This window comes from Okibacterium endophyticum (assembly GCF_054780075.1).
In genome coordinates this window covers 1-54,880 of record NZ_BAAGXA010000012.1, presented here as the reverse complement: position 1 = coordinate 54,880, position 54,880 = coordinate 1, and the positions used below count along the sequence as shown (strand labels likewise).

The 54,880-nt window shown below is 65.9% G+C and carries 56 protein-coding genes and 2 pseudogenes (1 of these 58 cut by a window edge); 23 read left to right on the top strand and 35 right to left on the bottom strand.

The window, feature by feature from the left end; translation table 11 throughout:
* Positions 1–101, top strand: the final stretch of a protein-coding gene (locus ACYVF5_RS14370; protein WP_460947600.1) for a dihydroxyacetone kinase family protein. Its footprint begins 1,630 nt before the window's first position; only the last 101 of its 1,731 coding nucleotides appear in the window; its start codon lies off the left edge, out of view; it ends in the stop codon at positions 99–101.
* Between the two features lie 19 nt (positions 102–120).
* Positions 121–582 (top strand): ribose-5-phosphate isomerase, encoded by a 462-nt coding sequence (locus ACYVF5_RS14365; protein ID WP_460947598.1) that lies wholly within the window; start codon positions 121–123, stop codon positions 580–582.
* Between the two features lie 90 nt (positions 583–672).
* Here ACYVF5_RS14365 and ACYVF5_RS14360 read toward each other — a convergent pair whose 3' ends face one another.
* The 7 genes from ACYVF5_RS14360 to ACYVF5_RS14330 all read right to left on the bottom strand — a co-directional run bounded on the left by ACYVF5_RS14360 (position 673) and on the right by ACYVF5_RS14330 (position 7,388).
* A complete protein-coding gene (locus ACYVF5_RS14360) occupies positions 673–1,950 on the bottom strand; it encodes a multidrug effflux MFS transporter (protein WP_460947596.1) in 1,278 nt (425 codons plus the stop codon).
* 48 nt (positions 1,951–1,998) lie between these two features.
* Positions 1,999–2,310 carry an EthD family reductase gene (locus tag ACYVF5_RS14355; RefSeq protein WP_460947594.1) on the bottom strand — a complete coding sequence of 104 codons (312 nt, stop codon included), beginning with the start codon at positions 2,308–2,310 and terminating at the stop codon, positions 1,999–2,001.
* A gap of 161 nt (positions 2,311–2,471) precedes the next feature.
* Positions 2,472–3,620 (bottom strand): TRAP transporter substrate-binding protein DctP, encoded by a 1,149-nt coding sequence (gene dctP, locus ACYVF5_RS14350; RefSeq protein WP_460947592.1) that lies wholly within the window; start codon positions 3,618–3,620, stop codon positions 2,472–2,474.
* Between the two features lie 285 nt (positions 3,621–3,905).
* The gene (locus ACYVF5_RS14345) at positions 3,906–5,351 is read right to left on the bottom strand and encodes a TRAP transporter large permease (RefSeq protein WP_460947590.1); all 1,446 of its coding nucleotides are present in this window, start codon (positions 5,349–5,351) and stop codon (positions 3,906–3,908) included.
* Between the two features lie 2 nt (positions 5,352–5,353).
* Positions 5,354–5,959: a TRAP transporter small permease gene (locus tag ACYVF5_RS14340; RefSeq protein ID WP_460947588.1), complete on the bottom strand. Its 606-nt coding sequence runs from the start codon at positions 5,957–5,959 to the stop codon at positions 5,354–5,356.
* A gap of 41 nt (positions 5,960–6,000) precedes the next feature.
* The gene (locus ACYVF5_RS14335; protein ID WP_460947585.1) at positions 6,001–6,939 is read right to left on the bottom strand and encodes an NAD(P)-dependent oxidoreductase; all 939 of its coding nucleotides are present in this window, start codon (positions 6,937–6,939) and stop codon (positions 6,001–6,003) included.
* Positions 6,936–7,388, bottom strand: a complete 453-nt coding sequence (locus tag ACYVF5_RS14330; RefSeq protein WP_460947583.1) for a carboxymuconolactone decarboxylase family protein — start codon at positions 7,386–7,388, stop codon at positions 6,936–6,938. Before ACYVF5_RS14330 ends, ACYVF5_RS14335 begins: the two co-directional genes overlap by 4 nt.
* Before the next feature lie 343 nt (positions 7,389–7,731).
* Here ACYVF5_RS14330 and ACYVF5_RS14325 point away from each other — a divergent pair, with 343 nt between their 5' ends.
* Positions 7,732–8,820 carry an AraC-like ligand-binding domain-containing protein gene (locus ACYVF5_RS14325; protein ID WP_460947581.1) on the top strand — a complete coding sequence of 363 codons (1,089 nt, stop codon included), beginning with the start codon at positions 7,732–7,734 and terminating at the stop codon, positions 8,818–8,820.
* A gap of 84 nt (positions 8,821–8,904) precedes the next feature.
* Here the strand turns inward: ACYVF5_RS14325 and ACYVF5_RS14320 are convergent, their stop codons facing one another.
* The 5 genes from ACYVF5_RS14320 to ACYVF5_RS14300 form a co-directional block, all read right to left on the bottom strand.
* On the bottom strand, positions 8,905–9,693 hold the full coding sequence (locus ACYVF5_RS14320; RefSeq protein WP_460947579.1) for a glucosamine-6-phosphate deaminase: 789 nt from the start codon (positions 9,691–9,693) through the stop codon (positions 8,905–8,907).
* Positions 9,690–10,508, bottom strand: a complete 819-nt coding sequence (locus ACYVF5_RS14315; RefSeq protein WP_460947577.1) for a carbohydrate ABC transporter permease — start codon at positions 10,506–10,508, stop codon at positions 9,690–9,692. The genes ACYVF5_RS14320 and ACYVF5_RS14315 overlap by 4 nt, the downstream gene beginning before the upstream one ends.
* Positions 10,505–11,413: a carbohydrate ABC transporter permease gene (locus ACYVF5_RS14310; RefSeq protein ID WP_460947575.1), complete on the bottom strand. Its 909-nt coding sequence runs from the start codon at positions 11,411–11,413 to the stop codon at positions 10,505–10,507. Before ACYVF5_RS14310 ends, ACYVF5_RS14315 begins: the two co-directional genes overlap by 4 nt.
* On the bottom strand, positions 11,406–12,764 hold the full coding sequence (locus tag ACYVF5_RS14305; RefSeq protein WP_460947573.1) for an ABC transporter substrate-binding protein: 1,359 nt from the start codon (positions 12,762–12,764) through the stop codon (positions 11,406–11,408). The genes ACYVF5_RS14310 and ACYVF5_RS14305 overlap by 8 nt, the downstream gene beginning before the upstream one ends.
* A 72-nt stretch (positions 12,765–12,836) precedes the next feature.
* Positions 12,837–13,904 (bottom strand): carbohydrate kinase family protein, encoded by a 1,068-nt coding sequence (locus ACYVF5_RS14300; protein ID WP_460947571.1) that lies wholly within the window; start codon positions 13,902–13,904, stop codon positions 12,837–12,839.
* A 114-nt stretch (positions 13,905–14,018) separates the two neighbouring features.
* Between ACYVF5_RS14300 and ACYVF5_RS14295 the strand changes: the two genes are divergently transcribed.
* The 3 genes from ACYVF5_RS14295 to ACYVF5_RS14285 all read left to right on the top strand — a co-directional run bounded on the left by ACYVF5_RS14295 (position 14,019) and on the right by ACYVF5_RS14285 (position 17,387).
* Positions 14,019–14,768 (top strand): DeoR/GlpR family DNA-binding transcription regulator, encoded by a 750-nt coding sequence (locus ACYVF5_RS14295; RefSeq protein ID WP_460947570.1) that lies wholly within the window; start codon positions 14,019–14,021, stop codon positions 14,766–14,768.
* Positions 14,765–16,108, top strand: coding sequence for a 6-phospho-beta-glucosidase (locus ACYVF5_RS14290; protein ID WP_460947569.1), 1,344 nt, complete (start codon positions 14,765–14,767; stop codon positions 16,106–16,108). The genes ACYVF5_RS14295 and ACYVF5_RS14290 overlap by 4 nt, the downstream gene beginning before the upstream one ends.
* Before the next feature lie 409 nt (positions 16,109–16,517).
* On the top strand, positions 16,518–17,387 hold the full coding sequence (locus ACYVF5_RS14285; protein ID WP_460947567.1) for an LLM class F420-dependent oxidoreductase: 870 nt from the start codon (positions 16,518–16,520) through the stop codon (positions 17,385–17,387).
* Between the two features lie 72 nt (positions 17,388–17,459).
* Here the strand turns inward: ACYVF5_RS14285 and ACYVF5_RS14280 are convergent, their stop codons facing one another.
* Positions 17,460–18,302, bottom strand: a complete 843-nt coding sequence (locus tag ACYVF5_RS14280) for a helix-turn-helix transcriptional regulator (protein WP_460947565.1) — start codon at positions 18,300–18,302, stop codon at positions 17,460–17,462.
* Between the two features lie 245 nt (positions 18,303–18,547).
* Between ACYVF5_RS14280 and ACYVF5_RS14275 the strand changes: the two genes are divergently transcribed.
* The 3 genes from ACYVF5_RS14275 to ACYVF5_RS14265 all read left to right on the top strand — a co-directional run bounded on the left by ACYVF5_RS14275 (position 18,548) and on the right by ACYVF5_RS14265 (position 20,275).
* Positions 18,548–19,309 (top strand): GntR family transcriptional regulator, encoded by a 762-nt coding sequence (locus ACYVF5_RS14275; RefSeq protein ID WP_460947563.1) that lies wholly within the window; start codon positions 18,548–18,550, stop codon positions 19,307–19,309.
* A 182-nt stretch (positions 19,310–19,491) separates the two neighbouring features.
* Entirely contained in the window at positions 19,492–19,974 is a 483-nt protein-coding gene (locus tag ACYVF5_RS14270) for a hypothetical protein (RefSeq protein ID WP_460947561.1), read from the top strand.
* Positions 19,964–20,275: a transcriptional regulator gene (locus ACYVF5_RS14265; protein WP_460947560.1), complete on the top strand. Its 312-nt coding sequence runs from the start codon at positions 19,964–19,966 to the stop codon at positions 20,273–20,275. The genes ACYVF5_RS14270 and ACYVF5_RS14265 overlap by 11 nt, the downstream gene beginning before the upstream one ends.
* 25 nt (positions 20,276–20,300) lie before the next feature.
* Here the strand turns inward: ACYVF5_RS14265 and ACYVF5_RS14260 are convergent, their stop codons facing one another.
* The 6 genes and pseudogenes from ACYVF5_RS14260 to ACYVF5_RS14235 all read right to left on the bottom strand — a co-directional run bounded on the left by ACYVF5_RS14260 (position 20,301) and on the right by ACYVF5_RS14235 (position 25,133).
* Complete coding sequence (locus tag ACYVF5_RS14260; protein ID WP_460947558.1) at positions 20,301–20,447, bottom strand: hypothetical protein; 147 nt, start codon at positions 20,445–20,447, stop codon at positions 20,301–20,303.
* Positions 20,448–20,543: 96 nt separating this feature from the next.
* Complete coding sequence (locus ACYVF5_RS14255) at positions 20,544–21,542, bottom strand: formylglycine-generating enzyme family protein (protein WP_460947556.1); 999 nt, start codon at positions 21,540–21,542, stop codon at positions 20,544–20,546.
* 187 nt (positions 21,543–21,729) lie between these two features.
* Complete coding sequence (locus ACYVF5_RS14250; RefSeq protein ID WP_460947554.1) at positions 21,730–22,188, bottom strand: hypothetical protein; 459 nt, start codon at positions 22,186–22,188, stop codon at positions 21,730–21,732.
* A gap of 161 nt (positions 22,189–22,349) precedes the next feature.
* On the bottom strand, positions 22,350–23,900 hold the full coding sequence (locus tag ACYVF5_RS14245) for a carotenoid oxygenase family protein (protein WP_460947552.1): 1,551 nt from the start codon (positions 23,898–23,900) through the stop codon (positions 22,350–22,352).
* A gap of 320 nt (positions 23,901–24,220) precedes the next feature.
* Positions 24,221–24,301: pseudogene (locus tag ACYVF5_RS14240) on the bottom strand (ATP-binding cassette domain-containing protein); the annotation flags it as partial.
* A gap of 73 nt (positions 24,302–24,374) precedes the next feature.
* Positions 24,375–25,133, bottom strand: a complete 759-nt coding sequence (locus ACYVF5_RS14235; protein ID WP_460947550.1) for a nuclear transport factor 2 family protein — start codon at positions 25,131–25,133, stop codon at positions 24,375–24,377.
* A 309-nt stretch (positions 25,134–25,442) separates the two neighbouring features.
* On the opposite strand from ACYVF5_RS14235, the gene ACYVF5_RS14230 reads away from it, so the two are divergent.
* The gene (locus ACYVF5_RS14230; RefSeq protein ID WP_460947548.1) at positions 25,443–26,750 is read left to right on the top strand and encodes a helix-turn-helix domain-containing protein; all 1,308 of its coding nucleotides are present in this window, start codon (positions 25,443–25,445) and stop codon (positions 26,748–26,750) included.
* 102 nt (positions 26,751–26,852) lie between these two features.
* Here ACYVF5_RS14230 and ACYVF5_RS14225 read toward each other — a convergent pair whose 3' ends face one another.
* From ACYVF5_RS14225 to ACYVF5_RS14190, 8 genes are all read right to left on the bottom strand, one after another.
* The gene (locus tag ACYVF5_RS14225) at positions 26,853–27,782 is read right to left on the bottom strand and encodes an NAD(P)-dependent alcohol dehydrogenase (RefSeq protein WP_460947546.1); all 930 of its coding nucleotides are present in this window, start codon (positions 27,780–27,782) and stop codon (positions 26,853–26,855) included.
* A 44-nt stretch (positions 27,783–27,826) separates the two neighbouring features.
* A complete protein-coding gene (locus tag ACYVF5_RS14220) occupies positions 27,827–28,048 on the bottom strand; it encodes a helix-turn-helix transcriptional regulator (protein ID WP_460947544.1) in 222 nt (73 codons plus the stop codon).
* Positions 28,042–28,470, bottom strand: a complete 429-nt coding sequence (locus ACYVF5_RS14215) for a hypothetical protein (RefSeq protein WP_460947542.1) — start codon at positions 28,468–28,470, stop codon at positions 28,042–28,044. The genes ACYVF5_RS14220 and ACYVF5_RS14215 overlap by 7 nt, the downstream gene beginning before the upstream one ends.
* Before the next feature lie 383 nt (positions 28,471–28,853).
* A complete protein-coding gene (locus ACYVF5_RS14210; protein WP_460947540.1) occupies positions 28,854–30,119 on the bottom strand; it encodes an ABC transporter substrate-binding protein in 1,266 nt (421 codons plus the stop codon).
* Positions 30,116–31,177, bottom strand: coding sequence for a branched-chain amino acid ABC transporter permease (locus ACYVF5_RS14205; RefSeq protein WP_460947538.1), 1,062 nt, complete (start codon positions 31,175–31,177; stop codon positions 30,116–30,118). The genes ACYVF5_RS14210 and ACYVF5_RS14205 overlap by 4 nt, the downstream gene beginning before the upstream one ends.
* On the bottom strand, positions 31,177–32,058 hold the full coding sequence (locus tag ACYVF5_RS14200; RefSeq protein ID WP_460947536.1) for a branched-chain amino acid ABC transporter permease: 882 nt from the start codon (positions 32,056–32,058) through the stop codon (positions 31,177–31,179). The genes ACYVF5_RS14205 and ACYVF5_RS14200 overlap by 1 nt, the downstream gene beginning before the upstream one ends.
* Positions 32,059–32,061: 3 nt before the next feature.
* Positions 32,062–32,772, bottom strand: coding sequence for an ABC transporter ATP-binding protein (locus tag ACYVF5_RS14195; protein ID WP_460947534.1), 711 nt, complete (start codon positions 32,770–32,772; stop codon positions 32,062–32,064).
* On the bottom strand, positions 32,759–33,538 hold the full coding sequence (locus ACYVF5_RS14190; RefSeq protein WP_460947532.1) for an ABC transporter ATP-binding protein: 780 nt from the start codon (positions 33,536–33,538) through the stop codon (positions 32,759–32,761). Before ACYVF5_RS14190 ends, ACYVF5_RS14195 begins: the two co-directional genes overlap by 14 nt.
* A 210-nt stretch (positions 33,539–33,748) precedes the next feature.
* Here ACYVF5_RS14190 and ACYVF5_RS14185 point away from each other — a divergent pair, with 210 nt between their 5' ends.
* Positions 33,749–34,468 carry an NAD(P)H-hydrate epimerase gene (locus tag ACYVF5_RS14185; RefSeq protein WP_460947530.1) on the top strand — a complete coding sequence of 240 codons (720 nt, stop codon included), beginning with the start codon at positions 33,749–33,751 and terminating at the stop codon, positions 34,466–34,468.
* On the opposite strand, the gene ACYVF5_RS14180 is transcribed toward ACYVF5_RS14185, so the two are convergent.
* Positions 34,441–35,100 (bottom strand): M15 family metallopeptidase, encoded by a 660-nt coding sequence (locus tag ACYVF5_RS14180; protein ID WP_460947528.1) that lies wholly within the window; start codon positions 35,098–35,100, stop codon positions 34,441–34,443. The genes ACYVF5_RS14185 and ACYVF5_RS14180 overlap by 28 nt on opposite strands.
* Before the next feature lie 149 nt (positions 35,101–35,249).
* Here ACYVF5_RS14180 and ACYVF5_RS14175 point away from each other — a divergent pair, with 149 nt between their 5' ends.
* From ACYVF5_RS14175 to ACYVF5_RS14165, 3 genes and pseudogenes are all read left to right on the top strand, one after another.
* Positions 35,250–35,930 carry a response regulator transcription factor gene (locus ACYVF5_RS14175; RefSeq protein ID WP_460947526.1) on the top strand — a complete coding sequence of 227 codons (681 nt, stop codon included), beginning with the start codon at positions 35,250–35,252 and terminating at the stop codon, positions 35,928–35,930.
* Positions 35,920–37,068 carry a sensor histidine kinase gene (locus tag ACYVF5_RS14170; protein ID WP_460947524.1) on the top strand — a complete coding sequence of 383 codons (1,149 nt, stop codon included), beginning with the start codon at positions 35,920–35,922 and terminating at the stop codon, positions 37,066–37,068. Before ACYVF5_RS14175 ends, ACYVF5_RS14170 begins: the two co-directional genes overlap by 11 nt.
* A gap of 158 nt (positions 37,069–37,226) precedes the next feature.
* Positions 37,227–37,481 (top strand): annotated as a pseudogene (locus tag ACYVF5_RS14165) (ABC transporter ATP-binding protein); the annotation flags it as partial.
* Positions 37,482–37,606: 125 nt separating this feature from the next.
* Here the strand turns inward: ACYVF5_RS14165 and ACYVF5_RS14160 are convergent.
* Positions 37,607–38,155: a TetR/AcrR family transcriptional regulator gene (locus tag ACYVF5_RS14160; RefSeq protein WP_460947522.1), complete on the bottom strand. Its 549-nt coding sequence runs from the start codon at positions 38,153–38,155 to the stop codon at positions 37,607–37,609.
* Positions 38,156–38,201: 46 nt separating this feature from the next.
* On the opposite strand from ACYVF5_RS14160, the gene ACYVF5_RS14155 reads away from it, so the two are divergent.
* From ACYVF5_RS14155 to ACYVF5_RS14135, 5 genes are all read left to right on the top strand, one after another.
* On the top strand, positions 38,202–39,761 hold the full coding sequence (locus tag ACYVF5_RS14155) for an MFS transporter (protein ID WP_460947520.1): 1,560 nt from the start codon (positions 38,202–38,204) through the stop codon (positions 39,759–39,761).
* Between the two features lie 172 nt (positions 39,762–39,933).
* Positions 39,934–41,007 carry a permease gene (locus ACYVF5_RS14150; RefSeq protein WP_460947518.1) on the top strand — a complete coding sequence of 358 codons (1,074 nt, stop codon included), beginning with the start codon at positions 39,934–39,936 and terminating at the stop codon, positions 41,005–41,007.
* Between the two features lie 7 nt (positions 41,008–41,014).
* Positions 41,015–41,767 (top strand): TIGR03943 family putative permease subunit, encoded by a 753-nt coding sequence (locus ACYVF5_RS14145; protein ID WP_460947516.1) that lies wholly within the window; start codon positions 41,015–41,017, stop codon positions 41,765–41,767.
* The gene (locus ACYVF5_RS14140; protein ID WP_460947514.1) at positions 41,757–43,166 is read left to right on the top strand and encodes a hypothetical protein; all 1,410 of its coding nucleotides are present in this window, start codon (positions 41,757–41,759) and stop codon (positions 43,164–43,166) included. The genes ACYVF5_RS14145 and ACYVF5_RS14140 overlap by 11 nt, the downstream gene beginning before the upstream one ends.
* Before the next feature lie 303 nt (positions 43,167–43,469).
* Positions 43,470–43,958 (top strand): FBP domain-containing protein, encoded by a 489-nt coding sequence (locus tag ACYVF5_RS14135; protein ID WP_460947512.1) that lies wholly within the window; start codon positions 43,470–43,472, stop codon positions 43,956–43,958.
* Positions 43,959–43,996: 38 nt separating this feature from the next.
* Here the strand turns inward: ACYVF5_RS14135 and ACYVF5_RS14130 are convergent, their stop codons facing one another.
* The 5 genes from ACYVF5_RS14130 to ACYVF5_RS14110 all read right to left on the bottom strand — a co-directional run bounded on the left by ACYVF5_RS14130 (position 43,997) and on the right by ACYVF5_RS14110 (position 49,579).
* The gene (locus ACYVF5_RS14130) at positions 43,997–45,280 is read right to left on the bottom strand and encodes a four-carbon acid sugar kinase family protein (RefSeq protein ID WP_460947510.1); all 1,284 of its coding nucleotides are present in this window, start codon (positions 45,278–45,280) and stop codon (positions 43,997–43,999) included.
* A 74-nt stretch (positions 45,281–45,354) separates the two neighbouring features.
* Positions 45,355–46,683 (bottom strand): MFS transporter, encoded by a 1,329-nt coding sequence (locus ACYVF5_RS14125; protein WP_460947508.1) that lies wholly within the window; start codon positions 46,681–46,683, stop codon positions 45,355–45,357.
* 75 nt (positions 46,684–46,758) lie between these two features.
* Positions 46,759–47,505 (bottom strand): FadR/GntR family transcriptional regulator, encoded by a 747-nt coding sequence (locus tag ACYVF5_RS14120; protein ID WP_460947506.1) that lies wholly within the window; start codon positions 47,503–47,505, stop codon positions 46,759–46,761.
* Positions 47,506–47,574: 69 nt separating this feature from the next.
* Positions 47,575–48,957 (bottom strand): NAD(P)H-dependent oxidoreductase, encoded by a 1,383-nt coding sequence (locus ACYVF5_RS14115; RefSeq protein ID WP_460947504.1) that lies wholly within the window; start codon positions 48,955–48,957, stop codon positions 47,575–47,577.
* A gap of 241 nt (positions 48,958–49,198) precedes the next feature.
* A complete protein-coding gene (locus ACYVF5_RS14110; RefSeq protein WP_460947502.1) occupies positions 49,199–49,579 on the bottom strand; it encodes a winged helix-turn-helix transcriptional regulator in 381 nt (126 codons plus the stop codon).
* 150 nt (positions 49,580–49,729) lie between these two features.
* Here ACYVF5_RS14110 and ACYVF5_RS14105 point away from each other — a divergent pair, with 150 nt between their 5' ends.
* Entirely contained in the window at positions 49,730–50,305 is a 576-nt protein-coding gene (locus ACYVF5_RS14105; RefSeq protein ID WP_460947500.1) for an NADPH-dependent FMN reductase, read from the top strand.
* Between the two features lie 141 nt (positions 50,306–50,446).
* Here ACYVF5_RS14105 and ACYVF5_RS14100 read toward each other — a convergent pair whose 3' ends face one another.
* Complete coding sequence (locus ACYVF5_RS14100; RefSeq protein ID WP_460947498.1) at positions 50,447–51,610, bottom strand: glutamate--cysteine ligase; 1,164 nt, start codon at positions 51,608–51,610, stop codon at positions 50,447–50,449.
* Positions 51,611–51,735: 125 nt separating this feature from the next.
* On the opposite strand from ACYVF5_RS14100, the gene ACYVF5_RS14095 reads away from it, so the two are divergent.
* Genes ACYVF5_RS14095 through ACYVF5_RS14085 form a run of 3 tightly spaced genes read left to right on the top strand, consistent with a single transcriptional unit; the run spans position 51,736 to position 54,716 of the window.
* On the top strand, positions 51,736–52,713 hold the full coding sequence (locus tag ACYVF5_RS14095) for a diacylglycerol/lipid kinase family protein (protein ID WP_460947496.1): 978 nt from the start codon (positions 51,736–51,738) through the stop codon (positions 52,711–52,713).
* 40 nt (positions 52,714–52,753) lie between these two features.
* Positions 52,754–53,662, top strand: coding sequence for a cation diffusion facilitator family transporter (locus ACYVF5_RS14090; protein ID WP_460947494.1), 909 nt, complete (start codon positions 52,754–52,756; stop codon positions 53,660–53,662).
* Positions 53,663–53,705: 43 nt separating this feature from the next.
* On the top strand, positions 53,706–54,716 hold the full coding sequence (locus ACYVF5_RS14085; RefSeq protein WP_460947492.1) for a glutathione S-transferase family protein: 1,011 nt from the start codon (positions 53,706–53,708) through the stop codon (positions 54,714–54,716).
* Positions 54,717–54,880 lie beyond the last annotated feature (164 nt).

Here is a 54,880-nt window from a genome sequence, read left to right as displayed (position 1 = left end):
CTCTTGCCGAGAAGAGCGTGGGCACACCGGATGCCGGAGCACTGTCACTCGCGCTGATCATCGGCGCGCTCACCGACGCGTTCACGACGAACCAGAGATAACAGAGGAAACGAGGAGACCATGGCAACCCCGTTGCGCATCGTCGTCGGGTCAGACGACGCCGGTTACGAATACAAAGAAGCTCTGAAGAAGGATCTCGAGGCACACGCCGACGTGGCATCCGTCGTCGATGTCGGTGTGGGCGCAGACGAAAACACCGCCTACCCGCACGTCGCCGTCGAGGCCGCACGACGGGTGGCTGCGGGTGAGGCGGACCGGGCACTGCTCGTCTGCGGCACGGGACTGGGCGTGGCGATCGCGGCCAACAAGGTTGCGGGGATCCGCGCCGTGACCGCCCATGACTCGTACTCGGTCGAACGAGCCGTACTCAGCAATAACGCGCAGGTGCTGGCCTTCGGCCAACGCGTCATCGGGCTGGAGCTGGCTCGGCGGCTTGCGAGTGAATGGCTGACCTACCGGTTCGATGAGAGCTCGGCATCGGCCGCCAAGGTCTCGGTGATCTGCGAGTACGAGGGCGCATGAGCATTCGGCCGAGGGCCACAGGTTCAAGGCGGTGCGTGTTCGAAAGGCAACCACATCGCCCCGACCGGCGTATGGCTGATTTCCGAACACTCACGACTGGCGCGACGGCGCCGAGCGCTCGGGAGACCAGGGCACACGCCGGATGAACATGCGCCTGCCCAAGACCGCTATCGTGAACGCGGCCACGGCGAAGGTGAGAAGAAGCACACCGAGCATCGGCACCGGACCGTCCAGGGTCACACCCAGCAGCGGAACGGCGCACGCGCCCAGGCAGAACTGCGCGACCCCCATAAAAGCCGCAGCGGTGCCGACATAACGGCGGTCGACGGCCATGCCCAATGTCGTGGCGTTCGGAGTCACGAAGCCGAACGCCGACATCAGCATCACCATAAGCCCGATGACGACCGGCAGCGGTGCATACAAGACGAACGCCACCAGCAGCGAGCCGACGACGACGAGGATCGCTGTGGTGCCCGCCACGGCGATCGTCGCCGGATGCCATCGTGTGGCCAGGCGTCCGTTCACGTGGCTGCAGACAGCGAGCCCGACGGCACTCGTGGCGAAGATCACACTGTAACCAGAGGGCGAGACGCCGTAGTCCTGTTGAAAGAGAAAGGTGCTGCCGCCGAGATAGGTGACAAAACCACCGGCGGTGCAGGCCATCAGAGCAGTGGCCACGAGCATACGCGGCTGCCGCGCGAGCACGAAGACCGCTCGCCGTTCGAGAGCGTCGTCGTCAGTGGATGCTCGGGGCTCGGCCGCGTGCATCCGTCTGGTCTCTGGGAGCACGAAGACGACGAGAACGAGAGCGATCACACCGAGCGAACCGATCATCACGAAGACCGAGCGCCACTCGCCCGTCGCGTCGAGAAGCACCCCGGCCAGAAGCGTTCCGGTCACCGGACCCAGGGCGGTGACAGACGCCAGGCGCGAGTAGAACAGCGCGAGCGCGCCGCCCTCGAAGAGGTCTCGGCCGATCGCCCTCGACCCGGCCACCGCGCTCGCCGCGCCGAGCCCCTGCGCGAACCGCGCGACGATGAGAACCGAGACGTCTGGCGCGACGATGCAGACAACGGATGCCGCAGTGAAGAGCGACAGTCCGCCGAGCAGCGGCAGCCGGCGACCGAGGCGGTCGCTGACGACACCGAACACCACCTGCCCGGCCACCAGCCCGATGAGCGCCGACGTCAAAGTGACCTGAATGAGGGCAACGGGCTCGCGGAGGGCCTCGCCGATGGCCGGGAGGGCCGGGCTGTAGGCATCGATGGTGAACGGGCCGAACCACGCCAGCACACAGGCGACGGCGGTGATGGCGCCGACACGACTCCCGTCCCATGCGCGCCGCGGTGTTCGCGACGCGCGGGTCATTCGCGCCTCAACGAGGGTGTCGCGGGTCCAGGCCGATGGTGTGGTGCATCAGACAGGCATCGCTTCCGCTTCATAGTCCACGACGATAGCGCCTGCAGAGGCATAGTTCGGCACGTCAGCCTCGACCGCCCGCCCCTCTGGCGACGACATCGCTGCTCCGAGCGCGGCCGCATCCGGAAAGTCCGCTTCGAAGATCGCGAAGTACGGGCTCTCACCCTGCGCAGCATGCACATTCGTTGCGAAGCGCATGTCGAGCACACCGGGCAACCTGCGTGCGAGCGGCAGGTGCACCTCTCGGTAATACTTCTCAAACGCCGCGGGGTCTTGGGGGTGCGGATACAGCACAACGAGTTTGTGCATGTCGGATGGCCTTTCGTTCGTGGTGGCTCTGGTGATTCGGTTCTGGCGTCAGTGCCGCGGTTGAGTCGATCGGCCTGCGGGAGGCTTCGAGACGGTCGGCTCGTTCCTCGCCGGCCTGCTCAACCACCGGGGGGCACCAGCCCGGCACCGCTGCGCGTCGATCAGCGGCTTGCGAACTGCTCGACGCAGTCGAGGGTGGCGTCCGTGTATTCGGCGTCTGCGTTCTCGTCGAGTGCCGTCTTATAGAAGTCGAGAAGGCTCTCGGGGTCTTCGAGGCCCGCATCGCCCGCGACCTCCACCCACTTCTGCTCTGCGCTGTCGCCGACCTCGGCCTCCCACTCCTCAGTGGCGGACTCGCTCCAGCCGGTGAAGCCTTCGACGGTCGGGGCGTCGAGCATCTGGTCGCACTGACCGGCGGCCTGATCGTTGAACGCGCGCACACCCTCACCGCCGTTGAGCTCTTCCGTCACGTCGTCGACGACCTGCTTGAGGTCATCCGGCAGGCTGCTATAGGCATCCTGCGAAAACCACATGCCGAATGTCGAGTACTGCCCGATCCCCGGGTCGGACCAGTAGGGCAGCAGCTCCATAAGCTTGTAGTTCACCGGAAAGTCGATGGCACCGCCCACTGAGTTGATGACACCGCGCTCGACCGCTTCATAGGTCTCGCTCGCCGTGATCGCCGCGATGTTCATCCCCGCTTCGGTGAGCACCTGCTGGATGACCGGCCCGGATGATCGCGCCTGCAACCCGGCCAGGTCGCCGACGTTCTCGACGGGCTCCTCGGTTCCGAGGATAAAGCGGCCGACGGGCCAGGCAGACACATAGTGAAGGCCGTTCTGCTCCATCAACAGCTGCGCCGGCTCGTATTCGGTGTGCACGTTATAGAGGGCGGCGGTGATCGCCTGCGAGTTCTGGTTGATGAACGGGATGCCGACCACACTCAGGGTCGGAAAGTACTGCGGCGTGTAGTCAGGAACCGTGACACCGATCTGGGCCCGGCCGTCGCGCACGCAGTCGACGACTTCTGGGGCCTTGCACAGCGCCTCTGTGGCTGTGCGATCGAAGGTGATGCGCCCGTCACTGGCTTCTTCGACACGATCGAGGTACCAGTCCTGAACGGCGGCGTTCGGAGTCTCGGCGGTGGCGGCCGTTGCCAGCGTGAACTCGAACGTCTCTTCGTCACCGCCACCGCCACCTTCCTCGGTGCCACCGGCGCATGCTCCGAGCAGAAGGGTGACCGTGCACGCCAACCCGGCTGCGGCCAGACCCGCGCGCGTCTGCCGCCGCGGTATGTGCTGTGTGAACATCGTTGTTCCTCTCGATATGGCCGACGTGTCGTCGGCCGTTGTCGGTGCTCTGGTTGTCGGTGCTCTGGCCTTCACCTGCGTGATGCCCGGGTTCTTTCAGGCTATGGAGTCGGCCCGCCGGTGTGTTGTGCGTATCCGCTTGAGCGCTTGTCCGGCGGCGAACTCTCTGTTGCGCAGGCCGTTGCGCGAGCATTGAGAGCGAAGAAACGGCCGACAGCATACCAAAATTGAGAAATATCCCACTCCCAGTCTGAAGGTCGCCGGTCGCCGGTCGCCGTGGCGCACTCAGCCCCCGAGCGACTGCCGCACGAGGGAGGGCAGGAACAGGGCGATCGGCGGCACGAGGAACAGCACGGTGGTGATCAGCAGGTCCACGCTGAAAAGCGGCAGGATTCCCTTGAACACCGTCTCTGTTCGAACCCCCGTGCTTCCGGCCACCACAAACGCATTGATGCCGACCGGTGGCGTCACCATGCCGATCTCGATGAGCTTGACGATCAGGATGCCCAGCCAGACGCCCTCGAAACCGAATTCGGTTGCGATCGGGTACAGGATCGGAACGGTGATCACGAGGATCGACAGCGACTCGAGCACCATGCCGAGCGGGATCAGGCAGATGAGCAGGAGTGCCAGGATCAGCATCGGCGGAAGGCCGAGGCCGGAGACCCAGTCCGTGACGGCATCCGGAACCTTTGCCGCGATGAAGAAGGTCGAGAGCACGGCAGAGCCCACGATGATCATGAACACCATGGCCGTCGTCGAGCTCGTGTCTTGCAGCGCGCCCTTGAAACTCGCCGCGATCGCCTTGATGCCCTGGCGACGGCTTTCGAGAACGAGCATTCCGAGAGCGGCAAGAGCGCCGATCGCCGCGGACTCGGTGGAGGTGAAGAGCCCGGAATACATTCCGCCGAGCACGATGGCGAAGAGAATCGCGATGCGCACCACACCACGCCACGGCAGCTTGCGCAGCGGCGTGGCGTCGGTCATCCGCCCGGTCACCGGTGAGGTGCGTGTGAGGGTGGCCGTCGTGCGGTCTTCGGCGGTTGCGCCCGCCGCGAGTTTCGCGTCGCGATGCGCCTGCCCCACAACGCCCACGAGGTCGTCTCTGTCCGTCGACTTTCCGATCTTGCGGTGCCCGGCGACCATGATGTAGGCGATGTACGCCGCCGCCGAGAGCAGGCCGGGAAGGATTCCCGCGGCGAGCATCTCTGCGACAGACGTGTTGGTCATGATGGCGTAGAGCACCAGGAACGTGCTCGGCGGGATCATCACACCGAGGGTGCCAGAGACCGCGACGATTCCCGTCGCCAGGCTCGCGGGGTATCCCACGGCGCGCATCTCGGCCACCGACAGCTTCGACATCGTCGCGGCGGTGCCGATGCTCGACCCCGACACGGCAGAGAACCCGGCGCAGGCCATGACCGTGGCGACGCCGAGCCCGCCGGGCGCCTTGCGGACAAAGCGGTTGGCGACGGCGAAGACGTGCTCAGCCATCTTCGCCCTGACCGCGAACATGCCCATCAGAATGAACATGGGAATGATCGTCAGGCCGAAACTCGCCGTCTGCGAGAAGGGCACAGCGCCGAGCACGTTCGTTGTGTAGCCGAACCCCTTCAGCATGATCAGCCCGAATGCGCCGGAGATGCCGAGCGCGAGTGCGACGGGCATCTTCAGGGCGAGCAGACCGAGCAGCACGACCACGACTATCGCGACGATGAGTGAGACGTCCATGTCTAGCTGCTCCGTGATTCGGTCGTGGATGCGGTCGTCGATTCTGCCGCTCTGGATTCAGCCGACTCGGCTGCGTGAGGTCCGGGGTCGTTCGAGGGCAGCTCTGCCGTCGCGGCGTCGGTTGAGCCGCCCACGGGCCGTCGGCCCGCGATGCTGCGGACAAGGTTGGCGATCGCCACGATCAGGAACGCGCCGATACCGATGGCTATCGCCCAGCGCAGGGGGTAGAGCGGCCACTGCATCAGGCCGAAACGCTGCTCGCCCGCCCTCGTCGAGCTGATCGCCCGTTCGACGACGGCGCAGAGGAACCACACCAGAAAAGCCGTGGCCAACGCCCAGACGACGATGTCGAACACCCGGTTCGTCCTCTCGCCGAGCCGGTCGGCGAGCAGTGTCACGGCGACATGCTCACCCTGAACGCCAGCCCACGCCAGCCCGAAGAAAACGGCAACGACCAGGCTCGACTCGGCGAGCTCGAGAAGCCCGGGAATGCTGGCTTCTGACGCATATCGGGCGATGACATCCGCGGTGATCGCCAGCATCAGCACGACTATCGACAGCGCCGACAGAATCGCGAGAACTCTGCTGAGCCAGAAGACGATCTTCATCTGTTCCTACTTCCCTGTGCCCTGCGCAGCGCAGCAGGCGGTCAACGCTGCTCCCAGAACGTGTATGCCTGGGTGTGATCGACGTTGCCGAGCGCGTCGAGAGCGCTGCCAAGCGCGTCGGTCACCGCAGAGCATACGGGTGCGTCATGACCGACGGAGTCCTGCAGGGACTTGGCGATTCGAACATCCTTTGTGAGCAGCGGAAGAGCGAATCCCGAGGCGAATTCTCTCTCGACCACGTGTGGGCCGAGCACGTTCAGGCTGGCGAAGGTCTGGCCTGTCGACGCGTTGAGGATGTCGACCATCACCCGGGGGTCGAGGCCGAAGCGCTCCCCCGCGACGAGCGCTTCAGATGAGGCGACGAACGACGCCCCGGCGACGAAGTTGTTGAGCGCCTTCATCGCGTGCCCGGTGCCGAGCCTGCCCGTGCGGAAGATCTTCTGGCTCATCGTGTCGATCACGGGGATCGCACGCTCGGCCGCTGCGTCGTCATCCGCGCCCAGCATGATCGCGAGCGTTCCCGATATCGCCCTCTCGCGTGCACCGGACACCGGCGCGTCGACCAGGCTGACGCCGTGCACGGCGAGCGCGCGACCGGTCTCGACGGTGTCGTTCGGGTCGGACGAGCTCATGTCGACGACAACGGCTCCCGGCTCGAACGGGATCGCGAGGCCGCCGTCGTCGTTCAGCAGCACCGAGCGCACGATCGCGCTCGTCGGAAGCATCAGGACCAGCACATCGCATCCGGCGAGCTCTGCGGCCTCACGCACGGCCGTCGCGCCGATCCGCTCACCGAGTTCGTTCGCCCGGTCGAAGTCGATGTCGTACAACCGCAGGTCATAGCCTCCCGACGCCACATTCGTCGACATGGGGTCACCCATGGTGCCCAATCCGACGAAACCCACAACCGTCTGTGTGCTCTTGTTCTCAGCCGCGTTCTCGACCACCGTGCTCGCCGTCCTCTCCGTGTTCCCTGTCACCGTCTTGCCGTCCCCGTCGGCTCCGCCTGTGCCGACGCCTCTCCGTCGAGTTCGAGCGAGATGCCCTTCTCCGCCAGAACCTCGTCGAGCGCGCGTATGCCTTCCACGGCTGCGGGGATGCCGCAGTAGAGGATCGAGTGCACCACGAGCTCGCGCAGTTCGACGGGTGAGACGCCGTTTGCGAGGGCACCCCGCAGGTGCACCCTGATCTCGTGCGATTTGCCGGTGGCGATGAGCATCGCAAGCGTCACCTTGCTTCGATCAGCCATCGACAGACCCGGGCGCTGCCAGATGTCGCCGAAGCAGTTGCGCGTCACGAAGTCCTGCAGCTTGTCATTGAGGTCCGTGGTGTGCTCCACCTGGTCTTCGGCGCCGGCTGCCCCGAACATCGCGCGGCGTTGGGCGAGACCGGTCTCATAAAGATCGTCGCGGATCACGGTGTTCCTCATTCCTGTGTGTGTGGCGAATCGAGATCCTCCACTGATGACCTGGTGCCGTTCTCGGCACAAGCCGCCGGCGTCAGATCCTCATTCTTGCCACACCGTGCGCGGGTTTCTTGTCCGTACGCGCACTCCGAAGCTCGTGCGGCGAACTCCGGCCGGTGTCGTCGTCTGCCACCCCGCTCTTGGCTCCATCGGGTGCCTCGACAACAGGACGTACTTTTGCATCTTCGGGTTGTGGGTGCATGCTTGAAACACGTTATGCATGCCGGCGGCGACACCGGACGACCCAGGTGCCGCATCCGATCGGCCGGCAGATGACGTCGGAGTTCACCGATGAAGGAGCACCCGAATGACAACGATGTCTCAGTCAGCTCGCTCGATCGACGCCGCGAAGCGGGAGGTCTCGACCTCGCCGGATTCAGCCCCTGACGACACCGAGCTCAGCACTCTCGCGCTCAGTCACGCGGGTGTGGCCGTCGAACGCGGCAGGGCCGAGAGCTTCGCGGAGTGGAAGGAGCTGATGGGAACCCGCTTCGTTCCCCTCACCATCACCACAACGGCGCCGACGTTTCGCGGGCGATTCACGTCGATCTACATCGAAGAGACCTGCGTCACGTCGCTCGAGGCGAGCACACACAGCGTAAGCCGCCTGCAGTCGCAGATCAGAGCGGATGACGCCAGGCACCTCAAGCTCTCATTGCAGATCTCAGGAACCGGTCGCGTTGTGCAAGACGGGCGTGAGGCCGTTCTGAAGCCGGGTGACGTGGCGATCTATGACACCAGCCGCCCATACACACTCGACTATGCCGAAGACGTGCGGGCGCTGATCATGATGTTCCCGCACAACATGCTCGGCCTCGCCTCGAGCGTGCTGAACGACCTGACCGCTGTGCGCCTGCCGGGAGACGAGGGTGTCGGCCTCGTGATCTCACCGTTTATGCAGCACATCGCCGGCAACCTGAACCAGCTCGAGGGGGTCAACGGCGTGCGCATCATGCAGAGCGCGCTCAACCTCGTGACCGCCCTGCTCTCGGCCGAGCTCGAGCACCATCCCGCACCAGAGGCATCCTGCCGGGCGGACATGGAGAAGTTCAGGCTCTACATCGAGAAGAACCTCGACGACCCCGACCTCTGCACGGTGAGTGTCGCCCGCGCGCACTTCATCTCGGCGCGCTACCTTCAGTACCTGTTCAAAGAAGAAGGCCACACGGTGTCGGGCTACATCAGGTGGCGCCGCCTCGAGCGCTGCCGAGTCGATCTGCTCGACGCCGCACTGGACTCGCTGTCGATCCTGCAGATCGCGCATCGGTGGGGCTTCACAGACGGCGCGCACTTCAGCAAGGTCTTCAAGGTGCAGTACGGAGTGAGCCCGAGAGCGTATCGTGCGAACGAGCGGCTGGCCCTCTCTGCCCGCGCCGCCGAGCGCCAGGTGTCATAACCCCGCTCGACCCCTGACCGCTCCCTGGGACAGTATGTCGAGGGTTTAGCCGCGCTAACCTCCGTCGGCCAGACGCGGGCACGATCACACTCGGCGGATCGCCTCGGAGCGGTGCAGCCGCACAGACGGGAGCGCGGCATCCGGATCGATCCGCGCCGCGGCATCGCGGTCGAGCAGCACAGTGACCGAATCGTGTGTGTGCAGGGCCGACACGGGCAGGTGCACAGACGGTTCTGTGCTGAGAAACTCCGCCACGGCTTCGGCCTTCGCCCGCCCGGTCGCGAGCAGCAGCAGTTGCCGCGCGCCGAGAATGGTGCCGATCCCCTGGGTGATCGCACGCATCGGCACCCGTTCGACATCGCCGCCGAAGAACCGCGAGTTGTCGCGACGCGTCTGCTCGGCCAGCTCGGTGACGTGTGTGCGTGCGTCGAGGGGTGTTCCGGGCTCATTAAACGCGATGTGCCCGTTGGCGCCGACACCGAGCAGCTGCAGGTCCACTCCCGCGTCGCCGACCATCCGGTCGTACTCGGCACACGCCTCGTCGAGGTCGGGCAGATCCGGGTTCGGCGCGTTCACCCGGTCGAGGGGAATGCCGACAGGTCCCGTGAAGGCACGCCGGATGACCGCCGCATACCGCTCGGGATGCTGGGGTGCGAGACCGACGTACTCGTCGAGGATGAAGACGCGAGCCTGCTGATACGCGTTCGCCCCGCCGGCATGCCGACGGACGATCTCGCGATAGGCGCGATCGGGTGACGACCCTGTGGCCAGGCCGAGCACCGCACCGCCCGGCTCAGAGGCGACCGCATCGATGACGTCTGCCGCCGCAACGCCGACGGCCTCAGCATCCGGCAACACGTGCACGTCGATCACTCGCGCACCGCCCCCTCGAGCATTCCCTTGATGAAGTGCCGCTGCAAGAAGATGTAGAGCACCACCACCGGCAACGCCACCATCACCGCACCGGCGGCGAGCAGAGCCGTCCCCTGGGTGTATTGGCCCTGGAAGAAGGCGAGACCGAGCGGAGCCGTTCGCACACTGCCGTTCGGAGACATCACAAGCGGAATCAGGAACTCGTTCCACGTCCACATGAACACCAGCAGAACGAGTGTCGTGATCGCGGGGCGCCCGATCGGAACGAGGATCTGCCACAGGATGCGCATGGTGCCGGCGCCGTCGAGGCGTGCCGCTTCGATCATCGCCAGGCTGGACGACCGGAAGTAGGTGCGCATCCAATAGGTGCCGAACGCGATCGACATCGCGATCTGCGGGAACGCGACACCCCAGACCGTGTTGGTGAGCCCGACCGAACGCAGGTCGAAGTAGAGCGGAACGATGAAAGCCTCTGTCGGCACCATGATGCCGAGCAGAAACAGATAGAAGAAGAACGTCGCGCCTCGGAATCTCATGGTGCCGAGGGCATAGCCTGCCAGCACCGACACGGTCACCGCAACCACGACCACGATCACGGCGACGAGCACAGACGTCGCCATGTATTGACCGAAGCGGCCGATCTCCCACGCGTCGGGAAAGTTCTCCCAGTGGAAGACGCGACCCTCGCGCCCGACCGACGCACTCTGCGGCCCGAGGGCGAGGCTGAGGATCACCCCGATCGGTCCGAGCACGATCAGCGCGAACACGATGAGAATCAAATAGTTCGCGCCCTTTTCGAGGCCAGAGACCTTCACGTCTTGTCTCCGATCCTGTTGACGACGAAATTGATGATGAACACGATGATCGTGAGCGCGATGCCGACGGCGGTCGCGGCTCCGACCTCGCCGAGCTCGAACGCCCGGCGATACACCTCATAGCTCGGCACCGTCGTCGACGTGCCCGGCCCGCCGCTGGTCGTGACATAGACGAGGTCGAAGGTCTTCAGAGCGGCCACGATCGTGAGGGTGAGCGCAACGGTGATCTCGCCGCGAACCGACGGAAGGGTGATCGAGAAGAACTCGCGAACCGGCCCCGCGCCATCCAGACGGGCGGCTTCGTAGAGCTCACGCGAGACACGGCTCATACCCGACATCAACAGCACGGTGACGAGACCGAGCGACACCCAGCTGCCGATGAGTCCGACCGCCGGGAGTGTGAACGTGTAGTCGCCCAACCAGGGGCGGGTGAGCGCATCGAGGCCGATCAGGCGCAGAAAACCGTTGAGAGGTCCGTCCGGGGCATAGATCTGCCGCCAGGTGACGGCCACAACGACCATCGCGATGACCTGCGGCAGAAAGATGATGGTGCGGAAGAACCCGATGCCCCTGACCTTCACCCGGGTGAGCAGCGCCGCCAGGATGAGGCCGATGCAGAGGGGAAGGACCGCGTAGAAGAAGATGAGCACAAACGCGTGCACAAAGGCCTCGCGCAACTGCTCGTCGAGCACCAGCGCGGCGTAGTTCTCGAAACCGACGAAGGTCGACGCGCCGAGGCCGTCCCACTCATAGAACGAGAACTGCGCAGCACGTCCGAGGGGAAAGAGGAGAAAAACTCCGTAGATCAGAAGAGCGGGCGCCAGATAGGCGTATGGGACCCAGGATTTGGTCAACCGGCCGGAGCGCCGTGAGACGCTCCGGCCGGTTGTGCGGACATCAGCCATTCGATTCGATGAACTCCGCGTAGTCGGCTTCAAGCGCTTCGGTGAACTCCTCCGGCGAGAGCTGACCGTCGAGCAATCCCTGCAGCGACTGGCCGAGGGTGTCACCGAAGGTCGGGGTCGCGTAGTCGAGATAGGGCAGCACGCTGCCGTTCTCGGTCACGTCGCCGAACGCGGTGAAGACGTCTGCGAGCACACCCGATTCGGGAGCGAGCTCCGCGGTGCGGTTGACGGGCAGGTTGCCGGTCTCGGCGAGCACCTCCATCGCCTCATCGCTTGTGATGAAGTCGATGTAGGCGGCGGCCACGTCGTTGTTCTCGGCGGCTGAGGTGATCGTGAACGGAAGGCCCGTTCCGCCGGTCGTCGCCGGGGTGCCCTCACCCGTCGTCGGAACAAAGAATCCGAGGTCGTCTCCCATCGCGTCTTCGAGGTCGGCGGCGAGCCATGACCCGCCGATCAGGAACACGCCGTTGCCGTCTGCGAGTGCCTGCCAGGCTGCGTCGTAGTCCGTGCCGTTGACGCCGTCGTTGAAGTATCCCTCATCGACCCAGCCCTGCAGAGCCGCCGCGGCTTCCACATTCTCGGGCGTGGTCCAGCTCGCGCCGGGGTTTCCGAGACCGAGATCGGCGATCGCCTCGGCATCCACGTAGTTTCCCTGTAGCGGCCCGAAGACGTGGCCGGCCGGCCACTGCTCGATGTTTCCGAGCTGCATCGGCGTCTCTCCGGCCGCTTTCGCAGCGGCGAGTGCCTCATCGAAGGCTGCCCAGTCGGTCGGAACCTCGAGGCCGAGGCCATCGAGCTTGCTCTTCGAGTAGAAGATTCCGACGACCTCGCCGACCTGCGGAAGGCCATAGAGGTTGCCGTCGCCGAACACCGCGGCGTCGTCGCTGTATGTCGAGTACTGCAGGATCGACTCCTGGTAGCGATCGAACCATCCGTACGCATCGGCGTAGTCGTCGAGGGGGCGCAGCTGGCCGGCCTCGACGAAAGCGCCCATGGTGTTGCGGCCGTTGTTCGCCTGCACAACGTCTGGGGCGTCCTCGTCTGTGAGGGCGAGCCGCAGTGTTGTGTTCAGGTCATCGAAGGCCTGCGAGTTCCGGTCGATCGTGATATTCGGGTACTTCTCTTCGAAGGCCGCGTTCAGCTGTTCGATCTGCTCGTTCTGACCACCGCGCACCTCCTGGTCCCAGACCGTGAGGGTCATCTCACCGACATCCGAGATGTCGGTGCTGATCTCGCTGTTGTCGTTCTCCTGGCCGGTGTCTTGGCCCGAGCCCGGTGCGCAGGCAGCGAGGGCGACCGCCAGTGCAGCGCCACCGGCGGTGAGAGCCGCCAGCCGTGTCTGTCGTTTCATGGTGTCCCTTTCGTGATGTGTGAATGCGGGTCGTTCGGGTGGTGCGAATGTGAACGTGTGAAGATGCGCGGGTCACGTGCTCGGAAGGTGATCGACGAGCCGGAATGTCGCCTCTGCCCGCCGCACCGCACCGGCGCGCTCCTCGGGCAGAACATCGGTCAGAAAGCCGTACCGACGAATCAGATCCTCCTCGCCTTTCGCGCGGATGGCATCCCACCAGTCCGCGATGTCCCCCCAGCCGGGTGCGGCCAGCGAGCCGCCGAACTGCTGCACGGCGAGCGCGGAGCACAGTGCCGAGAAGGCCAGACGCTGGGCGAGCGGCCAGTCCCGCAGTGAGCCGAGAACAAAGGATGCCGCGAAGACATCCCCGGCTCCTGTCGCGTCGAGCGCCTGAACGGGAACAGGTGCGATCCGCACTTCTTCGCCCGTGCCGGAGTCGATGGCGATGGCTCCGTCGGCGCCGCAGGTCACCACGACCAACGGAACACGTTCGGCGAGCCGACGGGCTGCATCCAGCGGAGAGTCCGTGCGGGTGTATGCAGTCGCCTCGCGCTCGTTCGGCGTGAACGCGTAGCAGGAGGCGAGGGGCTCGAGGTCTCGTGGATCCCACGCCCCCGTGGAATCCCATCCGATGTCGGCAAAAATCCGTGTGCCTCCGTCGGCTGCGCGTTTCCACCAGGCGACGTTCTCCTCTGCGGAACCCATGCTGCTGAGCTCCGCGAAAGCGGCACGGGTGCGGATGCCACCGCTGAGCAGCTGATCGGCCGACACGGGGCTGTCGTGGCCGTGGGTCACCATGCTGCGATCGCCGTTCTCGGCAATCGATACCGTCACCGCCGTGTGCCAGTCCGAAAGCCGGCGAGAGCGGCTGAGGTCGATGCCCTCGTGCTCGCTCAGCAGCTCCCAGCACCAGCGGCCGTAGACGTCATCGCCGAACACTGTCGCGAGCGAGGTGCGCAGACCGAGCCGGCCCGCCGCGACCGCGAGGTTCGCGATCCCTCCGGGGCTGGAGCCCATCCCCTGAGCCCACACCTCTGTGCCTGCGGCGGGTGTGGAGTCGAGGCCGGTGAGGATGATGTCGAAGAAGACGGGCCCGGCGAGCACCACGTCGAACTCGGCATCAGCGGTTTCGGCTGCCACTGCAACTCCTCTCGATAACCGCTCGTCGGCGACGACTCGGTTTGATAGAACATACTCCAAAATGATCGTTAGTGCGTCAAATAGTGCTCGAAGTTGACTGATATGCTCTCTCGCATGCTCACAGCAACACGCCAAGCGAAGATACTGGATTCGCTTCATGCCGACGGAGAAGTGACAGTCGAAGACCTCGCCGACCGGTTCGGCGTCTCGCTCTCGACCATCCGCCGAGACCTCAATGCTCTCAGCGCAGAGGGGCTCCTGCGTCGTGTGCGCGGAGGGGGCAGCATCGAGCCGGACTCCGTGCCGTTCGGCGACGTCGAGCACCAGCAGCGATCCGAGAAGACGCGGATCGCTGCACGCGCAGCTCAGCTTGTGAACGACGGCGACGTGATTCTCATCGACATCGGCACCACAACCGCGCGCCTCGCTCGCGAGCTGCGCGGGCGCCGGATCACGGTGATCACGTCGAGCCTCGCGGTGATCGACGAACTGCGTGACGACGACGCGGTCGAGCTGATCGTGCTCGGCGGAGTGGTGCGAAAGAACTACAACTCCATGGTCGGCACGCTCACCGAGCAGGCACTCGCCCAGCTCCGCGCCACCACCTGCTTTCTCGGCACCAGCGGCATCCGCCCCGACGGCACCATCGCCGACACCACCGGCATGGAGGTTCCGGTGAAGAGGGCCATGATCGAGTCGTCGCAGCGCACCGTTGTGCTCGCAGACGCATCGAAGTTTCCCGGCGTCGGCCTGCTGAGTGTGTGCGGGCCCGATGCGATCTGGGGCGTTGTGACAAATGAAGGCGCTGATGCGGCAAGCCTCGCCGCGTTGCGCACAGAGAAAGTCGAGGTGATGACCGCATGAAGCTGACCATCGTCGGAGGCGGGGGTTTCCGGGTTCCCCAGGTGTTCGAGGCGGTGTCGTCAGACGACGCCCCCGTGAGAATCGACGAGCTGAGTCTCTTCGACGTGTCCGAATCCCGACTGTCGACGATCCGCACGATCATCGACCAGATCGCTCAGGGCACGAAGCACGCGCCGAAGATCACCGTGACCACCGACCTCACCGACGCGCTGCGCGGAGCGGACTTCGTGTTCAGCGCCGTGCGCATCGGAGGAACAGCCGGTCGTGTCGCCGATGAGCACACAGCTCTCGATCTCGGTGTGCTCGGCCAAGAGACGGTCGGCCCCGGCGGCATCGCCTATGCGCTGCGCACCATTCCGTTTATGGTGCGGCTCGCCGAGACGATCAAAGAGGTCGCTCCGCAGGCGTGGGTGATCAACTTCACCAACCCAGCCGGCATGGTGACCGAGGCCATGCGCGCCGTGCTCGGCGACCGGGTCGTCGGCATCTGCGACACCCCGATCGGCCTGATGCGCCGAGCGGTGGCAGCGGTCTCAGTGAAGGCTGCCGCCGGCTCGGAGCCCTCACTGCACTTCGACTATGTCGGACTGAACCACCTCGGGTGGCTGCGCAGCGTCGAACTCGACGGCGAAGACCTGATGCCGCGCCTGCTGGCCTCGGACAGCTCGCTCGAGACCATCGAAGAAGCCAGGCTGATGGGCTTCGACTGGGTGCGAGCGCTCGGCGCGCTGCCCAACGAGTACCTCTATTACTACTATTTCACGCGTGAGGCGACCGACAGCATCCGTTCTGCACCGGCGACCAGGGGTGAGTTTCTCGATCGGCAGCAGGGCGAGTTCTTCTCCGCCCCAGGCGCCGACCCCCTGCAGACCTGGTTGCGCACCCGGCACGAGCGTGAGTCGAGCTACATGGCCGAGAGCCGGTCGGCTGAAGAGAACCGGCAAGAGTCGGATGTCGATGGCGGCGGGTACCAGACGGTGGCGCTCGACCTGATGGCCGCGCTCGCAACCGGACGCCCCTCGACGATGATCCTCAACGTGCGCAACAACTCGCTGGTGCCGGCACTGCCTGACGACGCCGTGGTCGAGGTCGGCTGCATCGTGGACGCCGATGGTGTGCACCCGTGGCCCATCGCACCCGTCGAGGGCGAGATGCTCGGGCTGATGACACAGGTCAAGGCCGCAGAGCGGCTGACGATCGAGGCCGCCAGGCTCGGATCGCGTGAGCTCGCCTGGCGTGCGTTCGCCGCGCATCCGCTCGTCGACTCGATCGCTGTTGCGCGCAAGCTCGTCGACGGCTACAGCCAGAAGCACGAGGCGATCGGCCGCCTGCTCGGTTAGGGCTCGCTCGCGCTGCGCTCACTCCACGCCCTCGCCTCTGTGACCTTTCCGGACCTACGTGCCCGGCACGCCGGCACCCTGCGTCCGGAAAGGTCACTTAGGGCGAGGGGGTTGCGGCCCAGCGCTCGTGTCGCTCGCCGAACTCGTCGAGTTGAGAGAGGGAGAACCGGCCCGCAGCGCGAGAACACTCGGCTTGGATGCCCGCTCCCGGTCGGCACGCACCGAGTGTTATCCAGGGACAACCAATCCCTGAATATCGAGCACCAATGCTGCAAGCATCGATGTATGACCGTCGCCGGCAGCGGATCGCCGACGTTGGGCCGTTGGGCACCCGCACTGGGCCGCCGACGTTGGGCCACCGGCACTGGGCGGTTGCCACGGTCGCGAGACAACAGCAGGAGACACACGTATGCAGCTCGGCATCCACTTCGCCAATTTCACCCTTCCGGGGGGCGCGCAGCGCCTCGGCCCGATCATCTCCGACACGGCGAAGGCCGCGGAGGAGGGCGGTGTCTCGTGGTTCACCTTTATGGACCACTGGTTCCAGATGGAGAGCCTCGCCACCTCTGAGGACCCGATGCTCGAGGGATACACCTCTCTCGGCTTCGTCGCCGGACAGACCAGCTCGATGCGGCTCGGGCTTCTGGTCACCGGCGTCACCTACCGGCATCCGGGCCTGCTGGCGAAGATCGTCACCACCCTCGACGTGCTCTCTGGCGGACGCGCGATGCTCGGACTCGGCGCCGCCTGGTACGAGCGCGAGCACCTCGGGCTCGGAGTCCCGTACCCCGAGATCTCGGAGCGGTTCGAGCGGCTCGAGGAGACCATCCGGATCTGCCGTCAGATGTGGAGCGACGACAACGGCCCCTTCACCGGCAAGCACTACACGCTCGCGGAGACGATCAACTCGCCCCAGCCCATCCAATCGCATGTGCCGCTGCTCATCGGCGGCGGCGGCGAGAAGAAGACCCTGCGTCTGGTCGCCAGGTACGCGGATGCCTGCAACCTGTTCGGCACGGGCGTCGACGACGTGCGGCACAAGCTCGACGTGCTCGCCCGCCACTGCGAGGCAGAGGGGCGCGACTACAACAGCATCCAGAAGACCGTTCTCGGCCGAGACCCGCTCGGCGACCCGGACGGCTTCCTCTCGCTGATGGAGCAGTACGCGGCGCTCGGCGTCGACCACGTGCAGGTCATGATCCCCAGCGACGACCCCGCAGCATACGCCCGCGGACTCGGGGAGCAGATCGTGCCGCGGCTCGCGCAGATCGGACGCTGACAAGCTCAGCCGTGCGCGGCATCCGAAGGCTGTAGCGCCCGGTCTGCCGCGCCCTGCTTTCTGCTGCCCGCTTCAGGATGCCGTCAGGCTCTGCTCGCCGATGACGGACAGGAGCTGCAGCTTCTCGGAGCTCTCGGTGCCGGGCGTGGCTGTGAAGACGAGCAGGGACTGCGACTGGTCTGGATCAAGCAGCAGCTGACAGTGGAGCTCCATCACACCGAGCTCGGGGTGTCGGATGCGCTTGGTGCGCGCCTGCGGCGTGTTCACCTCGTGTGTGCGCCAGAGCTCCGCGAACTCCGAGCTTCTCTCGAGAAGCGCCTCGACGATCGCCGCCGCGCGCCCAGCCGCACCCTCACGCGAGTACACCGCGCGGAGGTCAGACGCGAAGATGCGGCTGTGCATGGCGTGATCGTCGTCTGGGTAGATGCGGCGGGCATCCTGACTCGTGAACCATCGGAAGTACGAGCTCCGCTCAAGGCCGGTGAACTCCGTGTTCCTTCCGAGCAGGGCGACGGCCATCGGAGTCTGCACCAGGGTCTCGCCGAGCGCGGTCATCACCTGCGCGGGTGTGTCGTGCAACCGGTCGAGGATGCGCATCATCCCGGGATTGACGTGGTCGGCCCTGAAAACCCTCGCCGGTGCATTGTGACCCGCGAGGCGGAAGAGGTGGTCGCGCTCATCGAGGGTGAGATGCAGCCCGTGCGCGATCGCCGCGAGCATCTGCTCGGACGGTTGAGGGCCGCGCTGCTGCTCGAGTCGGCTGTAGTAGTCGGTGGACATGCCCACAAGCGACGCCACCTCTTCGCGACGGAGGCCACTCGTTCGCCGACGGGCTCCGCGGGCGAGACCGACGTCTTCGGGAAGAAGCGCCTCGCGGCGCGTGCGCAGAAAGTCGGCGAGCTGTTGTCTGTCCATTCAGCCAGTTTTGCCTTCCCGCCGATTCGACGCAAGGGAGCGGAACTGGTCGCCGGGTCGCCCTGCAGCGGTCCGCAGCGGCATCCTCGCGGGGCGTGTCTTATGAGCACGTCCGAGCGTCGCGCCTGCGCCGTGTTTTACGCAGTCCCGCGCAGCCCGCAGAAGCGAGCCCGGGTCGATGGCACCTGACCTCGCGCACCCCACGTGTAACATTGTCATGACATAGACGGTGGGCAGGAGTGCACATGGTTCAGGCGGAGCAGCGTCTTCCGGCCGAGCTGTTCCACGGCATCGATCGCTCCGGGCCCGTGCCGCTCTATTACCAGATCGCGAACAGCCTCGAGAAGGCCATCACCGACGGCACTCTTCCCGCGGGGTCACGTCTTGAGAACGAGATCGCCCTGGGCGAGAGGCTCGGCTTGTCGAGGCCGACGATCCGCCGGGCGATTCAGGAGCTCGTCGACAAGGGCCTGCTCGTGAGACGCCGCGGCATCGGCACACAGGTCGTGCACGGCAGGGTCAGCCGCAACGTCGAGTTCACCAGCCTCTATGAAGACCTCGAACAGAGCGGCCAGAAACCGGAGACCCAGCTGCTCTCTGCCGAGACCCGCGCCGCGGACGACACCATCGCCGAACAGCTGGGTGTCGCTGCGGGTAGCCCGACGCTGTTCATCAGACGGCTGCGACTCGCCGACGGGGTGCCGCTCGCCCTGCTCGAGAACACCCTGCCGGAGCCGCTCGCGACCATCGACACCGAAAGCCTCACCCGGCACGGGCTCTATCAGGTGCTGCGCGGCCGCGGTGTCACGATGCGCGTCGCGAAGCAGCGCATCGGAGCGCGCCAGGCCACCTCAGACGAGGCGCGGCTGCTCGACATGCCGGAGCGATCACCCGTTCTGACGATGACGCGGACCGCCTTCGACAACTCAGGCCGGGCCGTCGAGTTCGGCCGGCACTGCTACCGCCCAGACCTCTACTCCTTCGAGATCACCCTCGTCGACCGGTGAGCCGCCTTGTCGCCGGCCGGCGAGCCGCCGCACTCCCGCGAGCGGATTCATCCGTCACGAAAGCACGGAATGAGGCACGTTGAGGTGCGTTACTGACGGCCGAACGTGGCGCGACCGCGAGACCCTGAGCTCTTTCACATACCATGTTGCTTAACCGCCTGGCATGTGAAATGGTTTCCACCATGGAAAGTCAACAGGACGGCTCTCGCGACCACGACGGCGACCGGAACACCGACGCACGCGAAGCATTAAGCGCGTTGGCGTCGGACCGCGCCGCCCTCGCGGACCGGGTGGCCACTCCACGCTGGTACTACCCACTCCTGGGTGCGGCAACCGCGCTCATCATCGGGTCGCCCGGTGCCGGGAACCCGGGGGGACAATCCATGATGGTGGCGTTCGCATGCGTCGGCATCGTCTTCCTGACAATGGCCTACCAGAAGAAAACCGGGGTTACGATCAGCCGCACAGCCGGCCCCCGGAGCCTCGGTGTAGCCATAACCATGGGTGTCGTGATCATCCTGCTCCTCGGGGCATCTTTCGCTCTCGCGGCAACAGACCAGCGCGCCTGGATCGGCGTGACCGCCCTGACCGCATTCGCGACGATGTGGATCGGCGGAATCATTTACGATCACGCCTACCTCCGGGAGTTGCGGCGTGGCCGATGAACTCGGCTTTACCGAAGCGATCCATGCGCCCAATCGGCTCCGCATCTGTGGCCTCCTCCGCCCGGTCGACGGCGCAGAGTTCTCGGCACTCCGAGACACCCTCGGAATCTCAGAGGCAAACCTCTCTAAGACCATCCGCAGCCTCGTCGAACTCGGCTACGTGAAGGTCACGAAATCGGCCTCGAACACCCGCACCGACATGCGCCGCACCACCACCGTCAGCCTCACCCCCGTCGGGCGCAGCACATTCGACGCCCACCTCCTCGCCCTGCAACGCCTGGCGGCAGGCATCGTCGACTGACACGGTCTTGGGAACGACGGAAGCCTCAGCGGTCTGCGAGCGAACGCAGGTATTCGAGCGATGCGCGTACGCCCTCGATCGGGCCCACGCCCTCAGCCGGCTCCGCACCGACGTCTTGCTCGAGCACATACCAGCCGCCGTATCCGGCGCGTGTGCTGTCGCCGAAAGACACGCACCCGCGGTGATCGCCATCGTCGCGCCCGCGAACTCACGCTCGCATCCACAGGGCATCGCCGACCCGGGTTGCAGCGCCGATCGGCCGAGCGGCTCATCGCGCCACGGTGCGGAACCCGGCGTTCGACATCGATGAGTCGGGGGTGTTGGACGAGCGCGCCGAATTGCGATAGCGATTGCAGTACGAGTCGTGGCAGAGGAACGACCCCCCGCGCATCACCCGCTGGTCTCCGCTCTCGGGGCCGGACGGGTTGTGGGTCTCGGAGCGGTCGTAGAAGCCGACGTCGAACCAATCTGAGCACCACTCCCACACGTTGCCGACGGTCTGCCACAGCCCGTAACCGTTGGGCCGGTAGGTGCGGACCGGGGCCGTTCCGATGAATCCGTCATCGGCGAGGTTGTCGACGGGAAAACGTCCCTGCCAGATGTTGCACGGCCATCCGTCGGTGAGGTCGATCTCGTCGCCCCACGGATACCTGGCGTCGACGAGGCCCCCCCGCGAGGCATACTCCCACTCGGCTTCGGTGGGCAGGCGTCGACCGCTCCAGTCGCAGTAGGCCTGCGCGTCGTTCCAGCTCACGTGCACAACGGGGTGATCGCCCAGGCCGTCGATCGTCGAGTTTCGTCCGCCTGGATGCCTCCAGTCGGCGTCGCGCACCCCCAGCCACCATGGTGTGCCGCTGGGGCGGCCCATGACGTCAGCGTCGTCGCAGGCCAGCAAGAGATGAAAGACAGCAGAGAAACCGAACTTCTCGGCATCGGTCTGATACCCCGTCGCATCGATGAATCTCGCGAATGCGTCGTTCGTCACGGTTGTCTCGTCGATCGAGAACGCGTCGAGCTCGACGGTGTGCCGCCTCGTCTCGCCGTCGCCGACGCGTCCGTCGCCATAGGAGTCGCCCATGGTGAACGAGCCGGCGGGGATGGAAGCCTGGTCGTGTGTGACGGATGCCGTCTGCAGAAGATTCCGGCGTCCACCGCTCAGCAGATGGCCGGCGCGAGTCTTCGCGTCGTGCGTATGGCCGGCGCGGGCTTCGCCGCCGTGGTCATCTCCGCCGTCGAAGCGCGGGGCACAACAGTCATCCATCGGCATCCTCCCTGGAACACGGCCGGTCACGCCCCGCCTGCATACGCGGTGAGCGCTTCACAGGCTTCACCGCACGGGCTCACCGCGCGATGCCGCGCGGGTCACGGGGCCAATCCTGCCATTCTATTGATGGGGCCGGATGCGCGTGACGGAGAGGCGTGCTCCAGCGCACGGAGCAAGCGACCCTCGGCGATCAGGTGAGGGTCGCGGACCTCTTCCCCCGGACGAGCGGTGCAATGCCCTGATAGAAGAACGGGATGCTGTCTTCCGGCCCGTTCACGGCGCGACCGAGGACCTTGCCCATGACCAGCACACCGACCTGGAACTCCGGCTCGCCGATCACAAGCACAAACGGGTTCGGCTCGTCCGCGCGCAGATAGCGTCCGCCGAATTGGCGTCTCGCCACCTCGAAGACATAAGCGGATGCCAAGAACTGCAGGTCCTCTGGCAGCGGCTCGCCCCGGGTGTGGAAATCGTCGAGAATGCCGTCGAGCACCTCGAGTGAGGCCTCCGAGTAATCGAGCGCACCGGGTGCCACCGGCGACCCCTCGCCCGCGAAGGCATCCACGAAGTCAGCGGCCTGCCATGCCATGCCCTCTTCGATGGTCGCGGGGATCCCCGTGTCTTTCAGCGTGCGTCGGAACGGTCCCATGGGCGCAGCCTATCCGCGCACACCCGCGGCCACGACAACACCGGGGCCAACGGCAGGTGAACAGCAGTCGCCCGCGCCGACCAGGCGGGGAAACCAGCCCTTGCCGCCGCGGCCGCATCAGCCACGCATGTGCTGTATCGAACGATCTGCTCGAGGCCGGTTCACGCCGTTCGTGACGCGAGCTCCTCCGAGGGCACCCAGTTGCCGTGCAGGCCGCGAGGAATGCGCATCGGCATCTTCAGCGTGCACACCGGCTCGCGGTCGACGTTGCTCGCGTCGAGCACGACCAGTTCCGAGTGCATCTGGTCACGCCGCGACACGATGACGAACACGTACCCGTGCCCCTCCGGCGTGTCCGGCCCGCCCTGCACGAAGATGGGCTCCCCGACCGTGGCGTGGTCGCCCGCGTAGTAGACCTTCTGTGCGCCCGTGTTCAGGTCGACAGACGCGACCCACCGGAACCCGAAGCCGGGAGCATCGTGACCGGGGACCTCGGTCAGACCCATGATGCCGAAGTTGTACTTGAGCGTCTCGTAGCGGTCATCCATGCGCGGGAACTCCGAGACCAGGTTCGAGATCCGGGTCTCGGTGAACGTGCGCCTCGGATCGGCCAGGTCGATCGTCCACCGAGACAGCCTTCCCTTCGAACGCTCGGGGTCGTGCGTCCCGTTGTCGACGATGGGGAACCAGCGGAACTGCGTCGAATCGCTGACGGGTGTGTCGAGGTGGATGTAACGTCCGTCGTCGTAGCCGCCCATCATGTGGCTGGCGAACCGATTGGGGCCCTCGTACCAGACGATGTCCTCGCCTCGGCCCTTGCGCTTGAGCACACCGAGGTAGACCTTCTCCTCTGGATCCCACTGGAAGATCTCTTCGCCCTTCTCCAGCCACTCCCGCTCCGACCGCATCGGGATGATCGGAAAGACCACGTAGTTCTGGGTCACGACGAAGTCGTGGAGCATACACGAGTACGGCGCCTTGAACCACGTCTCGTGGATGATCTGGCCGGAGGCATCCGCCTCGTAGTACGCGACGTCACGCGTCGTCTCGCCGTTGGCGGCATAGCCGAAGAACACCATCTCCCCGGTTCGGGGATCGATCTTCGGATGCGCCGTCGCCGTCTGCGAGGTCAGGGACCCCTCGAAGTCGTAGTGACCCAGCGTCTCCAGTGTGTCGGGGTCGATGATGATCGGCAGCGCGTCCTCTTTCGCCGCGTACAGCTTGCCTGCGTGATAGAAGAGGTTGGTGTTCGCCAGGCCGCGGACCATGCCTTCGACTTCGGGCCGGTCGGTCAGCGGGTTGCGGTATCGGCCGAACAGTGCGCGACCAGCCGCCCGCTCTGCCTGGAACCGAGGCGTGCGGATGAAACGGCTTTTGTAGTCCACCCGCCCCTTGGAGAAGCGGAACGAGATCGCCATCCCGTCGTCGTTGAAGTTCCCCAGGGTGCCTTCGTCGACGAACTTCGGGTACTGCCGGTCCATCACGACCTTGTAGTACGTCCCGTCGAGGTGGGCCGGGATCTCGCCCTGGATGCACTCCAGCCCGTGGATGTCGGCCTCGATGCGCGCCGGCTCGTCGAACGGGTGGTCCGCTCTCGGAAACCGGATCATCGGCCAGACGTCGGGTTCGGCTATCGGCTCGCGTGGCGTAGTCCGATGCCACCGGAGCTCCTCCGCGCGAGCGTCGTCCTCCGGACGCTTCATATGAGTCATGCCAGCTCTCCCCTCCGGTCGTTCATGTGCGTGTTCGTCGCTGTTGACTCTGGCGCATCTCGTAACCAGGCCGCGTGCACCCATGCACCGCCTTAATCATCGCCCGCGGTCCAAGAGAGGATGATGTCATTCCGCGCTGCGGAAGTTCTGCCCCCGACCCAATCGGTCGAACGGGCCCGCGCGCGGGGAACCGTCGAACGGACCGTGAGCGCCCCTCCGCCTGTGAGCTCCACCGAACGGGTCGTGAAGCCGTCGGATCTCGGTGCGCATCGTCAACCGGAGCTTCGCATCGAGGTTGGACAGCAGCTCGTCGAACAACAGATCCGGCCCGGATCCGGAACCTCGAGTCCGGCGAGACAGCGCAGTGTTGTGGTCTTCCCGCATCCGCTCGGACCGAGCAGGGTGGTGTTCCGTTCCGATCACCCTGGCGCGCCCCGTGTGATGAGGTATCGGGGCTTTGAGATCGAGAGGGACTTAGGCGTTCTGAGAGCGATCCTGTCCGCTCGCCGGCCAGGGCCTGCGGGCGGCCTCGTCATCGTCAGAGGTCACCTCTCGACCCGTGACGGGGTGCGGGTAGTGGAACGGGAAGACCTCGACGTTGGGGAACAGCTCGTAGCCGCTGCCGAGCAGCTCGTCTGGCCCGTACGGGTCCTCGGGGTAGACCTTGCGCAGCAGAGCCGGCATCGGCTCCTGGTGCGCCCAGCCCTTGTCGTACTCCCCGTGCCAGACGGGGCGGTAGTTGAGGACCCGGAACTTCCAGACACCGTCGTCGCAGACGTACTCGTTCTCGTAGAGCCCGCCCTCCCACCACTGCTTCGACCGCCGGATCCCGGGGAACGTCGCCTCCGCGTCGTCGTGCAGTCCGGCCTGCATGATCGTGCGGAAGCGGGCCTTCGCGGAGAGCCCGTCCGGGGCGACGGTGATGACGTCCTGATGCTGCGCATGATCGAGGAGGTACCCGAAGAGTGGGCCGTTCACACCGTCGGTGAACCGCGCCCGGAAGCGCTCCAGATAGAGCCGGGCAACTCCTGTCTTGCCGATGTACCTGCCACCGGCGAAATGGACCTCGCCGTCATCGGCGAACAGGTCGACGACCTCTTGGAAGAGACACTTGTCGATGTAGTAGCCGTACTGATGCTGAAGTCGGCGAACCTCCTCTTTTGCCTCGAGGATCGTCACCCGTCGGGCCAGCAGCTCCATCTGCTTCGACGGATCCGTGCTCTCGTGCTTCACATTCGCTCCTTCGTTCTCGGTGGTTCGGCGACCACCATCGTCTTCTGACCGCATCGTGTGCCGCCGCTCAGTACGGCCCGGCATGTCGGTGAGAAGCACTCGACACGGGAGCACCGGCGCTCCGCGTGTTATGGCCGTTCCCCTTCGGATGCGCGTCCGGCCCTCTATCCGGATCGGAGCGGGCGACATCGTTCACTCTTCAGGTTCTCTGTGCCATTGTTGTTCAGCCGCTCCCAGACCGGCCCCTCCTGACGCGACAAAGGCGACCAGAATTCCTGTCGCAGGTGATATGGCGCTAGGGTCGGCGAAATGGAATGGATTCGCTCTCTCGGCCCGGGCAACGAGGTCTGGTCAGCCCAGGAGTTGGCTGACAACACCGTTGCAGACCGGGCTCTCGTTGCGCGTGCGGTGGAAATCCTGGGCACGGACGCCGCGGGGTGGGCGGTGCAGACGGTTCATCGCGCCGAAGCACGTATTCAGGCACGCAAGGCGGGGGACGGTCCTCCCGTCTCGGCCCCGATCGGCCGCGATCGCCAGGCGGGTGAAGAGGCGATTCTGCACCTGCTGATCGCACTTGCGACGGACTCTCGCGCCGAGCTGTATGCGGACGTGTCGCCCGGAATCGTGAACATATTCCGCGCAGAGTCTCGCCACGGCGTTCCCATCGATCGAGTGCTCAACCGGATCTGGGGTGTCCACTCCCTCGTCAGGGACGAGGTGCTCGCCCGCCTCAGGCACATCGTGGACGAGGAACAGCGAGGGCAGGTGCTCGACGACGTGAGCATGGCGATGCTCGACCACACGAACTGCTTCGTCCGGCAACTCGTGGCCGCGTATGACGACGAGGAACGCGCCACGAGGGTTCGGCGGCCCGAGGTCCAGCTTCGCGTCCTGACGGCGGTGGCCGAGGGAGCGCAACCTCCGGCGCGCGACGGGAGCTTCGTCGAGGGATCGTGGGACGGCGGTCACCTCTTCGCGGTGGGGTGGGCCGATCGCGATGAGCACATCATCGACGATGAGGGTGACCTCGCCCGATACGCGAGAGCATCCGCTGAGAGGTTGTCGGCCGATAGCTTTCTCACACTCGAGCGGAACGGCCAGATCCTGCTGTGGTGGAACTTCGTCCGCGAGATGCCGTCGAATGTGATCTCCTCGCTTCCCCAGCCGCCGAGCTGGCTCCGATTGGCCGTGGGACCCCTCGGCAAAGGGCTCGCCGGGTTCCGTGCCTCGTGGCGAGGCGCACACCTCACGGCGCAGGTCGGGCGACAGGCGACTGAACGGACCACCTGGCACTATGACGACGTCGGACATCTCGCCCTCCTGCTGGAGAACCGTTCCTCAGCGGCGTGGTTCGTCCAGAACGAGCTCGGACCTCTGGCGCAGCCCGGTGCGCGGGCACGGGACATCCGTGACACCGTGCGCCTCTTCCTCCTCAACGGGAACAGCCGTGTTGCCGCCGCCAATGCGTTGCATATCGCCCCCACAACCGTCGCATACCGTGTGAGACAGGCGTACGAGATGCTCGGGCGTCCGGTCGGAGAGCGCACACAACAGATCCTTCTCGCGCTCCAACTCATTCACATCGTGCCGGATCTGGTCGAGCCTTCGGCGCTCTGAGACGTTCTTCCGCCACCGCAGAGCGAGAGGCATCGGGCCGATGGGTGTGTGCCTCGCCGTGAGTGTCCGTGGCGAAGGCGGGACAGCCGGCGGGGTGGCGGATCAGCGGGTGGTGACCACGATGTTGCCCCGTTTGCGGCCCGTGTCGACGCGGCGATGGGCCTCGACGATGCGCTCGAGCGGATATCGTCCGTCGATCACGGGCACGATGGCGCCGGATGCCGCCAGTTCGGTCAGGAGCAGCAGATCCGCCTCTTTCTCGGCCGGCTTTCTGAGTCCCGTGAACGCGGCGATGGCCCGTGTGCCGGCGGACCGCGAGGTCAGGAGCATCTGGAGCATCAGCACGGGGGACGCCACCGTCGACAGATACACCCCCTGAGGCGTCAGGGCCCGGCGGGCGCGGCGATATGAGCTCCTTCCGACCGCGTCGAAGATCACGTCGTAGCGACCGGAGCGTGTGAAGTCCTCCCGGGTGTAGTCGATCGCCCTGTCCGCACCGACCGACGTCACCAGGTCGACATTCGCGCCGCTGCACACGGCAGTCACATGGGCACCGAGGTGCTTCGCGAGCTGCACGGCGGCGATTCCGACGCATCCGGACGCCCCGTTGACCAGAACGCTCTGCCCGGGCCGCACGCCTGCGTGATCACGCAGGAAGGGGAGCGCCGTGAGCACTCCGTCGACGAGGGCGACGGCATCCTCGTCGCTCAGACCTTCCGGCACGGGAGCGATCGCCTCTTTGTGCGACAGCCGCACGTAGTCGGCATGGGCGCCGAAGCTCGTGCCCGTCGCACCGAAGACGCGGTCGCCGACGGCGAAGCGGGTGACCGTGGAGCCGGTCTCGGCGACCTCGCCCGCGAACTCGGAGCCGAGCACGGTGAACCTCGGCCTGAACAAGCCGGAGAACAGCCGTGCGATGTGAGGAGTCCCCCGCCGGAACGCAGCGTCGGCCGCACCCACCGTTGTCGCCGTGACCCTCACCAGAATCTCGCCCTCGCCGGGAACCGGCCTCGACACATCCTCGATGGTCACGGTCTCTGGCGGACCATACGCCCGTAAGATCGCTCGGCGCATGATCACCCCTGACCCGGGTACTGAAAGACATCGTCGAGCGGAACACCGAAAACGTGTGCGATCTGGAACGCCATCTCGAGCGACGGGGAATAGCGGCCCTGCTCGATGGCGATGACCGTCTGCCTGGTCACCCCGATGCGGTCCGCCAGATCGGCCTGCGTCATCTCGCCGTGTGCGAAACGCAGGGCGCGGATGCTGTTGGTGACTCTCGTCGGTTTCACCATGAGTGGAACCCACGACGGTAGGCGACGATCCTGACCGCCGACGTGACGATGGCCGAGATCACGAACGCGAGATAGATCACGTTGGCGATCCAGAAGTGCGACAGCTCTGCCATCGCGAACCCGAGGGCCGCCAGCGCGCCGGCGACGAGAACCCAGTGGCCGACGTATTCGCCGAACCTGCCGATCTGCTTGTCACGTTGGTCGATCTTGCCGGCATCCTTCGGCGCCGCGGCTGCGGCGAGCGCCTGGATGACTATGGACGCGACAATCGATATGCCGATCGTCCAGAGCATCGGCGGGATGTAGGGAACCTCGGTGAGCGGGGTGCTCGCCGCCCGGCTGAGGATCACAACGAGGTACACCCCGTACATAACGATCGCGAGCACACCCTGTGTCCAGGCGCTCTTTTCTTCTGAGGACATCTCCGCGCTCCCTGAACCGATGTAAAACAAACCTGACATGTCTCAATGTAAAGCCCAAGCGACATCATGTCAAGAATTATTTACACGTCGCGCCCACCAGCGACCAGAAAAGCGGGACCCACTGCACACAACTTCGGAGAATCTTCGTTTCTGGGCTCTCGCCGCGGTGTGGCGGACGCTTTACCGCCCGATCTCCGACGTTGCGCACCGGATACGAAAACCGGCTTGTGGTTCTCCAGCGTGCGACATGGGCTGCTACAGCCAGAGACCGCGTGGGCGGGAGCCAGGGCGCGACAAAAGGCATCCACCCGCTCGTGTGCTGCGAGCGTGTGGATGCCTTCGACACCCAGCTGAGTGCTGTTGTGCTGGGGATGGAGCCCTCGTTACCCCCCGAAGGATTCAGCGTTGGCGTAGCCGGTGCCGTTGTACTTCTGCACCACAACCGTCGACACGGCCGGCTGACCGTCTTCGGTGGTGGTGACCGAGGTGCCCTCGAGCATCAGCGGCGCCGAGAAGTCGGAGATGTTCCGCAGGGCCTCCATAAAGCTCTCACGCGTCGGCTCTTCCATGGCCTGGAAGGCCTGTTCGAGCGTGGCGCCGACCATGTAGCTCCACATGCAGTGCGGGAAGTCCGGAGTCGTTGTGTAGTCGCCGGAGTACTGCTCCAGGTTTGCGATGAACTCCGTGACGTCCTCGTCCTCGGCATAGGCCGGGCTCTGCGGCGCCTTCGCGAACGACACTGTATAGATGCCGGGATAGGTGTCGGCCGCGATGCCGGAGGGCTGCAGCACACCACCCGGGCTCGACGTGTTCGACGGCAGGAACCAGCTGGGCGTCCACCCGAGGCCCTGAGCCTTCTGCAGCGCACTGATCACGAGCGGCGTGATCGACATCGCGTTGAAGAACACATCGGCGTCTGTCGCTGCGAGCTCGGTGAGCTGAGCGTCGACCGAGGTGTCTGTCGCCTCATAGGTGAGTTCACCGACGACCTCGATGTTGTCCGAACCCTCGATGGCCTCTTTGAAGCCTTCGACGTAGCCCTCGCCGTAGTCGTCGTTCTGTGACAGGATCGCCACGGTCAGGTCCTCTCCGGAGGACGCCAGCATCTCGCCGAACGCGGCGCCCTCGTTCTGGTAGACCGGCACGAACCCGAGCTGCCAGGGGCTCTCCTCCTGATCGCTGAAGATCGGGTCGCCGGTCTGGACGAGCACCTGGGGCACTTCGGCGTCGATCGCCGCCTCGCGGTATGCCCGGTTGGTCGGCGTGCCGAGGCCCGACGTGAAAGCGAAGACGTCGTCTTGAGCGGCCTGGAAGTTCGCGAGCGCCTTCTGCGGGTCATACCCGTCGTCATAGGCGTCGACGACGACCTCGCGGGTCTTCCCGTCGCCGAACTCGATCCCGCCGGCCTCGTTCGCGGCGCCGAAGTATGCGACCAGGCCCGCGACCGTGCAGTTCCCCGGGCCCGCCGTCGCCCCGGTGAGGGGGGTCGTGACGCCCAGCGTGATCTCGGTGTCGGTGATCCCCGGGCTGGCAGCGGCGCCATCGCCGTCGCCGGCACCGCCCCCGCGGCAGCCGGCCACCGCGATCACGAGGATCGATGCCATGGCGACGATTCCAACGGCGCCCCGCGCACGTTTTGTCATATTCATGCCGAACCTTGCCTCTCTTGATTTTCGGAATCCTTCAACGGCTTGTCAGGTGCAGTCGATGAAGGGGTCTGCGATGCGCCGTTCCGGCCGCGACGCCGTGAGAACAGTCGGCGTATGGCGCGAGGCAGGCTCACGATGCCACCCGGCAGCACGAACAGCACAACGAGGAGGGTCACTCCCTGGATGACCGCCGTCATCGTCGGGGCGACCTGGTTGATGACGTCTGGCACCAGCACGTAGTAGGCGCCGCCGATGAGAGAACCGATGATGCTCCCGGCGCCGCCGATGACCATGGAGGCCAGCAGGCTGATCGAATGGCCGAAGCTCATCGTCTCTGGCGACGTGTACTGCACGACCACCATGTAGAGAAAACCCGAAACGCCTCCCACCATGGATGCGATCGTGAACGCCATCACCTTGTAGCGATACGGCGAGATGCCCATCGACGAGGCGACCGCCTCGTTCTCTTTCACGATCGCGAGGGCGCGCCCGAACTTGCCGGAGACGAGGTTGCGCACCAGGAGGAACACGGCGGCGGACACCAGCAGCACGATGAGGTACTGCCACTGGTCGTTGGCCAGGCCCGACCAGTCGGGCGCCGCCGAGAAGCGCGCCGAGACACCCTGGGATCCGCCCGTGAAGTCGGAGAGCCGTTTGGCGAGCGGCACCCCGATGATCGGCAGGGCGATCGTGACCATGGCGATGGCCAGCCCGCCCAGACGCGCTGCCGCCAGGGCGACGATGAGACCCGCGACACCGGGGACGATGAACGCCAGCAGGAACACCGTCAGGATGTTCCAGTCGTTCTCGACGCCGTAGGCGGTGACGTATGCCCCGAGCCCCAGGAAGAAGATCTGCCCGAGCGACACCTGACCGGTGTAGCCCATGATCACGTTGAGGCCGAGCACCGCGACGGCGAACACACCGACGCGGGCAAGCCCCTGTGTGATGTCACTGCCGAAGACGAACGGGACCGCGAGCAGCACAACGGCGACGACGACGCCGATCGCGTAGCGCACCCAGGCCTTGGACAGAAGGTTGTTTCGCTGCTGCGACATCAGACACGCACCACGGTCTTGCGGCCGAACAGGCCTTGCGGACGAAGGAGGAGCACAACGAAGACCAGGATGAACGGCACGGCGATCTTCAGGTCGTGACCGATGAACGGCAGGTACACGGCGGCGAGGTTCTCCAAGACGCCGATGATCCAGGCCGCGACGATCACTCCGAGGGGGCTCGACGCGCCGCCGAGGATCACGGCGGCGAGCGCGTAGACCAGTGCCGTGTCGAGCATGCCGGGGGTCAGCGTCAGTTTCGGTGCCACGAGGGCGCCCACGACCGCGCCGAGCGCGGCGGCGAGCCCCCAGCCGACCATCAGCATCCGCCCGACCGGCAGGCCCGAGAACGCGGCCGACTGCGGGTTGTCCGCGACCGCGCGCAGTGCGAGGCCGAGCTTCGTGCGGCGGAACAGCAGCTGCAGCAGCACCATGATCGCCACGATCACAAGGAACGTGCCCAGCGACCGCCAGCTGATCACGGCGCCGAACAGGTCGAACGTCGAAAGCGGGAAGAGCGAGGGGAACTGGAGGTTGTTGTACGACCAGATCCAACCGCAGATTCCGGTGATGAGGGTCAGCAGGCCGACGGTCACCACCACCGCCGTGTTGGGATCGCCGCGTTCGAACCGTCGGATGAGGAGGCGTTCGATGACACCGCCGAGCACAAACGACACAAGTGCCGCCACGATGATCGCGACAACGAGCGGGACGCCGTACCCGATCAAGGCGTAGGCGAAGTAGGCGGAGAGCACCGCCATACCACCCTGGGCGAAGTTGATGAGACCCGTGGCCTGGTTCACGATCACGATCGCCAGTGCGAGCGCTCCGTATGCCGACCCCGTCGAGAGACCGTCGACCACAAGCTGGATGAAGGTTCCCATTCGTCACCCTCCCAGGTAGGCGCGACGGATCTCGTCGCGCCCTTTGAGCTCGGCAGATGTGCCCGAGAATATGCTGCGTCCGGTCTCGAGCACGGTGGCGGTGTCGACCAGCGAGAAGGCCAGGTTCGCGTTCTGCTCGACGATGAGCATCGCCATACCCGATTCCAGGCGCAGCCGGCGGATCGCCTCGTAGACGTCTTTGGCGGTGCCGGGCGCGAGCCCCAGGGAGGCCTCGTCGAGCATCAGCAGTCGCGGCTTCGCCATAAAGGCCCGCCCGACCGCGAGCATCTGCTGCTCGCCGCCCGAGAGCGCCGACGCGTTCGAGCCGATGCGCTCCTTCAGGTTCGGGAACAGGTCGAGGCAGTAGTCGATGTCGTCTGCGATCTCTTTGCGGTCCTTGCGCAGGTACGCTCCGACGCGCAGGTTCTCGAGCACCGTGAGGTCGCCGAGGGTGCCGCGACCTTCGGGAGCGTGGGCGATGCCGAGGGCCGCGACCTGATCTGGGCGCATTCCGCGGATGTCGCGTCCGTCGAAGACGATGCGACCACCGGTGCGCACGGTGCCGCTGATCGCCCGCAACGTCGTCGTCTTGCCGGCGCCGTTCGCCCCGAGGATCCCGACCGCACCGCCGTCTGGGACGCTCAGAGAGACGCCCTCGATGACCTGGACCGGGCCGTACGAGGCTGTGACGTCCTCCAGCTCAAGCAGCGTCATCGGCGTCCTTTCCGATGTAGGCCTCGATCACGCGTGCGTCGGACTGCGCCTCGGCGGCCGTGCCCTCCATCAGTTTGCGGCCGTGGTCGAGCACAACGACGCGGTCGCTCAGAGCCGAGATGAGGCCCATGTGGTGCTCCACAACGACTATCGTGATGTCCTCTTCGTCTCGCACCCGTTTGATCGTCTCGATGAAGCCCTCCACCTCACCGTGCGACAAGCCTGCGGCCGGCTCGTCGAGCAGCAGCAGCCTGGGCTTCATCAGCAGCGCGCGGCACAGCTCGATGCCCTTGTGCAGGCCGTGCGAGAGCTCGTCGGCCGGCAGGTGCGCCGCCCAGCCCAGTCCGTTGCGCTCGAGCATCTCGAGCGCCTCCGCCCGCATCGCCTTCTCGCTGCGGCCGGTGGGCGGAAGGCGCAACGCCCACTCGACAGGACCTGCGGGCAGGCGGCTGTGCCCGCCGAGCACAACGTTCTCGAGCACTGTCGCCTGCAGCTGCAGCGCCGGGTGCTGGAAGGTGCGGGCCAGACCCTGGCGGGCCAGGCGCGACGGATGCCATCCTCGCACCTCGGTTCCGTCGATGGTGATGGAGCCGGCGCTTGGGCGGTAATGGCCGCTGATGCAGTTGAACAAGGAGGTCTTGCCCGCGCCATTGGGGCCGATCAAACCGAGAACGGCACCGGGCTCCGCCGTCAGGCTGACCCTGTCGAGCACGGTGATGCCCCCGAAGCGCAGCTCGACCGCGTCGAGCGTGAGGCGTATGGCCATGTCTGCCTCCGTTCGCGTCGTTGCAGGGGGTAGGAACGGGGCGGGTGAGGACCCCGTGAAAGCACCGTACGGATCCTGGCCCAGATTGTCAACGATTTTGAGATAACGATTGTTATCACTAGCGGGGTGGCTCCCGAGCGACCCATCCGCACCGATTTCGCCCGGGATCACGTCTCGGCGCGGGGCGGGCGCGGAGCTATCGTGGGGTGGGTGAAGGCGTACACCGCACGGCAGATGCGCGAGGCAGAAGAACCGTACCTCGACGCCGGCATCCCCCTCATGGAACGGGCGGCGCACGGTCTCGCCGAAGCGGTCGGGAAGCTGCTCGGCGACAGCGACCATGCGGGGGCACGCATCCTCGCGCTCGCCGGCGGCGGCAACAACGGCGCCGACACCCTCTTCGCCTGCGCGGAGCTGGCCGCAGACGGATGCGACGTGCAGATCGCGCGGACCGCCTCGCGCATCCACGCGGCCGGTCTCGCTGCCGCCCTCGACGCCGGCGCCCGTCTTCTCGACAGAGACGCAGACGAGCCGGATCGGTTCATCGAGAGCGTCTCCGACGCAGCCGGCGAGGCCGACGTGGTGCTCGACGGCATCCTCGGCACCGGGACGAGCGCAGACCCTGCGCTCAGAGGCCTGTCACGAGACGTCGTCCGCTGCATCCTGCCCGTTCTGCGAGGCGACGGTCGCCCCGCCGTCGTCGCCGTCGACATCCCGAGCGGCATCGATCCGACGACCGGTGCTGCGCCGGACGACACGGTTCTGCCCGCCGATCTGACCGTCACCTTCGCCGCGTGCAAAACCGGCCTGCTGCGCGAACCGGGCCGCGGTTACGCGGGCGAGATCGTTGTCGTCGACATCGGCATCGGCGAGGAGCTCGAGCGGGTGGCGCGGAGCGGGCGCTACCCCGCGGAGGAGTCGGTGAGCTGAGGCGGGCACTCTCCGCCCGGCTCTGTCGCCAGCTCGAAGTGCCACATCTCGTTGGCATAGATCTGGCACAGGCCGTACTCGGCTCCGTGCTGACTGAGCCAGCTGTCGGCGTCTGCGTATCCCACGTCGACGGCGTCACCCGTGACATGGGCGGATTCGAGGGGTGTGCTCACCCACTTGCGCGCTTCGTCGAGACTCCCGTACCGCTGCACCGCGTCGTCGAGCAGGGCCTGCTGATAGCGAGCGCTCCTCCAGCCGCTGTTGATGACGAAGGTCACCCCCTGCGCCTCTGCCGCCGCAGCGGCGCGCTGGACGGCCAGGCGCAGCTCTTCGGTGAGTTTCGCGATCGCCGGATGGGCATCGTCGAACGGCGACACGGAGTCGCCGACCGCGATGTACCCGTCGTCGACGGTCACCTGCTCGATGCTGACGGGGGCGCTGTCAGCGGGAGCGGAACCGGGCGACACCCCCGTGGCATCCTGGTCCGCGATCTGCGCCGGCCCGTTGAGCGCGCCCGTGATCGCCTGGGCGGCTGCGACGGACGCTCCGAATGCGACGGCACCGACCCCGACGAGGATGAGACCGGTCACGAGGGCCCGGCGACGCCGTGTTCCTCTTTCTGCTTGCATCATGGTGTGCTCCTTCTGGCCGCCGTGTTCGCTCGGGATGCGGCCTGAACCAGGTCACCAGATGGGCTGTTGCGCTGACGTAAGCTGCTCACCATACATTTCCGCAACATCGCCGCACCTAAGCTGGCCTCACCCGAGCGAGAAGGAACAGAATGCGTGTGCTGGTCGTCGAAGACGAGGTCTTTCTCGCCGAAGCGATTCAGGCGGGCCTGAAGCAGAACACGATCGCGGCGGATGTCGTCTTCGACGGTGACGAGGGGCTCGAACGGATCGCGGTCAACGACTACGACGCACTGGTTCTCGACCGCGACATCCCGGGCACACACGGCGACGAGGTGTGCGCGATCGTCGCGCGGGAGCATCCGGCCGTCCGGATCCTGATGCTCACGGCCGCGACACGGCTGACAGACAAGGTGGGCGGTTTCGGGCTCGGTGCCGACGACTACCTCACCAAGCCGTTCGCACTCGAGGAGCTTGTGGTGAGGCTGCGGGCGCTCGCCCGGCGGCCGGTCGCGACGGCTCAGCCCGTGCTGGAGTTCGCCGATCTGCGGCTGGACCCGTTCCGCCATGAGGTCTACCGGTCGGGGCGCTATCTTCAGCTCGCGCGCAAGCAGTTCGCCGTGCTCGAGCTGTTGATGCGGGCGGACGGCGGTGTGGTGAGCGCAGAGACACTTCTCGAGAAGGCCTGGGACGAGAACGCCGACCCCTTCACCAGCGCACCGCGTGTGACGATGTCGGCCCTGCGAAAGGCCCTCGGGGAACCGAACCTGATCGTGACCGTTCCCGGCGCCGGGTACCGCCTTTCTCAGCCAGGGGCATCCGGTGCGCGATGAGCCCCACTCGTCACCGCCGGGGCATGTTCTGTACCGCCGGAGGGGCCTGCGCCTCAGCGCACGCTTGCGCCTGGCGCTGAGCTACGTCGTTTTTCTCGTCGTCGCCGGCGCGGCCACGCTCTTCGGCGTCTACCTGGTTCTCCGCTACGTGCCCGATTACCCGCTCACCGCATCGAACCCCCGAGATTCCCAGACCCCCGTCCCGTCGCGGCAGGAGATCCTCGAGGCGCTCGTCAGCAGCAGCGGATACCTGCTGCTCACACTCGGCGCCGTCGGCGGCATCGGCGGCTGGTTCCTGGCCGGCTGGATTCTGAAGCCCCTGCACCTGATCAACGACGCCGCGCGCGTCGCGGCATCGGGCGACCTCACCCATCCGATTCACCTGACCGGGCGAAACGACGAGTTCCGGGAGCTCGCCGACAGTTTCGACCACATGCTCGACCGCCTCCGCGAAGCGTTCGAGCACCGGGAACGATTCGCCGCGAACGCGTCGCACGAACTGCGCACCCCGCTCTCGGTGACCTCGATGCTGTTGGATGTCGCCGCGTCCGACCCCGGCAGCCGACGCGACGACGAGCTGCTCACTCGGCTGAAGATCACCAACGACAGGGCGATCGGCCTGACCGAGGCGCTTCTGAAGCTCGCCGACGTGAACGCCGCCCCCGTGGCATCCGACCCGCTCGACCTCGCCGAGATCGCCGGTCGTGTGCTCGACGAACAGCGCGGCGAGGCCGAGCGTCACGGGGTCGTTCTTCTGCCGGAGCTGCGGGCGGCACCGACGCGGGGAGACGCGACCCTGCTCGCGCAGCTGACCGCGAACCTCGTGCAGAACGCGATCAGGCACAACGAGCACCAGGGCACCGTCTGGATCACAACGGATCATGACCACACCGGTGCGGTGCTTCGCGTCGAGAACGGCGGCGCCGTGTACACCCCTCAGTCCGCCGAGCGGCTGACAGAGCCGTTTCTGCGCGGAGACGGGCGGGTCACCGTACGGGGGCGAGAACGGGGTTACGGCCTCGGCCTTGCGCTGGTGTCGCGGATCGCCGAGGTGCATCGCGGAACGCTGCGCATCGCTCCGAGAGCAGGCGGCGGGCTCATCGTCGAGGTCGACCTGCCGCCCGAGATTCACCCGTGACCCGCGCATCCCCACCAACATCCTGAGCACCGGGCCCAACGAGCACCGGGCCCAACGAGCGGGTGTTGTGCGCCGGGGCGCATGGAACGGGTGACGCGGCGCCTCCGTTCAGCCACCCGGAACCTCAGACACCGAACATCCAGGTCCCGTCGACACCCCGCACCGAGTTGCTGCTGCAGCAGGCGATGTCCACCCTGAGGCAGGATCGCACGAGTTTCGTCATCGCGCACAGGCTGTCGACGATCCGCGACGCCGACCTCATTCTCGTGATGGGCAACGGATCCATCGTCGAGCAGGGCACCCATGCCGAGCTGCTCGCCGCACGCGGGGCGTACTATGCGCTGTACAACGCCCAGTTCACCGAACCTGCGGACGTCGCTGAGGCCGAGGCCGAACCCGCCGGCGAGGTGTGACGGCGTTCAGGCGATGAACGTCGTTCCCCTCTGTGCACAACTGCGGAGATGCGCGGCCTCCTGCCAGGATTCGCCCGGAATCGCACACGTGTCGTCAGCGGGCCTCCGCGGTTGTGCACGAGATCTCAGCCCGACGAACGCCGCAGCATCCCGAAGATCGCCTCGAGAATGTTGTCCATCTCGGCATCGGTCACCCGAGGCACCCCCTCGAAGACCGATCCGTAATAGAGTCCGTCGCCGAGCACCTGCACGATCCTGGCGACGGTCGGGTCGCCGATGTCTTCGTGGATCACGTTGTACCATCCGCTGATCGTCGCCTCGAGAGCCACACGCGTGTCCGGGTATCTGCCGGACTGCGACAGCGCCATCACGGCGAAGAACGTGCGATCGAACCTCTCGTCGATCGTCAGAGAGAGCCGAAGAAACGTCTCCACAACACCGCGTGGATCGGTGCGGTACTTCTCGAGCTCACCCTCTGACAGCGCATCGAATCGCTCGAGCAGGCCGCCGACGAGGGCGCGCTTCGACCTGAAGTGGTAGAGCAGTCCCCCCTTCGAGACTCCGGCGGCCGCGGCGACGGCGTCGAGGGTGGCCGCGCGCTCCCCGCGGTCTCGCAGAAGTGCCTCGAACGCGTCGAGGACGCGCTCGCGCGACGAGTTGGAACGGCGGGCCATCACACAAGTGTAGCGAAGAAAACCGTCCAGACGGTACAGTTAAGCCATGCCCTCGGAACACACCCCACTCGCGCGTGGTCGAGCACGCCAGCGCCGAACCTCACCGCCGTCACAGCGCACAGCGACCGCCGGCAACTGGGCTGCACTCGGTGTGCTCACGCTGCCGACACTGCTCGTCGCCATCGACAACACCGTGCTGAGCTTCGCCATCCCCTCAATCGCACGCGACCTGCAGCCGAGCGGCCCGATGCAGCTCTGGATCATCGACGTCTATTCGCTAGTGCTCGCCGGCCTGCTCGTGGCCATGGGCAACCTCGGCGACCGCTTCGGCAGGCGGCGGATGCTGCTCATCGGCTGCTCGGGATTCGCCATCGTGAGCGCGCTCGCTGCTTTCGCGCACACCGCAGAGCTGCTGCTGGTCGCCAGAATCCTGCTCGGCATCTTCGGCGCGAGCATCATGCCGGCCACGCTGTCGCTGCTGCGCAGCACCTTCACCGACCGCAATGAACGCCGCCTCGCCATTGCGGTCTGGGCGACCGGGTTCTCGGCTGGCTCGGCCATCGGCCCGATCCTCGGAGGTGTGCTGCTCGAGCACTTCTGGTGGGGTTCCGTGTTCCTCGTGGCGGTGCCGATCCTTATCCCGCTGCTTGTGCTCGCCCCGATCCTCATCACAGAGTCTCGCGACCCAGACCCGGGACCCGTCGACATCCCGAGCATCCTGCTCTCGATGGGCGCACTTGCGCCAGGGGTCTTCGCGATCAAGCACATCGCCGTCGAGGGCATCGACCCTCTTGCCGTCGGACTCGTCCTGGCCGCCGTCGCCTGCGGCATCCTCTTCGTGAGGCGCCTGCTGCGGCGACCGAATCCGATGCTCGATATGCGCCTGTTCCGGCTTCCCGCCTTCGCGGGCGGGGTGATGGTCAACCTCGTGAGCGTGATCGCCCTCGTCGGCTTCATCTTCTTCGCCGCACAGCACCTGCAACTCGTCGCCGGGCTCACGGCGCTGGATGCCGCTCTCGCCATGGTGCCCGGAACCCTTGTGATCATCGGCGCAGGACTTCTCGTCGTTCGCGTGGTGCGCCGGGTGCGGGCCGAGCTCGTGATGGCGATCGGCGTCTCTCTCAGCGCCGTCTCCTATACCTTCACCGCGATCGTCGGCGAGAACGTGTCTGTGTTCAGCCTGATCCTGGGGTTCTGCATTCTCGGAGCCGGCGTCGGCGCTGCCGAGACGCTGTCGAACGACATGATCGTCTCGAGCGTGCCCGAGGCGAAGGCCGGGGCCGCCTCTGCGGTGTCAGAGACCGCATACGAGCTCGGCGCCGTTCTCGGCACGGCCGTGCTCGGCAGTGCACTGACCGCCGCCTACCAGTCCCACCTCCGGCTGCCTGACGGCCTGACCCCGGAACAACAGGACGCCGCCCACAACACGCTCGGCGGAGCTGTATCGGTCGCGGAAGACCTGCCGGGCGACATCGGCGAGAGCCTGCTGCAGACGGCTCGGGCCGCGTTCGACTCGGGCATCACCCTCACCTCGGCGATCGGCGCCGGCCTGATGGTGATCGCGGTGGTGGTGTGCGTGCTGATGATGCGGCGCCGGACGGCCTGATCCGCCCCCCTATGTGACCTTTCCGGACGCATGTGGCCGTTCTGGTGGCCACATGCGTCCGGAAAGGTCACATGGAGGAGCAGTGTGGACCGGTTCAGCCGAGCGTCGTCACCGGCCTTCCCATTCAAGCCCGCTATCATAAACGCAGTCGTCGAGTGATCAGGAGGTGTCGGTGACGTCCTCGACCTCGCACATCGACGAAAGCCCCGTCCCAGACGCCTCAGACACCCTCGACGCGCGATCCCTCACGAGGGTTCGCTCGCGGCGTCCGGGACGACGCTGGCTCGTTCTGGCCGCGATGACAATCGCGCTCTTCGTGACGATTCGGATCGTCGCGTCGTCGTTCGAGTGGGACATCGCGCCGGCTGTGCAGGACTTCTTCACCCTCTCGATCAGCGTCGTCATCGAGTCCCTCCCGTTCGTCTTCCTGGGGATCGTGCTCTCGACGGTCGTCCAGGTCTGGCTGCCAGAGAACTTTCTCCTGAGACGTCTTCCGCGATCGCCGCTCCTCCGTCGGTTCGTGCTCTCACTCCTCGGTGTGCTGTTCCCGGTCTGCGAATGCGGCAACATGCCGCTCGCGCGCGGCCTGATGCTCCGCGGGCTGAGCGTGTCCGACTCGATCACGTTCCTTCTCGCCGCCCCCATCCTCAACCCCGTGACGATCATCACGACCTATCAGGCGTTCGGCTGGGAAGACGGCATCCTGGTCTCACGGATCCTCGGCGGACTGGTGATCGCCAACCTCGTCGGGGCGATCATCAGCGTGCATCCGACCCCCCAGAAGCTGATCACGCCCTCCTTCCAGGCGGCCTGCGACGCGCAGGGTCACGGGCACGGCGCCGATTCGAAGATGCAGAGAAGCGCCCGTTCCTTCGCCGAAGAGACCTCGGCGATGCTGCCGGCCCTCTTCATCGGCTCCGGGATCGCCGGAGCGATCCAGGTGGGAATCCACCGGGACGTGCTCTCGGCGCTCGGCAGCAACCCGCTCTGGTCGGTTGTGGCCTTGCTGCTGCTGGCCTTCATCGTCTCGATCTGCTCGAGTGTCGACGCGTTCTTCATCCTCTCGCTCGGATCCACGTTTATGCCCGGGGGCATCGTCGCGTTCCTGGTGTTCGGACCGATGATCGACATCAAGATGCTGAGCCTGATGCGCACGACCTACACCACACGCACCCTGGCCGTGGTGACCGCGATCGTCGCCCTCTGCGCGCTCGTGCTCGGACTGGTGGTGAACCTGAGTGCGTAATCGGTTTATGCGTCGCTGGCAGGGTCTCCTCCTGAGCCTGGTCGGCATCGTGGCGACGATGTGGCTCGCGTTCAGTGGTCAGCTGGGCCTCTACATCCACCCGCGGTACACCGTGTTCACCACGGTGATGGCTCTCATCGGCGGTGTTCTCGCGATAGCCGCCTTCGCGGTGGTCCCCACCGCAGACGACCATAACCATCACGAACACGGGCCGACGGCCGGGCGCGCCCCACGGCGGTTCCGACCCGTGCGCTCACTGGGCGCGATCGCGATCATCGTGGTCGCGGCCTTCGCGCTCCTCGTTCTGCCTCCGACGACCCTCACCGTCGCCACGGCGCAGCAGCGCACGGTCAACGGCTCCTCTTCGTCGGGTTCGGCACCGCAGATCGACACCGCGCTCACGGGAGCAGACACCTCGACCTTCACCGTCAAGGATTGGTCGCTGTATCTGCAGATGGGCGTGAGCGAGGATTTCCTCGCCTCGAACCCGGTGGACGTGGACGGATTCGTGTCGCCAGACCCTGCGGACCCGGAGAACGTGTTCTACGTGGCGCGGTTCTCGATCACGTGCTGCGCCGTCGACGCGACGCCGATGGGGCTGGCCGTGTATCAGCCGGGGTGGGCCGAACGCCTCGACGAGGGCGAGTGGGTGAACGTCACGGGCACCCTTGGCTCGAGTTCGAGCGGCACGGAGAGATACGCGATAGTTCCACACGAGGTCACACCCATCGACGAACCCGCTGAACCCTATGTCTATTGATCTGCCGCCTCTCGACCCGCCCCGTTCCGTGGTGCGAGGGGCACGGCGATATCGACGAGTCCTGATCATCGTCTTCGTCGCGCTCGCCGCCGCGACCGTCGGGCTCACCATCGCCAATGCCGAACGCGGTCCCCGGCTCGAAACGGTGCAGTTCGACCCTCAGAGCCTCGTCAGCTCAAACGAGCAGACGGTGGTCTTCGTCGCCAACCAGCCGCTGGACGACATCGACGCCTCTCAGGTGAGCGTGGAACCGCCGAGCACCTTCGATGTCACGGTGACAGACAACACCCTGGTGCTGCAGTTCGACACCGCGCTCCGCAACAACGACGAGTACAGCATCGCGGTCGAGGGTGTCACCGGGATGCAGACGAGGGGCTCGTCGACGTTCGAGGCCGAGATCGCCACCCCCGATCTCGACGTGCTGACTCTGGTCAAGGATCCGGAGGGCGACGACACGATCACACGATCCTCCCTCGGCTCGGGCGAGAGCTCGGTCGTCTTCTCCGCACCGCGAATCCTGGAGTACGTCGAGATCGGCACCGTGCTCGCTGTGCTCACAGAGGATGCCGACGGAGCGTCGTCGATCGTCGTGCACAAGCCGAACGGCGACGACATCACGATTCCCATCCCGTCGAATGCCACAGCCCTCGAACTGCACTCCTCCACAACCGCGAACATGTTCGGTTACCTGCTGCGCAAGAGCGACGGCACAGCGGACTCCATTGCGCTCTATGATCTCGCCGGCACCTCGGGAGAGGCGTTCGAACTCGTCGGCGCCGACGGACTGCCCCTGTCCGCGCTCGATTGGACCTTTGTGCCCGGCTCGTCTTCTCTGGTCTATCAGGCACTCGACCAGGCGCTCGTCCTCGTCGACCCGCTCGGCTCCCACCCCGCCATTCCCCTCGGTCAGCACGCCGAGCTGCGGCGGTTCATTCCCGGAACCCAGACGCTGATCGTGGCTGATCCGACTCACGGCTCGACGATCGACCTGCTCACCGGTGAGACGGCGACGATCGAGGCGCCTCAGCCCCAGGACGATCCCCGGTTGTACTCCGACGACCTTCTCGTGCTTGCGAGCGACACCGATGCGCCATCGTTCGTCGAGACCTTTGTGCGGCGCGACGACGTCACATACGATCAGATCGGCTCGTTGGTGGTGTACTCAGACGCGACGACGACGCGGACGCTTTACGAAAGCGACGACGACGCGCTCTCTGTCGAGAGGATCTGCGCGTCGCCGAACGGTCAGTACATCGCCATCGCGCTGAGCGACAGCCCTGCCGATGGCGAGCAGGGCGCCGCGCCGTTCTCCGCCCGTGGAGAGGTGCTCGTCACCGATACCACTGATGACACGGTCGACATCACGATCGACGGTCTTCTGCCGAGCTGGTGCAACTGAGGATGCGACGGGTCACCTCCGCCCGCGGCGGGGGGATGCCGGCCTCGAGAGAAACGCGTAAACTCGTCGTCGTGCAACAGTTCATCTCGTCTTCTCCGCCCGCGCGGCGTCTGGAGGTTGCCGGCGTCTCTTTCGCCGGCACGAGATAACGCTGTCTTCTCTCAGTGATGGTCACCCGGCACCGTCGCGCCCATCGTGGCGCGCCGTGCTTCTCCACCGGCAACCGCCGACGCGGAACGCCGTATCCGGATCACTCCTCGTCTCCAGTGGGAGGTGGGCGAGACAAGACAGTCAGGAATATTCATGCTTCCCCTCACAGAAGAACGCATTCAGGCATCATTCGTCAACGCGTCGCTCCGAGAGCGTCGCAGCATCGTTCCGCCGAACCTCACCGAGGTGGAGTGGGACAAACTCAGCTACCTCGGCTGGCGCGACCGCAGAACGCCGAGCATCGGTTACGTCGTGGTCAACCTCGACGACGCACCCGTCGGCATCCTTCTTCGCCGAGCAGACGGCATTCCGCGCACACGCCCCCAGTGTTCGTGGTGCGAAGACGTTTTTCTTCCCAACGACGTGGTGTTCTTCAGCGTGAAGCGCGCCGGGGGCGCCGGGCGGAACGGAGACACCGTGGGCACGCTCGTCTGTTCCGAGTTCGAGTGCTCGGCGAACGTGCGAAAACGACCGGCAACGGCATACGTGGGCTTCGATGTCGAGGCGGCGCGTCAGCAGCGGATCGCGTCGCTGGAGGCGCACGTCCAGAACTTCGTGCGGAAGGTGCGCGACGGCGAGTAGGGCGCGGCACGCCGGCGGGCCGTCACCCGGTCACCCCGTCACCCGGTGCCACCTGCGCCGGACGCACTGCGCTCCTGCGGGCGGATGCCTACCGCCTCGAGAACCGTCATCAGAGTGTTCTGCCCGCCGACGTTTCCCGGCACAACAACGTAGAGGATCTCGCGCGAATCGTAGGCGGTCATCCGCCAGACGGAGACACCGGGCAGAACCTGACCGAGCACCGTGGCGGAGGTCGCACCGATGCCCACGCGTGCTACCTCGGCCGAGGTGATCCCGCCCTTCGAGACCACAACCGAGACGTTCGGCATCAGCGCGCGCACCGCCGTGGTCAACGCTGCCATCACCTTTTCGCCGTGGTCGAGGGTGTTGTGCTCTGCCGATCGGCGGCGTTCGGTCGACACGACCACAACGGGCCAACGGTGAAAGGATGCCGCGGCTGTTTCGGCGGCCGCCGTGCCCGCGGCAACGGGATCCTCCAGCGCGGCGTCTGTCTCGATGACCGCCTGCGAATCCCAGTGTTCGAGAACCGGCCGCAGCTGCGCGGTCGCACCGAGTGTGTGCGAGCCGCACACCAGCAGCACAGCCTGCTCGCCGTCGACGAGGGGCATGGGCAGGAGCCCTCTGCTCGTCACACCGGCGATCTCTGCAGCCAGCGGTGAGGCCGAACGGACCACGATGCGCCGCCCGCCAGCTGCCGCCGCCTCGGTGGCCGTGGCGATGTCGGTGATGTCCTGTGCCGTGACCGCGTCGGGGACGACAACGGATCCGCGTGGCGCGTCCACAAGGATCCGGGCGAGGCCGCCGGCCCTGACCTCGGAAAGGGGAACAGTGACCGTCGCTCTGCCCGACTTCTCGGAGACGAACTCGGCGAGGTGGCCGGATGAGAATCCGAACACCGGATCGCTGGCGTACTCGCTCTCGTGCGCCGGCACGTCTGCCCCGTCGACCTTCACGTAGTGCACACCGCCGCGCGTGGTGCGTCCGCCCTCGGGAAAAGCTGGCGCGAAGAGCATAACGGCGTCGTCGTCGAGGAACACCTCGGTCTCGGCGAACACGTGCCCGCGCAGAGTCGAGTCGCCGCGCAGAACGAATCGGACCCGATCGCCGAGGCGTCGCGACGCCTCTTCGCCGTCGGCTTTGATGCGCGTGACGAGGGCGACGGCCTCGGCCTCTGGCAACGCTCTGCTGTTGGTCTGCACGTACACGCTATCGGCCTCGCGGAGCGCGTCGGTGATGCGGTCCGCGTCGGAGGACAGCAGCACCGTCACACCGCTGGCGGACTGGGTGCCGGTGGGGTCGTCATCGAGGACGATGGTTTTCATCTGGTTCCTTTGTCGGAGGGTCGGCAGGGTGGGCCAGTGCGTCAGCTGACCCACCCATCGATTGAACGGGCGGACTACGCGCTCGCGATGAGCTTGTCGACCTCGGCCCTCCGCTCCCTGCCCCACGTCTCGCGGGTCAGCATGGCGCCGATGAAGCCGATCAATCCACAGCCCAGGTACACCCAGGCGACACCGCCCCAGCCCAGGGGGACGGCGACCGCTGTGGCGATCAGCGGAATGAACCCCGAGATCGCGGCCGAGAACTGGTAGCCGATCGAGGCGCCAGAGGAGCGTGTATTGGTGTTGAAGAGCTCCGAGAACCAAGCGCCCTGCGTGCCGGCCAGAGCATCGTGGATGATCGACATCGCAACGATGTAGACGAACACGATGATGTAGGGGACACCGGTGTTGACCAGCAGGAACATCGGGAAGGCGAAGGCCATGAGCGCCAGCGTGCCCCCCACATAAACGGGTTTCCTGCCGATCCTGTCGGTGAGCGCACCGAAGAGGATCGTTGTGAGAAGTCCCAGCGCTGCGGCCGTGACCAGACCCGTGAGCGCGGTGGCCCTGTCTGTGATGGGTTCGTCGCCGCTGGTGAGGTAGGAGAGCATATATGTGACGATGACGTAGAAGCCGCCGGACTCGGCGAGGCGAAGCGAGATGACGCGGAGGATGGTCCTCCAGTCTTTCTTGAACACTTCTGTGAGCGGATTCTTGACCACCAGGCCGGCGGTCTTGGTGTCGACGAACTCGGGCGACTCCGACACTTTGGCCCTGATGATCAAACCGGCGATGATCAGCACCGACGAGAGCAGAAACGGCAGGCGCCAGGCCAGCTCACTCTCAAGGGTTGTCGACCAGAGGAACACTAGGTTGGCCAGAAGCAGCCCGAGAGGGACGCCTGCCTGAGGGATGGCTGTGTACTTTCCGCGCTTCTTCCACGGTGCGTGCTCGAATGTCATCAGGATCGCACCACCCCATTCGGCACCGAACGCGATGCCCTGGATGATGCGAATGAGGGTGAGCAAGATCGGGGCGAGCAGGCCGACCTGCTCGTACGTGGGCAGCAGGCCGATGAGGACCGTGGAGATGCCCATCAGCAGGAGCGCACCGACCAGCACCGGCTTGCGGCCGATCTTGTCGCCGAGGTAGCCGCCGATGACACCGCCGAGCGGGCGCATGGCGAAGCCGATGCCGAAGGTCGCGAAACCGAGCAGGACCCCGACCACGGGGTCGTCGGCGTGGAAGAAGACGGTATTGAAGTAGAGCGCGGCGGCCGTGCCGTATGCGAGGAAGTCGTAGTTCTCGATCGTCGTGCCGACGGCGCTGCCGATAGCGGTGCGGAGCTTGTCGGGCGAGCCGTTCTGTGCGCGGTCTGTTTGCGGGGTGGTCACTGTGGTCATTGTCGGTTCGTATCTCCCTTGATATCGCTGCCGGCGCCCGTGAGGCGCGCCGGCCGGGGAGCAGAACCTGTCTGGCTAGGTCGCGGCGCTGCTCCCGCTGTGAACATCGATCTTGTAGAAGTCGGTGATGTGCTTCTTCACCAGTTCCGCCGCTGACTTCCCCTCACCGTCGACGACGGCGTTGAGGATGCTGCGGTGCTCGGCGCGAACCGTCTCTGCGGTCTTTCGCCAGTCCTCGAGCTCGGCGTACATCTGAACCATCTGGCGATGGATCGCCGTGCGGAGCGAGCCCATGAAGTGGGACGTGAGCGCATTCCCGGTGGATTCGGCGATCCTCATGTGGAAGGCGGCATCCAGCCGGTTGAACTCCGCGGAGTCGATCGCCGGGTCGTCCATTCTGTCAAGGATCGCGCTGAGCTCCTGGTGATCGTTCGGATCAGCTCGGTAGGCGGCCTCCTCTACGCTCCAGGCCTCCAGGGAGAGCCGCGTTTCGAGGACGTCCTGCCAGCTGAAATGCGCCAGGGCGATCTGCAGCTTGAGCAGGTTCACCATGCCGTCGCCCGGAGTGGAGAGAAGCACAGCTCCGCCGTCGGAGCCCCCGCCTCTCTTGATCTCGACGACGCCGAGTGCTTCGAGCACCCGGAGCGATTCGCGAAGAGAGGGCCGTGAGACGCCGAGCGAGACGGCGAGTTCGCGCTCGCTGGGCAGATGGTCGCCCGCTTTGAGTCTGCCGTCGAGGATCCGCTCCTCGATCTGCGCCATCACCTGCTCGTAGGTCCTGATGCGTTGTACCGGCTCCCACGCTCCGCCGCTCGCCACCATTCTCGAGTCCTTCCGGTCGCACGGCCCCGCCTGTGACGGGGCACAATGCATCCATCGTAGTTCTCATGGTTAGGAGGTCAGACCGGCTGCTGGACGGAGCACCGCGTGTTCGGCGCGGAACTCCGACTCGAGTTCGCGGCGGATCCGCACGGCGAACTGCGTCTCGTCGAGTTCCACGTCGTTCCACGAGACCATCTGGTCCTTGGGCACGTCACGGATCAGCTTGGCACCGTGGGCCAGGCCGAGCGGCAGAGCGTTTCTCTCGAGCGAGAGCTCTGCGGGCGCCAGTCGGCCGAACACCGTGTAGCCGCCCTCACCGTCGAGCGTCTCGCCCGCGACCAGGTTCTTCTTGGCCGTGGTGACCACGTCGCCGCGGAACCCGGTCGGGGCTCCGGTCGCCTCGCCCCGCAGGACGGCGGCCGCGATCGAGACACTCAGTTCGAGCCCGATCATATGATAGGGGCGGTACAACGACCCGTAGCGCCCGGTCTCGTCGGTGTGCACCCCGTACTCCTTGAAGCACTGCACCGCGTAGTCCGTGGTGGCCTCGAACGTGACGTACACACCCCAGCGGAGGTTGTCTGGCACCTCGCGCCCGTCACGATACATGCTCGAGGCGATCTCGACGGTGCCGCGTCGCGTCAGGCTGCCGCCGTTGAACCGGTCCTCGCGGAAGACCGTGGGGATGTCGTCCTTGCTGGCGGCGGGGAAGAGAAGGCCCTCGTCCTGCGGAATGAGACCGGTGCCGTTCGCGACAGCCGCCATCTCGATCGCCGACTTGGTGCCGTCGAGGAACGAGTTGAACATCTTGGGGTTGTAGTCCCCGCTGTCGAGTTGCTCCTGTGTGAAGCCGTAGTAGTCCCACACGGTGTCGGGTGTTGAGTAGTTGTACTCCGGCAGATACTTGGTGCCCTTGCCCGCTGCGACAACATCGAAGCCGACCGTGCGGCACCAGTCGACGAGCTCGCAGATCAGGGCGGGCTGGTCGCCGTACGCCATCGCATAGATGACGCCGGCGGCTTCGGCGCGACGCCGGAGGATCGGGCCCACCATGCAGTCCGCCTCGACGTTGACCATGATGACGTGCTTGCCGTGGTCGATCGCGGTGACGGCGTGAAAGGTTCCCACGAGCGGGTTCCCGGTGATCTCGAGGATCACCTCGACGCCGTGGTGTGTGATGAGGGCTGTGGAGTCGTTGATGACCGCCGTTCCACCGGTTCGCAGGGCCTCGTCGAGCGAGGCGGCCGCATAACGCTCGGACGGCCAGCCGGTGCGCTCGAGCGCGGCCTTCGCTTTGGGGACGTCGATGTCGGCGACGCCGACCACATGGATGTTCGGACTGCCGACAGCCTGCGTGAGGAACATCGACGCGAACTTGCCTGCGCCGATGACGCCCACCCTGATGGGCCCCGCCGCCGCTGTGCGCTTCTGCATGAGCGTGAAGAGATTCACGAACCACTCCTTCGTAGTGCCGCCGACCGTGTCGGAAACCGATGAACGATGGGCTGATGGTCAGACCTTCTATACGGAGCGAGCATATGGAAGGTCTGACCATCATGTCAAGTGGGATCGCGTTTTGCTCGGCTGCACGGCGCACGCGGGCGACGACGACGAGGATCGGGCATCCAAACGGTCGGTCGCGATGCGCTGTCGGCGTCATCCCCCGGGTCGACGCCGGAGGACATGTGGAACGTCAGGCGTCGAACGCCGCCCGGTTGGCCTCGACCTCGTGACGATTCCGATCCACCCACCTCACAAATCCGAGAACCGGTTCTGTGAGCGTGTCCCCCAGAGGGGTGAGCGCGTACTCCACTCTCGGCGGGACCTCGGCGAAGGCCGTGCGGCTCACTATGCCGTCACGTTCGAGCGCTCTCAACGTGCGCGTCAGCATACGATGCGAGATGCCCGGCACCTCGTCCATCAGCCGGGTGAACCGCATCGGTTCTCGCGAGAGCGCATCGACGACCATCAGCGTCCACTTGTCGCCGACACGCGCGAGGATGTCTCGCACAAGCGCCACGGCATCCGGCTCGTCACACGACGGGCCTTGAAGGAATCCGGTCTTCGTTGTCATTGCGGTTTACGTCTCTCTGTGTTCGTGAAGCACGTCAAAGTGCGTATGCCAACGAGGGACTTTTCGCAGAGATCCTCCGTTACGCACTAGTGGTAACCGGCTGCGGGAACGAATCGTTCCCGCAGTCATCCATTGACCATAAGGAGGACCATGACCACCATCGGCATCATCGTCGGCAGCACACGACCCGGGCGCAACGGCGAGGCGGTCGCCCGCTGGGTCCACGACATCGCATCACAGCGTTCAGACGCTCGATTCGAGCTCGTCGACCTGGCCGACTACCCCCTGCCACACCTCGACGAGGCGGTTCCTCCGTCGCTGGGGCAGTACGCGAACGAACACACCAAACGGTGGGCGGCTAAGATCGCCGAGTTCGACGGCTATGTCTTCGTCACCCCCGAGTACAACCACTCGACCTCTGGAGTGCTGAAGAACGCCATCGACTACCTCTATGCCGAGTGGAACAACAAGGCCGCAGGATTCGTGAGCTACGGCAGCGTCGGCGGTGCTCGCGCCGTCGAGCAGCTACGGCTGATCGCGGCAGAGCTGCAGCTCGCAACCGTGCGCAGCCAGGTGGCGCTCTCGCTCGCCACCGAATTCGAGAACTACAGCACGTTTATGCCGACCGACTCGCAACTTCCCGCACTGAACACGATGCTCGACCAGCTCGTGGCGTGGACGAGGGCGCTCGAGCCGCTGCACGCCCGGACGGTCCCGGTGGGCTGAGGCCCCGGCTCAGACACGACCGGTCGGGGCTCGGGCTCCGGTCCAAGCCCCGACCTCGACCAGCGGCAGCACGCCGCGACGGGGCGATGGGCGGGACGAGCGCCCGGGTCACCGGCAGCGGCAGCAGCGGACCGCCGGAGCTCACGCCGACTCGCTGAACGCCCCCAGCGGAGTCTCGCCCGTCGCGTCGCGCAACTCGGCCACGAGCGAGGCGACAACCGACTTCAGGCTGCCGTCGTTCTCGTCTGCGACCCGCAACTGGCGCTGATAGCTGGCGCCGTTCCGCACGATGCCGCGCACCCCGTCGAGCTCGTCGAGGCATCCGAGCCGTTCGGCCGCCGGCGTGAGCGTCTCGACCAGGGTGAGCAGGTCCTCTGACACGACGACCTGCTCGCCCGCCGGGTTCCTGATGACCCTGGCGTCCATTCCGTAGCGCGCGGCTCGCCATTTGTTCTCGCGCACGAACCACGGCTGCAGTCGTTCGATCTCGCGCCCCGCGTCGAGCTCAGACGAGAGGTGTTCGACCAGGCACTGGGTGAGCGCGCCGATCGCACCGATCTCGCGCGCCGTCGAGATGCTGTCGAACCCGCGCACTTCGATGGTGCCCCACTTCGGTGACGGGCGGATGTCCCAGTGCAGCTGCGTGGACTCCTCGATGACACCGGCTCCGATCAGGTCGTCGATGATGTGTTCGTAGTCCGACCACTCGTCCATCTGCGGTGGGAGCCCCGCCGTCGGCAGCTGCTGGAACAGCATCGGGCGATTCGAGGCGTATCCGGTCTTCTCCCCCGCCCAGAACGGGCTCGATGCGCTCAAAGCCTGAAAATGCGGCAGATAGGTCAGCAGCCCCGCGATGATCGGAAGCACCTTCCGCCGGTCCTCGATGCCCACGTGCACGTGCACACCCCAGATCATCATCTGGCGGCCCCACCACTGGGTCCGCTCGATGATCCGGTTGTACCGGGGGCTGCCCGGTGTCACCTCCTGGCGGAACCACTGGCTCGACGGATGTGTTCCCGCCGCCATGAGTGCGACGCCCAGCGGCTCGGAGATGTCGGCAATGCGCCTGACCATGGTGGTCAGTTCGGCCACGGCGTCTTTCGCCCGTCGATGGGGAGCGCTCACGAGCTCCACCGTGTTCGTGAGCAGCTCTTCTGTCACGTGCGGAAACCCGGATGCTCTGCCCAGCTTCGCCAGGATCTCTGGGGCGGCTGGCGCCAGCTCGCCGCTGGTGCGATCGACGCAGGCGATCTCCCATTCGATGCCGAGAAGTGAGCGCTCAGACGGCGCGAAGTCGATGGACATGGTTTGATTCTGGCCGACCCGTCACGGGAAAACGCCCCCTTGACCCGGGCGTCCCCTGTGCATATGCGCCTGTGGGCATCCGACAGCACCTTGTCTTCGCACCCGTTTCGGGCCATGGTGGGGCAGTGACGGACTCCTCCTCTTCTGAACGTTTCGCCGCTGTGGTGTACAACCCGGTGAAACTCGATGTCGACGCCGTCAGAGACGTTGTGACCGCTGAGGCGGATGCCGCGGGGTGGGGCCAGACGCACTGGTACGAGACGTCTGTCGACGACCCCGGTCACGGCGCAGCGGCCCGGGCCCTGAAAGAGGGCGCGGCGATGGTGATCGCCGCGGGCGGCGACGGGACCGTTCGCGCGGTCGCCGAGGCGATGGCCCGCACAGACGTGCCGATCGCACTGCTTCCGTCTGGCACCGGCAACCTGCTCGCCCGCAATCTCGACCTCACTCTCGACGACGTCGAGCATTCGGTGCATTCGGCCTTCACCGGAGAGAACCGGCCGATCGACATCGCCCGGATCGCCATCGAGCGGGCAGACGGATCCACCGACCGCTACGCCTTTCTCGTGATGGCAGGCCTCGGTCTCGATGCCAAGATGCTGGCCAACACCGACGAGAAGCTCAAGAAGAAGGTGGGCTGGCTCGCCTATGTGGGGGCGATCGCCAAGGCCCTCACAGACAAGAACCGGCTGCGGATGCGCTACAAGCTCGGCGAGGAGCGCACGCGGTCGGTGCGTGCCCACACCATCATCATGGGCAATTGCGGTTCGCTGCGTGCCAACGTCATCCTGCTGCCGGATGCCGCCGTCGACGACGGGCTGCTCGACATCATCGTGCTGCGCCCGGAGGGGTTCATCGGGTGGGTGCAGATCACCGTGAAGATCGTGTGGGAGAACGGGGTGTTGCGCCGCTCACGGCTCGGCCGCAAACTGATGACGAACGACGTGAAGGCGCTCAACTACATTCGAGGGTCGAAGCTCACCGTGCGGTTGAGCCGCCCAGAACCCATCGAGCTCGACGGCGATGAGTTCGGCGAGGCCACGGCGTTGCGCACCTGGATCGATCCCGGCGGACTGCTCGTGCGGGTACCGCAGGACGACTGAGCGCACGCCCGGGAGCGGCGCCCGGAGGGGGAGGACAGACATGACTGTCATCATCGCGTTCGTGGCGAACATCCTCATCGCCGCGGCGAAAACGGTGGTCGCGGTGATCACCGGCTCTGCATCGATGGTGGCCGAGGCCGCGCACTCCTGGGCGGATGCCGGCAACGAGGTGTTCCTCATCGTCGCCGACAGGCGTTCGGCCAAGCCGCGGGACGACAGGCATCCTTTCGGATACGGGCGAGAGGCATACGTCTGGTCTCTGTTCGCCGCCCTGGGTATTTTCATCGCCGGCGCCGTCGTCTCGGTGATGCACGGCATCCAGGAGCTCAGCAACCCGGCACCGGTCGAATCGCCTCTCGCCGCCTACATCGTGCTCGCTGTCGCGTTTGTCTTGGAGGGGGTCTCGTTCACACAAGCGATCGTGCAGGCGAGACGGCGCGCACACGAACGCGGCCAGTCGACCTTCGGGCACGTGTTCAGCACCTCGGATGCGACCCTTCGAGCTGTCGTCGCCGAGGACTCGGCGGCGCTGATCGGCCTCGTGATCGCGGCGGGGAGCATCGCCGTGCACCAGCTGACGGGCGACGCGGTGTACGACGCGATCGGGTCGATCCTCATCGGGGTGCTCCTCGGCATCGTGGCGATTGTGCTGATCGATCGCAACAGGCATTTTCTCGTCGGAGCGAACATCTCATCCGACCTGCGTTCACGCATCGGGCGTCTGCTGCTCGATCTTCCCGACATCGACAGGGTCACCTACCTGCATGTCGAATACGTCGGGCCCGATCGCCTCTATCTCGTGGCGGCTGTCGACCTGGCCGGTGATGAGGCAGAGAACGACGTCGCGCGCGAACTCCGGCGCATCGAAAAGTCGATCGAAGAGCATCCGGTCGTCGAGACCGCTGTGCTCTCGCTCTCGGTCAACGACGAGGCATCCCTCAGTTTCTGAGTCCGCCGGTGGTCGTTCACATCCATCGTCATATGCTCGAACCATGGCAGAGACACCCCAGGGACGCTATGTCGAACCGGGCAGAGAGTTCAACCGCGACACGAACTACATCGAAGACCGCATCACCCGCGACGGCCGTGACGGGTGGCCCGTCGAACCCGGTCGCTACCGGCTGATCGCGGCTCGAGCGTGCCCGTGGGCGAACCGCTCGATCATCGTTCGGCGACTGCTCGGTCTCGAGGATGCCATTTCGCTCGGCCTTCCCGGTCCGACCCACGATGAGCGCAGTTGGACGTTTGACCTCGATCCGGGCGGGGCGGACCCGGTGCTCGGCATCGAGCGCCTGCAGCAGGCATACCTGGCCCGTTTTCCGGGCTATCCGCGCGGAATCACGGTGCCGGCGATCGTGGATGTTCCGAGCGGAAAAGTGGTCACGAACAACTATCCGCAGATCACCATCGACTTCTCGACAGAGTGGGCCGACCACCACCGCCCCGGGGCGCCGGACCTGTATCCCGAACAGCTGCGGGAAGAGATCGACGAGGTCAACTCGCACGTCTTCCGCGACGTCAACAACGGGGTGTACAAGGCGGGTTTCGCGGGATCGCAGAAGGCATACGAGCGCGCCTATAGTGCGCTCTTCTCCCGGCTGGACTGGCTGGAGGACAGGCTCGCGACACGCCGCTACCTGGTCGGCGACACGATCACAGAGGCCGACGTCCGGCTCTTCACCACACTGGCTCGCTTCGACGCCGTCTATCACGGCCACTTCAAGTGCAACCGCTCGAAGCTGAGCGAGATGCGGGTGCTGTGGGCGTATGCCAGGGACCTCTTCCAGACCCCGGGATTCGGCGACACCATCGACTTCGCTCAGATCAAGGAGCACTACTACGTGGTGCATCGCGACATCAACCCGACCGGGATCGTTCCGGTGGGTCCCGACCTCCGCGGTTGGCTCAGCCCTCACCACCGGGAAGAGCTCGGAGGGCGCCCGTTCGGCGACGGCACGCCACCGGGCCCGCCGCCGCCCGGCGAGCGAGTGCCAGAGATCTAACGGTCCGAACCGCCGGTGGCCCAGCCTGTCGAAACCCCACGCCGGTGGTCGAGCCTGTCGAGACCTCCCGGTGGTCGAGCCTGTCGAGACCTCCCGGTGGATAGTCCTATAGAAGTCAAGTGATGAGTAGGTCGGTTTTGAGGGCGTTGAAGACTTCTCGGGCG

What these genes read in the sequence shown, in the direction of transcription:
- ACYVF5_RS14280 (WP_460947565.1), bottom strand. Translation starts at nt 18,302, where the DNA reads ATGGACAGACAACAGCTCGCCGACTTTCTGCGCACGCGCCGCGAGGCG.
- ACYVF5_RS14285 (WP_460947567.1), top strand. Translation starts at nt 16,518, where the DNA reads ATGCAGCTCGGCATCCACTTCGCCAATTTCACCCTTCCGGGGGGCGCG.
- ACYVF5_RS14110 (WP_460947502.1), bottom strand. Translation starts at nt 49,579, where the DNA reads ATGACAACGAAGACCGGATTCCTTCAAGGCCCGTCGTGTGACGAGCCG.
- ACYVF5_RS14155 (WP_460947520.1), top strand. Translation starts at nt 38,202, where the DNA reads ATGCCCTCGGAACACACCCCACTCGCGCGTGGTCGAGCACGCCAGCGC.
- ACYVF5_RS14325 (WP_460947581.1), top strand. Translation starts at nt 7,732, where the DNA reads ATGACAACGATGTCTCAGTCAGCTCGCTCGATCGACGCCGCGAAGCGG.
- ACYVF5_RS14205 (WP_460947538.1), bottom strand. Translation starts at nt 31,177, where the DNA reads ATGTCGCAGCAGCGAAACAACCTTCTGTCCAAGGCCTGGGTGCGCTAC.
- ACYVF5_RS14175 (WP_460947526.1), top strand. Translation starts at nt 35,250, where the DNA reads ATGCGTGTGCTGGTCGTCGAAGACGAGGTCTTTCTCGCCGAAGCGATT.
- ACYVF5_RS14100 (WP_460947498.1), bottom strand. Translation starts at nt 51,610, where the DNA reads ATGTCCATCGACTTCGCGCCGTCTGAGCGCTCACTTCTCGGCATCGAA.
- ACYVF5_RS14200 (WP_460947536.1), bottom strand. Translation starts at nt 32,058, where the DNA reads ATGGGAACCTTCATCCAGCTTGTGGTCGACGGTCTCTCGACGGGGTCG.
- ACYVF5_RS14125 (WP_460947508.1), bottom strand. Translation starts at nt 46,683, where the DNA reads ATGACCACAGTGACCACCCCGCAAACAGACCGCGCACAGAACGGCTCG.
- ACYVF5_RS14120 (WP_460947506.1), bottom strand. Translation starts at nt 47,505, where the DNA reads ATGGTGGCGAGCGGCGGAGCGTGGGAGCCGGTACAACGCATCAGGACC.
- ACYVF5_RS14190 (WP_460947532.1), bottom strand. Translation starts at nt 33,538, where the DNA reads ATGGCCATACGCCTCACGCTCGACGCGGTCGAGCTGCGCTTCGGGGGC.
- ACYVF5_RS14140 (WP_460947514.1), top strand. Translation starts at nt 41,757, where the DNA reads ATGTCTATTGATCTGCCGCCTCTCGACCCGCCCCGTTCCGTGGTGCGA.
- ACYVF5_RS14195 (WP_460947534.1), bottom strand. Translation starts at nt 32,772, where the DNA reads ATGACGCTGCTTGAGCTGGAGGACGTCACAGCCTCGTACGGCCCGGTC.
- dctP (WP_460947592.1), bottom strand. Translation starts at nt 3,620, where the DNA reads ATGTTCACACAGCACATACCGCGGCGGCAGACGCGCGCGGGTCTGGCC.
- ACYVF5_RS14330 (WP_460947583.1), bottom strand. Translation starts at nt 7,388, where the DNA reads ATGAGGAACACCGTGATCCGCGACGATCTTTATGAGACCGGTCTCGCC.
- ACYVF5_RS14105 (WP_460947500.1), top strand. Translation starts at nt 49,730, where the DNA reads ATGACCACCATCGGCATCATCGTCGGCAGCACACGACCCGGGCGCAAC.
- ACYVF5_RS14130 (WP_460947510.1), bottom strand. Translation starts at nt 45,280, where the DNA reads ATGAAAACCATCGTCCTCGATGACGACCCCACCGGCACCCAGTCCGCC.
- ACYVF5_RS14220 (WP_460947544.1), bottom strand. Translation starts at nt 28,048, where the DNA reads ATGGTGAAACCGACGAGAGTCACCAACAGCATCCGCGCCCTGCGTTTC.
- ACYVF5_RS14135 (WP_460947512.1), top strand. Translation starts at nt 43,470, where the DNA reads ATGCTTCCCCTCACAGAAGAACGCATTCAGGCATCATTCGTCAACGCG.
- ACYVF5_RS14340 (WP_460947588.1), bottom strand. Translation starts at nt 5,959, where the DNA reads ATGAAGATCGTCTTCTGGCTCAGCAGAGTTCTCGCGATTCTGTCGGCG.
- ACYVF5_RS14245 (WP_460947552.1), bottom strand. Translation starts at nt 23,900, where the DNA reads ATGACTCATATGAAGCGTCCGGAGGACGACGCTCGCGCGGAGGAGCTC.
- ACYVF5_RS14085 (WP_460947492.1), top strand. Translation starts at nt 53,706, where the DNA reads ATGGCAGAGACACCCCAGGGACGCTATGTCGAACCGGGCAGAGAGTTC.
- ACYVF5_RS14210 (WP_460947540.1), bottom strand. Translation starts at nt 30,119, where the DNA reads ATGAATATGACAAAACGTGCGCGGGGCGCCGTTGGAATCGTCGCCATG.
- ACYVF5_RS14145 (WP_460947516.1), top strand. Translation starts at nt 41,015, where the DNA reads ATGCGTCGCTGGCAGGGTCTCCTCCTGAGCCTGGTCGGCATCGTGGCG.
- ACYVF5_RS14360 (WP_460947596.1), bottom strand. Translation starts at nt 1,950, where the DNA reads ATGACCCGCGCGTCGCGAACACCGCGGCGCGCATGGGACGGGAGTCGT.
- ACYVF5_RS14305 (WP_460947573.1), bottom strand. Translation starts at nt 12,764, where the DNA reads ATGAAACGACAGACACGGCTGGCGGCTCTCACCGCCGGTGGCGCTGCA.
- ACYVF5_RS14215 (WP_460947542.1), bottom strand. Translation starts at nt 28,470, where the DNA reads ATGTCCTCAGAAGAAAAGAGCGCCTGGACACAGGGTGTGCTCGCGATC.
- ACYVF5_RS14275 (WP_460947563.1), top strand. Translation starts at nt 18,548, where the DNA reads ATGGTTCAGGCGGAGCAGCGTCTTCCGGCCGAGCTGTTCCACGGCATC.
- ACYVF5_RS14230 (WP_460947548.1), top strand. Translation starts at nt 25,443, where the DNA reads ATGGAATGGATTCGCTCTCTCGGCCCGGGCAACGAGGTCTGGTCAGCC.
- ACYVF5_RS14295 (WP_460947570.1), top strand. Translation starts at nt 14,019, where the DNA reads ATGCTCACAGCAACACGCCAAGCGAAGATACTGGATTCGCTTCATGCC.
- ACYVF5_RS14180 (WP_460947528.1), bottom strand. Translation starts at nt 35,100, where the DNA reads ATGATGCAAGCAGAAAGAGGAACACGGCGTCGCCGGGCCCTCGTGACC.
- ACYVF5_RS14345 (WP_460947590.1), bottom strand. Translation starts at nt 5,351, where the DNA reads ATGGACGTCTCACTCATCGTCGCGATAGTCGTGGTCGTGCTGCTCGGT.
- ACYVF5_RS14270 (WP_460947561.1), top strand. Translation starts at nt 19,492, where the DNA reads ATGGAAAGTCAACAGGACGGCTCTCGCGACCACGACGGCGACCGGAAC.
- ACYVF5_RS14090 (WP_460947494.1), top strand. Translation starts at nt 52,754, where the DNA reads ATGACTGTCATCATCGCGTTCGTGGCGAACATCCTCATCGCCGCGGCG.
- ACYVF5_RS14290 (WP_460947569.1), top strand. Translation starts at nt 14,765, where the DNA reads ATGAAGCTGACCATCGTCGGAGGCGGGGGTTTCCGGGTTCCCCAGGTG.
- ACYVF5_RS14310 (WP_460947575.1), bottom strand. Translation starts at nt 11,413, where the DNA reads ATGGCTGATGTCCGCACAACCGGCCGGAGCGTCTCACGGCGCTCCGGC.
- ACYVF5_RS14255 (WP_460947556.1), bottom strand. Translation starts at nt 21,542, where the DNA reads ATGCCGATGGATGACTGTTGTGCCCCGCGCTTCGACGGCGGAGATGAC.
- ACYVF5_RS14355 (WP_460947594.1), bottom strand. Translation starts at nt 2,310, where the DNA reads ATGCACAAACTCGTTGTGCTGTATCCGCACCCCCAAGACCCCGCGGCG.
- ACYVF5_RS14250 (WP_460947554.1), bottom strand. Translation starts at nt 22,188, where the DNA reads ATGGGACCGTTCCGACGCACGCTGAAAGACACGGGGATCCCCGCGACC.
- ACYVF5_RS14365 (WP_460947598.1), top strand. Translation starts at nt 121, where the DNA reads ATGGCAACCCCGTTGCGCATCGTCGTCGGGTCAGACGACGCCGGTTAC.
- ACYVF5_RS14160 (WP_460947522.1), bottom strand. Translation starts at nt 38,155, where the DNA reads ATGGCCCGCCGTTCCAACTCGTCGCGCGAGCGCGTCCTCGACGCGTTC.